Below are 55,167 nucleotides of genomic sequence, written 5' to 3'. Positions count from 1 at the left end.
TACCTTCTTCTCTCAACTGATGTAATGATCTCTATCGGACTCATACGTCACCTTCCTCCTGATTATAGTAATAACTCTATGGCTATTACTACAACTTATTTTGGTTGTATGAGTGTCCGGCTAAAACGGGGGCTACTCCACTTACCATCGGCGACAAAACATCGCTTAATGAAAATACTATAAACCTTTTTCTTAAAACGGGAACTTCCCATATCCTCGCTATATCAGGTTTGCATGTTGGTATAATAACAGGGTTTTTCTATTTCATGCTTCGTTGGTTGCTGGGTAGATTCCGTACACTTAGACTCTCTGGAAGACATATAAAATATGCATCACTTATGACAATCCCCTTTCCATTTATATTTATGGTAATTTCCGGCTCAGGCGTATCAACAATCAGGGCAACCATTATGATAACGGTCTTCATGCTCTCCCTATTCTTTGAGAGACAGAGAGAGATCTTAAACACCATCGCCCTGAGCGCCCTCATCATTCTTCTCATATACCCTCACTCCCTCTTTATGCCGTCTTTCCAATTGTCTTTTATGAGTGTTCTTTTTATCGTGATAATCATGGGAAAAATATATCCTTATGTAAAACTTAAAAATACATACATCAAATGGCTTTTAACATCGGTTTTGACAACAGTGGCTGCAACCATCGGGACGCTGCCCATCGTTATATATCATTTTTACGGTATTAATCCTATTTGCATAATCCATAACCTGATCTCAATTCCTGCCATGTGCATGCTTTCCATACCTATGAGCTTTTCGGGTATGATATTGCCTTATGGCTCGTATTTATTGCGTCTTGCAGGAGAACTTATAAACCTGAACATTGCTGTTTTGAGCTACCTCGATTTTGGGTACATCTTTCCCGTTATAAGACCGAATCTTTTTGAAATGCTGTTATTCTACGCGCTCCTTCTTTGCATAATATTTTTTAAAAAAAAGATCGTCATAAGTCTCCTTGTTTTCATTGTAATTCCCATTACGATAATCCATATCGCTTTAGTCTGTAATGATAGGTACAACAACAAATTTTCTCTGAATTTTATAGATGTCGGGATTGGAGATGCCATTATTGTAGAAGCACCTAAGGGCATCAGGATACTTATTGACAGCGGAGGCGACTTCAGGGGCAATTTCGATACAGGCAGAGCTATCGTAGCACCAATTCTCCTGTCAAAAAAGATTCTCACATTAGATTATGTAATCAACACTCATCCGCATGGTGATCATGCAGGCGGACTTCCGTATATTTTGAACACCTTCAGGGTAAAGACTTTTGTTGCAGGAGGATATTATATAAACGATTCAGTGTTTATGGAAATCATCAAAATCGTAAAAAATAAAAATATCAATTTTCAGATGTGGAAACAGGGCAATAAAATCAGTATTAATAGTGATACACAGGTGCTTGTTATGAACCCTTGGCAGGATATTCCAATCGATAATCTGAACGATGCGTCCCTTGTTCTGAAATTTATATATAAAAATACCTCTTTTCTCCTTACGGGTGATATCGGATATGAGGTTGAGGAAAGGCTGATCTTATCGGGCATGCCCCTTTCGTCAAATATCATGAAAATACCTCACCATGGAAGCAAGCATTCAAGCAGCCTTCCTTTCCTGCATGCAGTGAAACCGGACATTGCAGTATTAAGTGCTGGAAGCGGGATAAAAGGGCTGCCATCAGAAGAAGCGATTGACAGGTATAGAATGCTCTCCATTCCAGTCTTGAGAACTGATAGAAATGGATTTATACAAATATGCTCTGATGGGAATAGAATTATCGATGTTAAACCACACCGGCAATAATCGGTTGTTAGGTGTTCCAATATTGGGTATAATATTAAAAATAGTAAAATAACGAGGAAAATTTATGAATAAAAACCAATATCCTTCAAGTTTTGAGATCTCTTTACCTGAAGAATTGCATACAAAACTGATAAATGCAACAAAACGCACAGGATGTACAGAAACAGATCTTATAGAACGTGCACTTCGCCGATTCCTGAATGATAAACAGACAAACTCCGCCGTTTATCTCTCTGCACCGATCAATGCGCTTGTAGAAGGGCTTTATGTAGAAAACACTACCATATCGGACATAAAAAAACACGGTGATTTTGGCCTTGGAACCTTTAATTATTTAGATGGCGAGATGGTTGTGCTTGACGGAAATTTCTATCAGGTACGGTCTGACGGGAATGTGTACAGCATTGATGATAATGAAAAATCACCTTTTGCTTGCGTGACCTTCTTTAATCCCGATACATTTGACGATATTGGCAATAGTGTTGATGCTTCTGAATTCTATGATTTTCTCAATAAGCTCATTCCATCTGAAAATATGCTCTATGCCATCCGTATTGACGGTATTTTCAATCATGTGAGAACAAGAGCAGTTCCGAAATCAGAAAATTACAGGCCTCTCGTGGAAGCAACAAAAAACCAGCCTGTTTTTGATTTCCACGATGTTGAGGGCTGTTTGGCAGGTTTCTATACACCACGATTTATGGAATCCCTTAATGCCCCGGGTTATCACCTTCATTTTCTCACTAAAGATCGGCAGCATGGCGGTCATTTGATCGAATGCGCCATGCAAAATGCCCGTATCGGCATTCAGCATGTACCGGAACTTGAGGTAGGGCTGCCTGTCACGCTTGACTACCTGACTGCTGATTTTACAAGGGATATCGGAAAGGATTTGGATAAAGCAGAAAAGTAAATACTAAATACATTGTAAAGGAAGAAAATTTATGGGCATAAAAGGGACGGCAAAGGCAAGGAACGGGGCTGAATTATTGGTGCAGTGTCTTGAGGAGCAAGGTGTCAAATATATTTTTGGTATCCCCGGAGCAAAAGTAGATTCAATATTTGATGTACTTGCAGATCATGGCCCAAGACTGATTTTGTGTCGCCATGAGCAGAACGCAGCCTTTATGGCAGGCATGTATGGTCTCCTGACCGGCACACCTGGTGTATGTCTTGTCACTTCCGGACCAGGAGTAACAAATCTTGCTACAGGGCTTTCTACAGCAACAACTGATGGGTATCCCCTTGTTGCTCTGGGAGGAAATGTAAGGCGCGGAATGAGACATATAAAAACACATCAATGTCTTGATAATGTGGCGGTTATGAAACCGGTTACAAAATATGCTGTCGAAATCTATGACGGGAATACTATACCTGAGGTTGTAGCAAATGCATTCCGTCAAAGCATGATGCCGCCATTGGGAGCAGCATTTATAAGTCTGCCCCAGGATGTTCTCACAGGACCTGTTGAAGCCGCTCCAATCAAAACAAATCAACCAGGGAGGGAGGGAACAGCGGGCACCGAACTTATTAAAAAAGCCGCTGAGATCATTAATAAAGCAAAAATGCCTGTTATCTTTGCAGGTGTATTTTCCAGCAGGCATGAAGTAACTGATTCGTTGAGAAGATTTTTAAACGAATATCCTGTGCCACTTGTTAATACATATCAGGCAGCAGGTGTCCTGCCCCGTGAGCTTTTTAACTGTTATGCCGGAAGTCTTGGATTATTCCAGAACCAGCCCGGTGACAGGCTTTTAAAAGAAGCGGATGTTGTTATAACTGTTGGATTCGATCCTGTTGAATATGACCCTGAAGTCTGGAACAAAAAAAGAAAAGGTATAATAATAAGTATTGATGAGCATAGTCCCGTTATTGACAGGTACTATCAACCGGAAATTGAGCTTCTTGGTGATATAGCAGCCAATGTCGATAAGCTTTCAAGGCATCTCATAACACGTTCCGATGACCCCACGGCACACTCTCTCGTGATGCAGGTTCAGGACTCATTGCTTGAAGCAAAACAACATGGTGCACAGGAATTAGGCTTTCCCATCCATCCCTTGCGGCTTATCTATGAACTTCGCAACCTTATAGGTGATGACGCAACTGTAGTTTGCGATATAGGATCTATTTATGTCTGGATGGCACGTTATTTTTCTATCTTCGAGCCGCACCGATTACTCTTCAGTAACGGACAGCAAACATTAGGAGTAGCCCTCCCCTGGGCAATTGCAACTACCTTTGCACGTCCAGGAGAAAAGGTAATCTCCATGTCAGGGGATGGAGGATTCTTGTTTTCAGCAATGGAGCTTGAAACAGCAGTGAGGGAAAAATGCAATTTTATTCACTTAGTCTGGCGGGACGGAAGCTATGATATGGTAAAAATACAGCAAAAACTCAAATATGGACGCTCCTTTGGTGTAGATTTCGGACAAATTGACCTTGTAAAATTTGCAGAAGCCTTCGGCGCGCAAGGACTGCGTATAAATAGTGCCAATGAAATAACTCCGGTGCTCTCAAAAGCTCTCAGTATGAGCGGTCCGGTCATTGTGGATATACCTATTGATTACAGCAATAATCAGTCCCTCTGTGAAGTTGTAAATGAGGATGTAGGGAATTAACAAGGTATGCGAAAAAGGCAATTTGCTACCAGATCAGCTAAAGGCTTGTGTACAAAGGGAAGTGTTTATGTATCTTTTCTTCAATATCGTTTATTATGATTTGCGCCAGGGCTAAGGGTTTTTGAGCCTCCTGCCAGCCCAGTGGTTCATATTCCATTCTTTCGAGATTTATCATGAAAAAGTTAGCTAACCTTGCCGGTCTCCAGGTAAGCATTGCATCTATCGTTTCCAAAACTGAATCTTCTGCTTCTATTCCCCCTTTTTCATATCCCCATTTAGCAAGCTGAATACAGTAAAGGGATGCAGGATCAGGTGTTATATTTTCTTTACCAAGCATTTCCTTTGCTTTTACATTAACGGGGATCCTATTCAATACCTCAATATCTGCCAACAATATTTCATTTTCTTCCATATTCACCTTTACTCGTCATCGTTTGAATCGAGCACTTCTCTTACCTTTTTGGAAAGTTCACCTATGCTGAAAGGTTTTTGTATGAATGTCTTGCAGCCTTGATTCATTATACCGGCTGCCTGACTGTTCAGGCTGTAGCCGCTCGACAAAATAACCTTTATGTCAGGATTGATTATCTTCATTATCTCAAAAGTCTCTCCGCCTCCCATATCCGGCATAATCATATCAAGGATAACAAGATCGATCTCATCTTTTTTTGACCTGTATATTTCGACAGCATCTTTGCCGCTGTACGCTGTGATGACTTTATAGTCAAGAGTTTCAAGAAGTTCCCTGCATACACTGATTACAGTATCTTCATCATCTACAATCAGGATAGTCTCACTTCCTTTGATAGTTTGAGCCGGTGTCTTTCTCCTCCTGGTTTCTTTTACCAGAGCGGGAAGATAGATACTAAACGTTGTCCCATGACCTTTTTCGCTATAAACATTAATAAACCCATTATGATTTTTGATAATGCCGTAGACAGACGCAAGACCGAGGCCCGAGCCCCTGCCCATTTCTTTCGTAGTAAAAAAAGGCTCAAAAATCCTTTCTTTCGTTTTCTCGTCCATTCCCGGTCCGGTATCTGTAACAGATATCTTTACATATTCTCCAGGTTTTACAGTATAAGGTATATAGCTTTCATCGAGACTGATATTTTTTGTTTCAATATAAAGATCGCCTCCGGCAGGCATTGCCTGCCAGGCATTTATAAAAAGATTAAACATTACCTGTTCCATTTGTCCACGGTCTACTTCAACAGTATAAATATCTCTTGCTTGTTTATTGTGTACTGTAATTTCCTTTTTTGTACGACGAAACATCATACAAGTTTTATGAATAATTTCATTTAAGTCAACCGGCTTAACTTCATATTTTCCACTTCTTGCAAATCCAAGCAGCTGTCTCGTCAGGTCGGCACCGCTTCTTACAAGATCCTCTATACTCTTTAATTTGTCATAATGAATATGGTTTTGTTCCATGCTATAAAGCATGAGCGATGTATATCCTTGTATCCCCATAAGAAGGTTGTTAAAATCATGGGCTATACCGCCGGCAAGAGTGCCTACTGCTTCCATTTTTTGTGATTGAATAATCTGGGATTCAAGTCGTTTATGTTCGGTAATATCTTCCTCAATACATTCAAAATAAAGCGTTTTACCGTAATCATCACGAACAGAACGCATATTCATTGAAAGCCATATTTTGCTTCTGTCCTTGCGATACTTCTGGATTTCATATCCTTTTAAAACACCCTGTGTCTCCAGTATTTTTATAAAACTTTTTTGGTCCTCCTGGTTCACATACGTATCTTGTCCAAAAATGTTAAAACTCTTAATCATTTCCTCAGGAGATTCAAAACCGTATATGCCGGCTAATGCTTTGTTTACATTAATGCATTTCCCTTTCGGGTCAATTTGAGCAAAACCTGCTACAGCATTTTCAAAAAAATTTCTATACGATTCTTCTGTTTGCCTTAGTCTTTCATCTGACAGGTCATGTCTGCGCGTCCCTGATTTTTTCATAGATAATCCCGTACCTTACCCCTTTAGTGCTTACAATCAAATTATTAAAGCCAAAATATACCATAATTTCTCTCAAAAAAATAATCCCCTGAAGCAAAATATCTTCTCTTCCTTTTTCCATACCCACTATAGCACTTCTATTGGAAGAATCCATGCTTTTCATCAAATCAATCAATGTATCAATCTTTTCTAAAGTGATTCTAAAGGCATGGATTTTATCTTTATCAAACACTTCAAGACCACGTAGAATTCCTGCCATGGTTGTTATTGTCCCACCTGTACCGATAAGACTGCATCCGCAGCCATCAAAAGGCAATTTGAGCAATAAATCCTTTACATAAGCTGCCAGCAAAGATAATTCATCGTCAGGCGGAGGGTCATGTTTGACGAACATTTCCGTGAGCTTACCAGCGCCTGCGCGCAAGGAGATAAAATTGAAAAACTCCTGACTGTTGCCTTTTATGATTTCCGTACTTCCGCCGCCTATGTCTACAACAATTACGTTTTCATCTTTTATTAATTCATCATTTTTCACAGAAAGATAAGTATAATGGGCTTCGTCATGCTCACTTATAACTCTGATGGTAAATTTAAGCTTTTCCCTGACCATTTTTAAAAAAACTTCTGCATTCTCTGCTTCCCTCAAAGCACTCGTACCTACACATAAAATTTCGCAAACATCGTTTTTGTCAACGATTTTTCTGTACTTTTCAAGGGCATAAAAAGTCCTTGTCATCGCTTCATCGCTGAGACATCCTTTTTCCTTAAGGTTCTCCCCAAGCCTTGTTATTGTGGAAATATCAAGGATATCCGATATGCCGTTACAGGATTGTGCAATAAGCAGCAATACAGCATTTGTTCCCACATCAATGGAAGCATATTTCATTTGACAACCTCATTTAAAAAAAATATCATAGCCTCTATGATTTCAGCCGGTATGATCACTTTTACAGACTTAAGCGGCATTTTTGCCTTCGGCTCAGGCCTTTTGTCATTTTTCAGCCCTTGCGTCTTGCCTCTGATCCCTTCTTACCTGATTTTTATCAGTGGAATAACGTTTGATAATTATACTGGACTTGAAACAAAAAAATACAGAAAAATTGTTCTTATACATTCTGTTGCTTTTACTGTTGGTTTTTCATTTGTTTTTATAGCTCTCGGATTATCCTCTTCCCTTATAGGGGGCATTCTGTCTGGATACCAGTCTTATATCATGAAAATAGGCGGCGTAATACTTGTAATTATGGGTCTTTTTTATCTGAATATTATAAATATACCTATTATGAACCAGGAAAAAATTATTCACCTTAAAGAAAAGCCGCTCGGCATTTTTGGTTCATTCATTGTAGGAATAACATTTTCTTTCGGCTGGACGCCGTGTATTGGTCCCGCACTTTCTTCCATACTGATCATTGCTTCGACTTCACAAAATATTTGGAAAGGCGTCTACCTTCTAAGCCTTTACTCCCTGGGGCTTGCCATTCCTTTTATCATATCGGCGCTCCTTTTTGACAGGCTTTTCATCTTTTTAAAAAGATTCGGATATTTAGTCAGATACTCAATGAAAATATTAGGCATACTTCTGATAATAATCGGCTTGATGCTCTTCACTTCTTATTTCAATACATTAAACCTTTGGGTAGGACAAATTTTTCCTTTTTAGTCACAGGTATTAATGACCTCCTGCAGAGCTTTAAGCTTGCAGTAATACATGGGCAAGATGCCGGGGCTTTTGTTCGAAACACAAAAGGGGCATGAACTTTACGGTGTATATGCCTTTGCAGTTTCAAATCACATATTTTCACAGAAGACAATGCTCAATTACGGTCTCAAAGATCGCGGCATTTAAATGAACCTCCCCGCAGCAGAGCTGCGAGGTATCAGGGGAATGGGGAACATGATTATTCCCCCCTCACCCTGCCATCTCCCTCAAGGGGCGAGGGAATTTGGTATTATATCCATTAATCCCCTGACCTATAAATCTTTCCTGCTATTATAATAATCTATAAGGCAGCGCTCTTTTTACCCACTCGCTCTGCGGATAGTCCTTTGCAAGCAGTTCATAGGCCTTCTTCAACCCTGCAATATCGTGGGCAACTTTCACCCCGCATACTGCACGGTAGTAAATTGCTTCAGGCGCGGCAAAACTTTGTGCATAATCATTCACTATCCTTTCAAGGTTTGGGGCAGCTTTATCATATTGTCTCAGATCAAAATTTGTCTTCACAATACCTAATAAAATTGTAGGGATGAATTCTTCAGGTGCAATAAAACCAATTGTTCTTGAATGCTCCTTGCCGTTGGCATCAAGTATAATCAGTGTCGGAGTCCACCGGAGCGTAAAATCTGTTGCCAGCGGTTCCGAGTCTGCTGGAATCCGTAACGGAATCACTTCTTTCATTATAAATTCTGCAACTGTCTTATCGGGATACGTGACCGCATCCATCTGTTTGCAGCCAATTCAGCCGGCATCAAAAAAATCGAGAAGAATCGGTTTGTTTTCTGACTTTGCACGTGCTGCTGCTTTGTCAATATCGGTTTCCCATAAAATTGAACTTGCCATAGCTTAACCTCCTTTTTGATTTATATTCATGAAACCTGCGGGCATCATGTTCTGGAACAGCCTATTATTCATTTTAATTTTTTCAGCGCCACGTTTGCAGCAATGAGGATGGGGTCCCAGACCGTGGCAAAGGGCGGGGCATAACCAAGATCAAGCCTTGCCACATCTTCTATGGTCATCCTTCCGTATAAACATGCAGCAAGAACATCTATCCTGTGTGCTACACCCTCTTCGCCAACCATCTGCGCTCCCAGCAGTTTTCCTGAGTCCCGGTCAACTACAAAAGATACGGTGATCGGCTTTCCCGAAGGATAAGCACTGCTTCTTGACCTCCCTTTTATTGTGGAGGTAAAAAAATTATAGCCTTCACGCTCTGCTTCCAATGGTGATAATCCTGTACGGGCTACTTCCAGGTCGAATACCCTGGTAACGGCAGTGCCTAATATACCATCAAAAATATTTTTCATACCTGCTGCATTTTCACCGGCAATACGCCCCTGTTTGTTTGCAGTAGTACCAAGGGGAATATAAGTCTTCTTCCCTGTCACCATATGCATAGTTTCTGTACAGTCGCCGGCAGCATATATGTCGGGTATATTCGTTCTCATGTACTCATCCACCCTGATGGCGCCGTTTACACCAAGCTCTATACCGGCATCCTTTGCAAGCTGCGTATTCGGACGGGTGCCTATGACAAGGAGCACTATGTCTGCATCAAATTCACCCTTATCCGTCAATACCTTTGTTATAGTCACGTTTTCGCCTGCAAACCCTTCAACTGAAGTTCCTTTGAAGAGCTTAACGCCTTTTGCAGCTAACTTTTCTTCCACAATACTGGTAATACTCGTATCCATGTTCCCCAAAACCCTGTCCATCTTTTCAATAACAGTCACTTCAAGTCCTCTTTTGTGGAGAGATTCGCACATCTCCATTCCGATATAGCCGCCCCCTACAATAATTGCCTTCATTTGTCTTTTTCCGGCGCCGAATTGATTTATATAGAGGCACTCCGGAGAACCTACGCAAACATGGAAGGAACCCCATTCATCGATGTATTTTTTTATCTCAATACCGTCGAGTAGTGTCCGTATTGTATAAACATGCTGGAGGTCAATACCGGGAAGGGGCGGTTTGATAGGAAGCCCTCCGGTGGCAATCACAAGTCTGTCATAGGCAAACTCTATTTCCTCTTCTTTGTCCAGGTTTTTTACATGTACTTTATGTGTGCCTGTATTAATGCCCAGAACCTCGTGGCGGGTAAGCACCCGGATACCCCGCTCTTCCGTTGCTACATTTGGTGTCAGCGAGATAAGCTGATTAAAATCCTTCACATCATCAGATATATAGTAGGGGAGGCTGCAAGCTCCATAAGAGATGAAATAATCCTTTTCAAGGACCACTGCCTCTGCTTCAGGCTTGATTCTTTTGTAGCTGCTTGCAGCGCTCATACCTGCTGCCACACCACCGATAATGATTAATCTTTCCTGTTCCATGGATTTGACTCCTTTCAAATGTTATTAATAAATCTGTATTCAGCTTCATAACCCATGCAAATCACAACATAAAATAATCCTCATCCCACTTTTAACCATTTCCTAATTTTAATATAAGACCGTTAAGTCATACTGTCACCCATACAGGATTAAAATTAAAAGCTATGCAGTTTATAATGCACATATGAGTCAAAAGAAAATAGCTTTTTTTGATATAGACAAAACCATCTACAACGGATATATGATTTTTCCGTTGGCTGAATACTTTCTTGAAGAAAATATTATTAAAAAGGATATTGTCGACTATCTTTATGAGGACCTGCGCTTGTATCGTTCAGAACAGATCGATTATGAAACCACTGTTGAAAATTTCAATATGCACTTTTCTTACGGATTAAAAAGTTATTCTCCCGGTTCCATTCTAAACGCAACATCTATTTTCCTGAAGACCAGGGAAAGCAACAATTTTTTCGCCTTCGCAGAACCACTCATAGAATTACTAAGGAAAACACATGATATATATTTCGTCACCGGAGAAGTACAATTTGTGGGTAAAGCAGTTTCAGACTTTTTCTCTGTACAGGGATACATTTCGTCGGAAATGGAAGTTGAAAACACCGTGTTCACCGGGAATATGAGCAAGTCTCTGGCAAAGAAAGAGGGAAAGAGGGCTGCGATTGAAGATCTTTTTAATGCATACCCTTACGAAAATTCCATGGCTTTTGGCGATTCAGAGGGGGATATCGACATGCTCAACATGGTTGCCCATGCTTTCTGCATAAACGCAACAGAAGGACTCAAAGAGGCAGCATTCTTAAAAAAATGGAATATAGTAACTCCTCTTTCAATTATAGAAGCAGTTAAAAAGGCATTGAACTAAACCGCTGCGCGGTGGCTCTCTCCAAGATAGTTCTTTTCGGTTCTTTTTCCTATAGCTTGTCTTAATATCACAATTCTTCCCTGTTACAAATAGCCTGCTTCAGGCGTACAATCTCCATATGTGCCGTTTTAACGGCAGTTAACCCATCCAAAGGAGGTTGTACCATACTACGGGCTATTGGGAAACAGAAACAGGAAGGAATATCTTGCTCTATGCCACAAAATCCTGGGGGTTAATGTCGAAGCTGAACATACTGTTCAAACCTGGCAGGAATTGCTCCTTGCTGTTACCGGCATAGACATTATGGAATGTCCTCTCTGTCACGGGAGGATGAGAAGAAAAGAGGTAATTCCGTCACAACAGTATAGAGGACCTCCATGAGGGTAAGTGCATGATGTCTCGGAAAATCATATTTCAAACCCCCTGTGAACCCTTTCATATGGATCACAATAATATTCTGTTGCAAAAATATCCTGTTTTGCTATATAGTTGTAAAAAACTATGGGGGGTTCAATTATTCAATCAGTTCTTCCCGGATTACAAACATCTCTCACTCTGCATAAATACACCGGGTCTATCCCTGATACGACAATATTAATACAAGAATCTGAACCATTGAAAACCCATAGTAAGTATAAGCGGTATAGTTCAACAGCTTTTTTCTGAAACTGGACTACAGCATCAGAAAAAAGCTTATACGTTAAGCACCGAAAAAAAATGAACCAAGAATATAGAAAAAAAGTGGCAGCCGCTCAGAAGATTCACGAGAGAGCAAGATATCTTAGAGGCCGATTTCTAAATTCGGTTGCGGTCATTGAGCGAGACATTGCCGTGATTCTCACGAAATACTTCCGCACGCAGGATGAGAATAAAAGAGCTTTGTTCTTTAACAAAGTTGCCGAAAGATTGTCTCTCAACAATAAGAAGGAAATACTCATCGATATTGTCAAGAATGACTACCCCAGATACTGGGAAGAAAACAAGCAATTCTTGATGGACCTACAGAAAATCCAAGAAGTTAGGAACAAACTAGCGCATTCTACTGTTGATGTCTCCGATGAAGCATTAGGAAGGCCCATTGAAGAAGGAATCGGCTTTGTTCAATGGGGGGAAGGTAGACCCATTACGGACACAGAGTTCGAAGACTGGGAACTCAGAGCAAGCATGGTCAGTTCGGCATTAGCTGACATCAAGACCCTATTACCGTTTAAAGAAAAACCAATTACCCATCAAGAGAACCAGAAAGATGATGGAGAGCAGGATATATAATGTGCCTAACCCGTTGCTGCACCGGACCTGCTCAAGCGCAGGCCGGTGAGCTTTTTGTTGGAACAAGATGATCGAAAATATCGATTTTATATCATTTCGTGCGATTACAGACATTATGTCTGTAGCATTTGCTACAACTGTTGTAGCAAAAAGTAAAATCTCTTTAAAGCCAATACAGGCTTTAGTTTGGAGAATTAAGTAATTTTTTCGTTCACTGTGAACGAAAGTATAGGATCCTTTTAAAAAATGTCTTTTATGGAGTACAGTAAGGCAAAAATGAAAATTCATAGAAATGTTGGGTTTTCATAGTACTGAAAGTTGAGATAAGAATAAAGACAAAAAAACAGAATAGAAGCTACAATAAAACAAAAACATGGAGAAGCAGATAGAGGCAAAAAAGTTTCAACAATGGAATCGTTGGAGCCAATCGGCAATAAAGCAGACTCAGGCTCAGCTTCGTGTTATACCCGGATGGAAACAAGATAATTCAAATACTTGGCTTTTTTTGTTATAATAATCTCTATGTTACATTCGATGAAGGAGGTAAGTTGATATGGCCATGGCTAATCAAAAGATGAAAGAGATAATAGAAGCTCAGCCTGATGATGCATCGTATGAGGAAATCATTCGTGAACTTGCATTTGAGCGAATGATTGAGAAGGGCTTAAATGACGCAAAGAATGAACGTGTCATATCAGACGAAACGATGAGACACCGGATTGCATCATGGCAGAAATAAGGTGGACATCTGAGGCTGAAATCTGGCTCCACGATATTCACGACTATATAGCGGCAGATAGCCCAAGCGCTGCCGCTAAGGTTTTAAAAGACATCTACGACAAAGCACGGGTATAACTTCAAGATCAGCTTCCATACTTTTTTGAACAGCGGGATGATCGAATTTATCGATAATGTTTCCTCTTCTACTGGGAACTGCAATACAGCCGAAGGTCTCATCGAGGCTGTACTGACTGTTGGTATTCTGAATATGAGCTAAAAGTTCAGCTCTTTTTCTCATCAGATGATTCCTTCTCCTCATAAGGTCTCTTGTTGCTCTCATCTTCTCCGGGTAAACATACGACTGAGGGATCATGCCTCCCCTTAAAAGAACAGCTATTTTCTGTGAATCAATCTTGTCGTTCTTTGCCTTGCCTCCATGGATTGCTTTCATATAAAGGGCATGACCTAATACGAAGGATATACCTTCTTTCTGACAGAGATCGGCTATCCAGTACCAGGCAAACATACATTTAACAGCAACAACCACATCTTCTCTGTATGGTTCAATAGCTTTGAGAAAGGCTTCTCTGTCCGTATCCATGTTCCGGTGAAGCTTTACCTCTCCTTTTTCATCAAGAATGCAGAGATACATTTTTCTTGCATGTAAATCGATACCACAGTAAAATTTGTGTTGACCTTTGTAAAAGTTCATAAGGCTTCCTCCTGTGTTGATAAGATTTGGTTCCTCGTAAGACCAATTTTACCATGTCTCGAGGAGGCCTTGAATAGTATCGAATTGATCCAGCCAATCGCCGAAGAATCCGGCTCTGGCTGATCACCATGTTAAGCATGGAAAATATAATAAATATGAGATAAGATAATTCACAATGCAATTTGAATGGGACCCGGAAAAAGCCGGAAGAAACTATAAAAAACATGGGATTGCTTTCGACGAAGCCGTTACAGTGTTTTACGATCCTTTATCTGCAACCTTCAATGATCCTGATCATTCTGTAAATGAACAGCGCTTTATAACCATTGGATTCTCTTCACAAAATAAGCTGCTTGTTGTTGCATACTCGGAGAGGAAAAAAAGTACACGTATTATAAGCTCAAGGCTTGCCACTGCGCAAGAGAGGAAAAAACATGAAAAATAAAAACAAGAAAAAAGACATCGACGAGTTACGTCCAGAATATGATTTCGACTATTCGAAAGCTGTCCGCGGAAAATACTACCATAGATTAATCGAAGAAGGTTCCAACGTGATTATTCTTGATCCTGATATAGCGAAGGCATTCCATGATTCTGCTTCAGTAAATAGTGCCCTGCGGTCTCTTCTGGAACTGACTCGTTCAACAAAACGCTTAACAAGACGTTCCAGCGAATCGGCCATAAAACCGGCCTCCCGGTGATGGCTGTGTTGGAGCCATATTATAGGAAAGAAATTCGTTTTAGGATCATTTTCGGCGATTACAGACACTGTGCTGTAGCATTTGCTCTCACAGTGAGAGCAAAAAGTTAAATCTCCGTAAAGCCAAGACAGGCTTTGGTTTGAACAATTAAGTATTATTGGTATTCACTGTGAATACCATCCTGGAAACCGTTTGATAAATGTCTTTTTTGGAGTACAGGACATCAAAGAAAAGAGGTTCTTGAAAATGGTGTGTTTTCTTCTTAATGAACCTCCCCGCAGCAGAGCTGCGTGGTATCAGAGGAATGGGGAACATGATTATCACCCCCCTCACCCTGCCCTCTCCCTCAAGGGGCGAGGGAATTTGGTCACCCCGAAGCAGAGCTTCGGGGAATCAATTGATTGAAAGTTTAGATAAGAATAAAGACAAAAAACTGAATAGAAGATATAATAAAACAAAAACATAGAGAAGCAGATAGAGGCAAAAAAGTTCCAACGAATCGAATCGTTGGTGCCAATCGGCAATAAAGCCTGCTTCTTGTTCAGCTTTTTATTGGGCGGCATAAAAGGGAAAGGAGCAAAACCGATGATCAGAGGAACGCTTGCAGTAACAATCCTTACAGCAGGTCTCTTGATAGCTGGATTATCGCAGGCATCGAGTATGTTCATAGAAACCCGGCACCTCATCGTAAGCGATGCCACCGGAAAATTGTCGAATGATCAACTGAAAAGCCTGGCCGATCAAGCACAAGCGATGTTGGAGCGCATTCTTGCATTCTGGTCTGCCGATTCCGGAATAGATCGATTTGAAAAAATACAGGTCGTTTTCGATGTTCCGCGCAGGGATGTCTATTCCAGTGTCTTTTACTGGGAAAAAAAGGATGATAGACGGATACGCATCGTTCGGGTCTTCAAATCTGAAGGATCGCCGCAAATGATGGCGCACAAACTTACAAGTGCAGTATTTCCCCAAAAGGATAAATTGATTCGTAATATGATGGGTATTCTTACAGAAGCACAGGTCGGGAATCCGTTAACCTTCCCTATGTGTGGATTCGGCAGCGAAGAATGGGTGTTGGCTCTCCTGGAAACGAAATCATACATTCCCCTTAACGAATTGGGACCTGATCATGAGTCATGGGGTATGAAAGACGCCGGAGAGGGCAAACTTTTGATTCTTGATAAAGCTAAACAACATAAGGCCTATGCTGAAACGGGGTCTTTCGGAAACTATTTGTATAAGACCTATGGAATCGACAAGATAAAGCGGCTGCAACGACTCTCCCATGAGAAGGATAGGCCGTGGCAGGATGTGTTCAGGATCAGTCTGCGGGAACTTGAGGGCAATTGGCTGAAGCATCTGCGGACGAATGGAGAAAGAAGAGAGGAAAATGTGTCGATCGTATTCAAGTTGTTTGAAAAAAACCCCGGCACAGCCTGCTCAGAGGCGCAGAAGCTTGCACCCGGGAAACAGTAGACCACCAGGGCCGTATGATTCAATTACTTACCGTGTTTTCCGCCCAACCGATCACTCCGGCAGACGGCTATGAGCCGCCGCTGAGTTCCGGCGTTATTAACCAAAGCAAGATATTAAAAAACGATTTGGGGTATTGTCAAAAGTTACATGAAAAATTGTTAAGAAGGTTGAGTAAAGATATGCCCTTACAAGTCATAATAAGGGGGAGGTAACAGGAAGTATGGGAAATGAAGAAATCCTTCTTCATTTCTGCCTGATTCACATAAACGTGTATGTGAATCAGGCTTGGGTGGTCAGCGGCATGGCAGGGATGTTTCAGATTCGGATGGGCTGTAATATGTCAGTGATTTTACAAATGCAGATGGGCTGTAAGCTTTGCAGGCCGTAATCGTACTGAACGTACGATGAAGGATCGCAAGGTGAAGCAGAGCGCGGGGCACCCACTTGTGGGTCATGAATATCCCAATCATGCCGCTGACCGACCAGGAGAAAAGAACTAATAAATGCTCCATAAACAAAACAATGTAATGATAACTTTTGACAAAACCAAAGCAATTCCGGGGAGGGAATAATGAATAATGCAGAATTAAAAAACAAGATTACTGAACTTAAGGAGGCATTGAATGATGGTCATTAAAACTTTAGCCAAAAGAACATCTGGAAAAATCATGTGTTTTGCTATGCTCGGCATTGTGTGTTTCATCTTCGCCCTCTCCGCTCCAGCGCTGTCGGCGGATGATTTTTCAGTCACCCTGCTTGGCACCGGGATGCCAGTACCCTCTCCTGACCGCTTCGGAAACAGCACCTTAATTGAAGCAGGGGGACAGCGGCTTGTGTTTGATATGGGGCGAGGCATCACTATCCGTCTGTGGCAGAAGCAGATTCCTCTCGGCAGCATCGATGCACATTTCCTTACACATCTGCACTCAGATCACATTAACGGTCTTTCTGACCTCTGGCTAAGTGGATGGATACAAACCCCCTTCGGTGGCCGGAAAAAACCTTTTTTAATCTATGGTCCTCCAGGAACAGAGAAAATGATGGCTAATCTATGGGAAGCATTCTCTGAAGACCGCCGCATTCGTCTCGAGGATGAAAAGAATCCTTTAGCAGGTATACAAGTGGATGCGCACGATTTTAAGCCGGGTGTCGTCTATGAAAAGAATGGTGTTGTTGTGACCGCCTTTGAGGTAGATCATGGCGATCTCGTTAAACCTTGCTACGGTTTCAAAATCACCTACAAAAACAACTCAGTAGTGATTTCGGGCGATACCCGATATAGTGTAAGCCTTGAGAAAGCGGCTCGCAGCGCTGACCTGCTCATCTGCGAAGTAGCTATGATTCCCGAAAAGCTCTTTGGCAAGTTCCCTGCGTATAAGGCAATATATGAACACCACATTTCGCCGGAATTGGCAGGGAAGTTGTTCACTGCTAGTCGGCCAAAACTGGCTGTTTACACACATCTAGTATTGTCAGGCCTTCCTAAGGAAGGCATTCCATTCCCTACACCGGAAGAACTGCTGGCTGCGACACGTAAGACCTACGATGGGCGCGTGGTGGTCGGTGCGGACCTCATGGGCTTCAAGATAGACGACACCGGCGTCTTGATCGTCGAGCCTCCCCGACGGTAGCGGAAAAAACCGTTCTTTGCCATCGGAATGATTGTCGTCGAAATCACGAGGACCAAACATCGGCAGCAAACCCGCATAACGACCTGGGCCAGCTAACTCGGCCATAGAGCGGCCTCGTGGCTGACCCAAGCATTATTATTAACCAAAGCAAGATATTAAAAAACCATGATTAGATCAAGGAGCAAAGATGAATATATGTTTTTTCGGAGTCGGAGGAGTGGGCGGTTACTATGGAACTCTTCTGACCAGGTATTTTAAAAAAACCGGCAAGGGCAATACATATTTTATAGCAAGAGGGAAACATAAAGATGCCATTTTAAAAAAAGGCTTACTTCTGAAAAAAGACGGCGGCAAAGAAGAGATTCTTGTTCAACCGTATTCTTGTTCAGACACCGTTAATAATTTGCCTGTTTTTGATATAGTTGTTGTAGCGGTTAAGGGTTACGATTTGGAAAGTGTTACAAAAGAAATTAACAAAATTACAGATAAAAACTCTATAGTTTTGCCCCTTTTAAACGGTGCTGATATCTACGAACGAATGCGACAGCATTTAAAGAAAGGTTATATTTTGCCATCCTGTTTATATTTGGGCACTCATATAGAATCCCCTGGTATCATTTTTCAAAAAGGCGGAAGTGGTCAAATATCAATTGGAAAAGATCCATCGCATCCTGATTTTTATCCTGAAAAACTAATTAATCTTTTTAAAAACGCCGGCATTTTGATTGATTTTTTTGAAGACGTGAATATTGAAATATGGAAAAAATATATTTTTATTGCACCTTTTGCTTTAGTAACAGCAACCTATAACAAAACAATCGGCGAGACAGCAAAAGATGAGAACCTCGGCATTCTTGTCAAAAATATTATGCAGGAAATTGCATTAATTGCAAAGGCTATCAAAATAGAACTTCCATCCGATATTATTGAAACATCCTTTTTAAAAGCCAACCAGTTTCCTTTTGAAACAAAAACATCATTTCAAAGAGATGTTGAAATGAAAGGCAGACAAAGCGAATGGGATTTGTTTGGAGGGACAGTCATACGATATGCTGAAAGATTTAATATTTCTGCTCATAACACAAAAACAACCCTTGAAAAATTATTGCGTGATTTGTAATTGTGCAACAGCCAAAATACAGGATAAACCCCGGAAGGATTTGGATATTTATTGAATTATAATTGTTTCCTACAAGGATTGTATAACTTTTCCTACAGAATAAAAAATTGTTTCATAGTAATATATTAAAATAGAAGATTGGTGCTATTTAATGGAAAATAAACTATCTTATTTACGGAACAGTACGCTGCATAAAACAGGAAAGATTCTCTATATGTTATTTAATACGGTATGTATGATCCTTCTTGCATACCAAATTTACCTTTGGCTCAAATCCGGTACCTGGGTAAGAATAGCTACTAATGTCATTGTACCCGGCTATTTAGCAAAATGGCCGGATTTTTCGGAATGGCGGGTCTTAGGCTCGATTTGGAATTGGATTCTTGATGTGGAACTTATATATACATTTTCGGTGTTTGCTATGATATTCTATTTTTTCCGCTTCATACCTGATAAGCAATCTAAACCAACAGACAATCCATCAATCACCGCAATCCAGGAGTAAAAACCTACGCAAAATTGTCAAAACAAAATTGTGGTTCCATTCCAAGAACTGTAGTTTTTGCGTTCTATCTGTTAATTCCTCAATGAAATTCTTTATCAAACCGTAATGGTATGTTACATTCTTGCAATTATATTATATCATTTGATAGGGCAGGATTATGGCAATTAGAAGATTTTTAGTCAAAAAACGTAGGATTCCAGAGTCATTCAATGTAGCGTTGATAGCTTTTATAACGGTTCTAATATCGTTTGCATGGCCCGTAACCGGTATGGCTATTGTTCCTGATCAACTCGTTATCGTGGTAAACAAAAGAGTACCGGAAAGTCTTCGATTAGCCCGGTATTACATGAAAGAACGGAATATACCACATCAAAACATAATTCAAGTAGATACTACACAGAAAGAACAGGTTGAAAGGGAAGAATACGAAAAGCACATAGCCGCACCGGTCCGAAGCTTCCTTACAGAAAATGATCCTGAAGGAAACAAATTCAAGTGTATTATCCTTATGTACGGAATTCCGTTACGCATTGGCCCTCCTAAACTATCATTAACAGAACAGTCTCTGGTTCTGAAACTACGGGTAGAAATCACTGAACTGAAGGAAAAAATCAATATATCAGACGCTAAAGACAAGCAAGGTATAAAAAAACTGAAGGAAAAACTTTCATCAACTGAAAAGGAACTTCGACAAGCGGCAAAAACTTCGTATGTCGCTTCCGTCGACTCAGAGATTGCCCTTGTAATGGAAAAAGAATACCCTCTTGAAGGATGGCTTCCAAACAGATATTTTGTCGGATTTATAGGAAAAGAGATCGCGAACATGCCAAAAAAAGTCATACCGGTGAGTCGCCTTGATGGTCCATCAGAAGATATTGTTTATCGTATTATTAATGACAGCATCGAGACCGAGAAAACCGGATTAACCGGCAAGGCATATTTTGATGCACGCTGGCCTGACAAAGGAGTTAAAAACCTTTCGGCATATCAAATCTATGACAGGTTAATACATAATGCAGCCTATCGCGTTGAATCCAGTAAAAAGATGCCTGTTGTACTGGATGAAAAGGAAAAACTTTTCCAACCCGGTGAGGCCCCTGATGCAGCCTTATACTGCGGCTGGTATAGCCTTGGAAAATATATTGATGCATTTACATGGGTTAAAGGCGCTGTGGGGTTCCATGTTGCCAGTTCTGAGTGCACAACTTTAAAATCAAAAACAAGCGAGGTGTGGTGCAAGGTTATGCTTGAAAAAGGGGTTGCTGCAACACTGGGACCGGTTGCAGAACCATACCTCCAGGCGTTTCCTTATCCTGATGTGTTTTTTGGCTGCTTACTCGACGGTCAATCGCTTATTGAATGCTATACTGCTTCAATACCTTTCTGGTCATGGCAGATGATATTGATCGGCGATCCCCTATATCGTCCCTTCAAACATCGATAAATATTTGAATAGGTCGGATCACCCTCTATGACTCAGGTTTTATCGAAGAAAGTATTGAAATAGTCAGGGACTTTCGCTTCAAAGATGAGTCTTTTACCACTGTGCGGATGGTTAAAAGTTAAATATTGTGAATGGAGGGCTAAAGGTCCATCAATCTTTCTTTTATTGCTATATTTATCATCATTGACTATCGGATAGCCTTTTTCGAAAAGATGGACACGAATCTGGTTCTTCTTACCTGTTAATAACTCTATTTCAAGCAAACTGAATCTATCAGTTTCCTTTATCACCTTATATTTTGTTATTGCCAACTTTCCTTTTTCAGGCTCCTTAACCGAAGAAACTTCGTAGTCATCGTTTTCAGCCAGATATGAGGTAATCGTTCCATTTTTTTCTGTTAAAACCCCATGAACCACTGCCAGATATTTTTTTACAACACTCCCCCATTGCTGCTTAAGATTTTCCATTGCTTCAAAGCTTTTTGCAAATACAAGAACTCCGGAAGTTTCACGATCCAGCCTGTGTACCACAAAAATTTGCCTGGACGATCTGGTACTGCCTCTGCGTATATAGTCAGTCAGAATCTGATGAGCTGTTTTCTGTTTTTCATAATTTGCTTTCACCGTCAGTAAACCTGAACTCTTATCAATGACAATAATATCCTGATCTTCGTAAAGAATGTGCAAACCCTGCGGTTTATGTCTAAAGGGTATTGGCTTAATAGCTTTCATAATTTAGCTAATCTCTCCATAATTTCAAATATATGCAACATGTTACTACATTCTCTTATCATATTCCATAGATAGCTGCAGAATTCATCCTTCCTGTGTATGTATACTAAGGCATGCCAAGGAATACTTAAGGGGATAATAATGAAAAGTTTTTTCTGATGTATAGGATTTTTCTGATAATAATGTTTTATTGCTTTTACAGTCACCATAATGAACCTCCCCGCAGCAGAGCTGCGAGGTATCAGAGGAATGGAGAACATGATTATTCCCCCTCACCCTGCCCTCTCCCACAAGGGGCGAGGGAATGTGGTCACCCTGAAGCAGGGCTTCGAGGAATCAATTGATTGACACAATTTTCGGCTAAATCTCTTAATTACGATGCTGACATCTTTAAGTTCATGTGCTATAAATAAATATGAAATCATATAAAATAATCCAGTTGTGGAGGTAAAATGGAAGAAAAAGAATTAAACGAACGATTCTATAAAACATTTGAAGCAATAATACCTATCCTTCAAGACGTGTACAAAGGGTTTTTTGCAGATAATCGGACCTTGTTAAAAGAATGTTTATCCAAATTCGAGCATATGCATGCCGCAATTTTACCATTTGTAGAAAAAGTATTTGCAGAAAAAGAAAAGGACGAAATCGAGATAAGGTACGTTAATCTGGTTCTCGCTTTTCAGCCGATAGCTTTAGCAATAACCAGTCTGATTAACAAAATGCTTATTAAAGTTGAGACCAACGTCCTTTTTAGCGATAAAGCGGTAAAGGAAATAAGAAGTCTCCTTGAAATTACTTACGTACAGTTCAGGGATGCTAAAGATTATGTTACTACCAATAATTCGCACCTGATGGATAACGTTGTAACAGCAAAAGAAAAACTGATTGAACTTGTTAACAATTATGATACTGTTCATCAAAACAGGCTCATAACAGGCGTTTGCATGCCCAAGGCATCTTATCTGTATATAGATTTCACCCATGCCTTAAAAAGAATTGCAGTGGGTCTTGCCAATTTCGTTGAAAAGATTTGATTCCAGGCACCCTTCATACAATGCCCTCTGAGAAAAAATAAAGAAACAGGGGGCTATAAAAAGTCAAGGACTCCGGCAAAGACGGAGTCCTTCCGATTCCAGTCATGACTATACTTGCCAACAGAGTTTATGGTATATTTACCATATAAATAAAATCTCTATAAAAAGGAATAGGAAATAAGCATGGGCAATGAACCGAACAAGATTATTTACTCCATGATCGGGGTAAGCAAATATTACGACAAAAAACCGGTTTTGAAAGATATCTATCTCTCCTATTTTTATGGAGCAAAGATCGGCGTTCTTGGCCTGAACGGGTCCGGAAAAAGCTCCCTTCTCCATATTCTGGCAGGATTGGACAAAGAATACAATGGTGAGACAGTGCTTGCTCCCGGCCACACCGTAGGACTCCTTGAACAGGAACCGAAACTGGATGACAAAAAAACAGTACGGGAGATTGTAGAAGAGGGTGTACAGGAAATAGTGGATTCTCTTAAAGAATTCGATTTAATTAATGAGAAATTCGCTGAACCAATGTCTGATGATGAAATGAATAAACTTATCGAGCGACAGGGTGGAGTGCAGGAGAAACTGGAAACAATGGATGCGTGGAACCTTGATTCGCGCCTTGAGATGGCCATGGATGCCCTGCGCTGTCCTTCGGGAGATACGCCGGTTAATATCCTCTCTGGAGGGGAAAAACGCCGTGTTGCTTTATGCAGACTGCTCCTAAAAAAACCTGATATCTTGCTTCTAGATGAGCCGACCAACCATCTTGACGCAGAGACAGTGGCATGGCTTGAGCACCATTTGCAAAATTATGCCGGCACTATCATTGCTGTGACTCATGACCGTTATTTCCTCGACAACGTGGCCGGATGGATACTGGAACTTGATAGAGGACAAGGAATCCCCTGGAAAGGAAATTATTCCTCCTGGTTGGAACAGAAGAAAAATCGTCTGCAACAGGAAGAAAAGACCGAGAGCGAGAGACAGAAGACCCTGCAACGCGAACTTGAGTGGATACACATGTCTCCCAAGGGACGCCACGCAAAAGCAAAGGCGCGTATCAATTCTTATGAGGCGCTCCTAAGTCGTGATGTCGAAAAAAGTTCAAAGGAACTGGAAATCTATATCCCACCAGGACCCAGGCTTGGTGATATCGTCATTGAGGCTAATAACGTACGTAAGGGATACGGCGACAACATTCTTACGGAAGATATGACCTTCACACTTCCTCCAGGTGGAATTATAGGGGTTATCGGACCGAATGGAGCAGGAAAGACTACCCTTTTTCGTATGATCACTGGTCAGGAAAAGCCTGATTCCGGCACTTTCAGGATAGGAGAAACCGTAAAGCTGGCATATGTAGATCAAAGCCGCGACGCCCTCGATCCGAATAAAACCATCTGGGAGGTTATTTCCGACGGAGATGATGTTGTTCAACTCGGCAAACGGCAGGTAAATTCTCGCGCCTATGTAGCCCGCTTCAATTTTTCCGGTACAGATCAGCAGAAAAAGGTTTCCATGATCTCAGGAGGTGAAAGAAATCGCGTCCATATGGCCCGCATGTTAAAGGAAGAAGCCAATGTCCTTCTCCTTGACGAACCCACCAATGACCTGGATGTAAATACCATGCGTGCCCTGGAAGAAGCATTGGAAAATTTTGCCGGTTGCGCTGTAGTCATTAGCCACGATAGGTGGTTCCTCGACCGTATTGCTACACACATGCTCGCTTTCGAGGGTGACAGCAAAGTGGTGTGGTTTGATGGAAATTATTCCGAGTACGAAGCTGACAGAAAGACCCGCCTCGGTCCTGCTGCAAATCAGCCCCATCGTATCAAATACAGACACCTGACCAGAGAGTAAATGTTTTGTGAATTTCTTCAGATTTTAGTTTTACTGTAAGGACGTACTCATCGGCTTATATCGGTTTAAACGGACGGCGTGGGCAATTTCGGGAAATGAACCTCCCCGCACCCCCTCACCCTGCCCTCTCCCTCAAGGGGCGAGGGAATGTGGTCACCCCGAAGCAGAACTTCGAGGAATCAATTGATTGATCTTAATCCCTGGCCTCCGGGCCAACGAAACAGACTGAACCTCGAAATCCCATGCCGGCACATCATAATATCTTAAAAGTTACTAAATAAAAATAGGTGGTTCATATGGAAAATATGAAGAAAAAAGCAATCTTTATAATTTCAATAATTTTATTTATTTCAATAATCCAGATTCTAACGTCGGGAACATGCTTTCCGGAAAGCAACATCCCGGCAGGTTTTGTAGACGTTCAAAAAGCAATTCCATCAATTGTCCTCGATATCAGATATTCCGGCCCGCATAATTTTGTCGGGGAAAAAGTTGACGGATATGATGCCTCCAAATGCTTTCTAACCGGAAAAACAGCAGAAGCCCTGTCTAAGATACAGAAAGAATTAATAGGATTTTCCCTCTCCCTGAAAATTTATGATTGTTATCGTCCACAGAGGGCGGTAAACCATTTCGTGAGATGGGCAAAGGAAATTGACAATACAAAAACCAAGGAAGAGTTCTACTCAACAGTAGACAAAGTAAACCTTTTCAAAGACGGATACATTGCGGCAAAATCAGGTCACAGCAGGGGCAGCACAGTTGATCTGACCATTGTCCCTTTACCTGTAACGGAACAGGAGTCTTATGCACCGGGACAGAGCCTCTTTGCATGTTTTCTGCCTGTTGATAAAAGATTCAAAGATAACAGTATCGACATGGGAACCGGTTTTGATTGTTTTCATGAATTGTCCCATCCAGGAAACAAACAAGTCGGATTGCAACAAAGGATTAACAGGATGCTCCTTAAAATACTGATGGAAAAAGAAGGCTTCAAAAATTATGATAAGGAATGGTGGCACTTTACGTTAAAAGACGAGCCCTTCCCTGCTACTTATTTTGATTTCGTAATTGAATAATACAGTTTACAATAATAGCTTCTACAATAAATTAATATATGTTAGCATGATGAGAAGAAAAAGGAGATTCCCATAAACAAACCAGTAAATCCCTTTTTAACGAGCACAAAGAGCAAGAGAGAATAAATCAATGATCCGGATTATTCCTTGCAGGTCATCGGAAGAAAATAATACGATTGTAATGATACAAGAGACCGTCATAGGGGGTATATTATGAAATTTAAAATATTTGTTGCCTTTGCTGTTTTTCTTCTCACTGCAAGCTTTGTACACGCAGCAAAAATTATAGTGGTATCAGGTCATCCTGAATACCCGCCTGTAATGTGGCAGGAAGGTGATAATATCGTTGGAGTGGGACCGGAAATCGTGAAGATGGCATTCGAGGAACTTGGTATTACTGTTGATTCAAAATACAAAGGTTCCTGGACACAGACCCAGGAAGGCGTCCAGAGGGGGGATGTTGATCTGTTGGCAGGTACTTACATAACAAAACAAAATGAATCATTAATGGACTATTCTATCCCGTATATGAAAGACCCTGTTGTTATTTTTGTAGCAAAAGGTAAAGCATTCCCTTATGAAAAGTGGGCTGACTTGATAGGAAAAAACGGAACAACTACGATTGGCGATAGTTTCGGAACGGAGTTTGATAAATTCATCGCCGAAAAACTGACAATTACCAGATATCGTAAAACTCAAGATAATTTTAATAAAATACTATCAGAGGAAGCAGATTATTTCATTTCAGGAATGTATTCTGGATTAATTGAGGCCGAGAAGCTCGGAATATCAGATAAAATTGAATATCTGCCGGTTTATGCATCATCAGAAACATTCTGCATTGCCATATCCAGGGAATCTAAATTTGTCCGATATATGCCGCAGATTAACAAAAAGATTGAGAAACTTGTCAAGGACGGCACAGTGGACAAACTCATTGACGAAAAAATGAAATATTACATAGAGGGGCTTAAGGGGAAAAGATAATTTCCTGCATCCCCTTTTTAAGGTATTTCTTGGCAAGATCTATATATAGTTGTTTTGCCATTCCCCAGTATTCTACATCTTTTGGGGCTATATTACGGATAACTTTTGCAGGGTTGCCTCCTGCCACAATACCGCCCTGTATAATCTGCCTCATTTTTACAACCGACCCCTCTGCAATAATGGTATTTTCACCTATCTCGGAATATATGCTTAAAACAGCCCCCATGCCTATTACGCTCAAACTTCCTATTTGTGCAGCATGAACAATTGCACCGTGGCCTATTGTAACCTTTTCCCCGATTTTGCAAAACTTATCCGGAGGCGCATGGACAATGACCCCTTCTTCTACTGCTGTGCCCGGGCCGATAAGGATAGAGCCATAATCACCGCGTAATATGGCACCATGACCAACATAGCAGTTATCTCCTATTTCTACACTGCCAATAACAAGGGCGTGTTTGCTCACATACGTATCCTTGCCGATATACGGTTCCTTTCCATCAAAACTATACAGCATAATATTTACCCCACCTATATTGAAATCATGTATTAATAGACATCTTCAGTAAAGAACGCTTATCGGCTCATACTTCGTTCCTTGTATTGCCGGGTAAATACCTGCCAGAATACCCACTGCTGTACTGATAATCAAAGAAAGTACGATATTTCCGAGATACAAAGAAAAGGGGAGTTTGCTAAAATAACTGACAATCATGGTAATCATGAACCCCACAGCCACACCTAAAACCCCACCAACCAGTGCCACAATAACCGACTCTGTGAGGAACTGAAATATAATATCTCTTTTCCTGGAACCGACAACCCTCCTAATCCCAATCTCCAGTTTTCGCTCGGATATGGAAAGGAGCATAATAGCAAAAATACCGAGTCCTCCTATTAAGAATGAAACAGTAGAAGCTATGATAGTAAGAATTGATACAAGTCGAATACCTTGCTCCTGGGTTTTTACAATATCATCCATAGTGTAAATAGAAAAATCGTCCTTTTGCTCCGGTTTCATATTGTGCAGATTCCTTACAAACATCTTTAGTTTGTCCTTCATCTCAACGAGGGAAATACCATCCTCCATTTGAAGATAAGCACCCTTAATGTAGTCCACATTGCTGTAACGCCTCATAAGGGTATTGAGCGGTATGTAAACCTGCAGATCCTGATCCTGTCCGGACAAATCAGTCCCTTTTTCATCCATTACGCCTATTATCTCTGTAGGCACCCTGTAGATAAGGATATACTTGCCAATCGGACTCTGTGACTGGAAAAGATTATCCAACACCTTGTATCCGACTATCGCCTTTTTCTCTGTATTAAGATCATCGTTATTCGTGAAATACCTGCCCATTATGAGATCTAAATTTCTTAGTTTAAATATCGCGTCTGTAGCCCCTGTAATACTCACAGTGAGCGTCTTGTCTTCATAGCGTGCAGGATAGGAAATATCAAAAAAAGGCACAGCTTCCACAATGCCCGAAAGGGATTCTTTGATCCTCTTCACATCTTCAAGTTTCAGTGTCTTCGAATCACCAAACTGATGCGCGCCTCCTCCTCCCACGCGCACAATCCCCGACCGGAGAATAATCAGATTTTTTCCAAATTTGCTGATTTCATTATCAATCTGTCTTTTCAGACCATCGCTGATATTGCCGAAGGCAACAAGACTCATAACCGCAAAAAGGATTCCGAGCAGTGCAAGTCCCATCCTTCCTTTGTGTATGACAAGATTTTGAAAGGCTATCTTTAGATAAAATTTGAATGAATAAATCATCCCCTTATTGCCTCTATAGGTTCAATCCTGCTCGCACGTAACGCCGGTTTGAGGCCGGAAAGCAAACCGGTTAGAAAGCTGAAGAAGAGGGCAAAAATAACGACCTTAAAGGAAAATAACATGGGAATATCAAAAAGCTTTTCGAAAGTCCCGCCAAGTATCACGCTGAGCAGGACACCTGCTATTCCACCCATTAAAGTAATTATTATCGATTCAAAGAGAAAGGAAAGCAGGATGCCCCTTCTCGTTGCCCCGTAAGCCCTTCTTATCCCAATATCCTTGCGCCGTTCCTGTATGGTCAAATAGAAAAGGTTAGCAAGGACAAAACCGCTGACAACAAGTGCCACTATTGCTGCTATACCCAGGAAAAGGAAAAGCTGGCCCGAGATGACCGTAACAAACTTCATGATGTCTTTAGAACTCCTTATAGTAAAATCGTCCTCTGCTGTCCCACGAAGACCATGATTGTTTCTGAGTACTGTTCTCACATCCTCAACGGTTTTGTCGATATCCCTGTTGGTCTTGAGCCTCATCATGCCCAGATATCGTTTTTCATTGGCAATCCTGCTCATTACCGTTGTTAATGGCATGATCACTCTGTCGTCAAGATTGGGGCCGCCCATGCCGCCGCCTTTTTCTTCAAGAACACCAATGACCTTTGTGGGAAGTTTACCCACAAGAATCGCCTTTCCAAGGGCATTTTCACCATGAAAGAGTTCATCGTATACCTTTGCTCCAATAACACAGACTGCTTCTGCATTGTCATAGTCTCCAATAGTAAATACAGAACCAAACTGAAAACCCCATGAAAAGGATTCAAAGTAATTCGTGGTAGAACCGACTACCTGGGTTTGCCATTTTTCCCCTTTATACTTCATCATAACATTCCTTACCTGATAAACCTTCATTAAGTCGTAGATTCCTTCTATCCTGTAAAGCGATTCTGCATCACGAAATGTTAAGCTGAGAGTCCTCACTCTTGCTGCCCGCTGCCTTTCCCCACCGCCAAAAACCATGATGGAATCCGGACCGAGCACTTCAAAAATATCATGAGCCTTCTTGTTGGCACCGTCAATTGTAGTAATAATAATGCAAATGGAAAGTATGCCGAGGGCAACACCGGCAAAAGAAAATATTACCCTCCCCCGGTAATAATATAGAATCTTAAATATTTCTTCGAGAAATTCTCTAAGTTGTGATATCTTGAGAGATAGCTCCATCCTCAATCCTTATCAGCCTGTTGCCGAAAGAGGCCAGCTTCGGGTCATGGGTAACAACAATAACAGTCTTTCCTTCTCCGTTGAGCATGCTAAACAGTTCCATAATTTCATTGCCGGTTTTAGAATCCAATGCACCGGTAGGTTCATCGGCAAGGATAAGGTCAGGATCGTTAATAAGCGCCCTCGCTATGGCAACCCGTTGCTGCTCACCGCCTGAAAGCTGGGAAGGCTTGTTGTGTATCCGCTCTTCAAGACCGAATTTTCCCAAAAGTTGCTTGGCCTTTTCACGGGGATGTTTTATCTGTTTTTCTGAATAAACTATGGGGATCAGGACATTCTCAATAGCATTCAAATAGGGAAGTAAAAAGAATTGTTGAAAAACAAAACCTATGTGCATATTTCTGAGTGCAGCAAGCCCCTCATCATTAAGGCCGTCAATGCTTGTGCCCATAAACTCGTACTCACCCTCTGTCTGTTTATCAAGAAGGCCTACTATATTCATCAGAGTAGTCTTGCCTGACCCTGAAACGCCCATGAGAATAATAAACTCACCCCGTCCGATCGCCAGGTCTATGCCTTTGAGGATAGGCAGTTCACGTTCTCCGATAAAATAACTCTTTTTTATATGCTTGAGGCTAATCACTTCTTTACGCCTGGAGTGCTGTTTGATTGAGCCTTTTTTGCAACAGGTATAACAATGCGTTCACCTTCGGCAATACCTGAAACAATCTCTGTAAAGCTATCATCCCTTATGCCGGGGGTCACTGTTCTGCGTTCAGGTTTTTCTTTGCCCTTGTCAACATATACAACGTTTTTCCCTTCCTCGAACCGGACAGCGTTATTCGGCACAACAAGCACATCCGTCTTCTCTTCAACAATAATACGAACATGGGTTGTCATCTCCGGTCTGAGGAGTGTCGTATCTTTCGGGTCTATCTTCACAATAGCAAGATAGTAGACGATGTTATCCTTTATTTCAGGCTGCGGATAAATCATGCTGATCTTTCCTGGAAATCTTTTATCACGATATGTATCTACCCAGTATTCTACTCTCACCCCTGTTTTTGTTCTTCCTATATCCGTCTCATCAACATAAATCCACATCTCAAGTTTGCTGGGATCGATAATCGTGATGAGAATCGCCGCAGAAAGGCCGGATACGACAGTTTCTCCTTCCTGCGTGGAGACCGTTGATACATAGCCTGAGATAGGAGCATATATTTTCGTATAACTCAGAGACACTTCAAGGGCTTTAAGTTTTTCAACAGCTTCATTTACCTTTGCTTTCCCCAGTTCTACCTGTGCTAAAGCTATATCCAGTTCCCTTTTAGCCTTATCCACGCTGTCCTTCGTCGTAAATTCCTTCTCCAAGAGTCTTGCCTCTCTTTCATAATTCAACTTGGCGTAGGCATATTGTGCATTCTTGGAATCCAGGTCTCTCTTCTGCTCTTCGATGAATGCCTGGTTATTCTTTACATTTGCGATGATCTCTCTGTCATCTATCTTCGCTATAAGTTCACCCTTTTTTACATAATCGCCTACCTGGTATCGCAGCTGTGTAAGTGTTCCCGTAGCCCTTGTCCCTACTTTTACAATCGCTCCAACCTGGGCTTTTATGATGCCTGTCTGTTCGGTAAAATATGTCACGTTCCCTTTTTTTGCTATGAATGTCTCACTTCTTGTTTTTTCCGATGTGCCTTTTTTGCCGGCAAAGTAGATTATTAACCCGCCTATGATCACAACCGCTATGATTAGCAGAACTATATTTTTTTTAGTCATTTTCATATCAGTTTTCACTCCAGTAAGATACTTTTTCAAGAAATGCCAGGGCATTATTCGATTTGTACATGGACATCACAAGATTTTCCTTTGCCTTTGCCAAATCTTTTTCAGCCTGAAGCAGCGTCAGTATATCACCTTTCCCGGCCTTATATTCCCCGAGAGCCTGATCAAAATTCGATGCAGCCTGCCGCAGGAGTTCACTGTACATCCTTATGTTCTCAAGGCTCAATTCATAATCCTTGTACGCTTTTATGATATCAAGCTTCACATTCCTCTTAATCTCTTCGAGTCTGTACTTTGCAGCCTGTATATCCTTTGATGCACCCTGCACGTTGTAGTACCGCCCTACCCCGTCAAAGAGGGGGAAAGTGAAATTGAGCATAAAAGTATCCTGTCTTCCTTCAGGAAAGAATGTTTTGTCCTGCCTTTGTTGTTGTATCTGTGCATCAATCTTCGGGAACCATTCGCTCCTTTTTTCGTTATACACCATGCCAAGTCTTTCCACTTCCTTTACCTGAGCAGCGACATCGGGTCTCTTACTGATAGCTCTCTGCACCAGTTCTTCATAATTCCCTTTAAATTTTGGGACTTCAAGCGATCCTTCTGCATCCTCTTTTTCACCAGGATCCATCAACAAAAGTGATTTTAAGTCTTCCAGTGCCTTGGCATAATCCGTCCTGGCATCAACTACATCGATCATGGCAGCAGTTGACTGCACTTCAGCCTGCAGCACATCGCTCTTCCTGTTAATCCCTTCCTCAAACCTTCCTTTTGTTAACTCGTATACTTTCCTTGATGTCTCATAGGCTTCCTGTCGTTTTTCAACAACAGTCTTTTTTCCAAGGGCTGAAAAAAAGGCATTTTTTACATTGTGGAGAACATCAACCTTTATTCCTTCTAATTTTTCCAACTCCCTGCCCATGAGTGAATAAGAACCTTTTCTTTGCGCGTACCGTAAGCCCCCGTCAAACAGTCTGTATGATACGCTTCCTGTTGCACCATAAGCATCCTGACCTGTTATGATTCCTGATCCTGTATTCTCCTTCGACATATTGTTTAAATATCGCGTATAGGAACCCTGGATATCAATCCTCGGCAAATATGGATCAATAGTCGATATATATGAATATTCCGTTCTTTTTACCGTCTCCTTCTGCTCTTTTATCGGAAGTGAAACACCCATTGCCTTTTGGACGGCTTCATCAAGAGTTATTGAAAATGCCTCTATAGGTATGAACAAAAAAACAGCGAAGGTACAAAATATTATTTTCATGAAGTTATAAGAACTTTTGCAATGTATATTAAATAAACAACATATTTTCAAAACCACCTCCGTACCTGTTCTCTCTGAATAGCTGAAAACCCCTTGTTCAGTTTATTTGGCAAATAATTTCGTGTCAATATAATAATAATATATAAATGTTAAAAGCAAATGTTATGCCGGAAAGCAACTTATTCGCAACTTAATGCAATTCCTGAAACCTTTTGTAAAGCTTGAAATGATAACCTGATTCCTGCAGGAAGTAAATGTCGAGAATGATAAAAACACTCCGACAATAATGTCGTTTTATTAATGCTAAACCGCCCTCTTTTGCACATTTTTATATTGCAATTTTTTTTCAAATATTTAATCATAGGAAATATTCCTGATTTAGACGGACAGGCTATGAAAACATTAGAATATCTTAAAATCACAATCCTTTGTGAAAATATCGTCAGTAAGATTTTCGGCATAGGCGAACATGGATTCTCTGCTTTTATAGAGACGGATATAGGCTCATATCTTTTTGATACAGGCTCAGGCCTCAGCATCCTGTACAATGCAGCAGCATTTAAAAAAGACTTGGGCAAGGTGAAAAAGATATTTTTGAGTCATGGACATTACGACCACACAGGAGGACTTATCAGTGTGCTTGATGTTGTCAGCCCCATTGATGTACACTGCCACCCTTCTGTGTTTGATGAAAAATTCAAAATATTAAAAAACAACGGGAAAGAATATAGAGAGTTTATAGGAATTCCGCAGAGACAAATTCTCCTTGAAACAAAAGGGATATCATTTAAATTTAGCAAGGACTTTCAGGAAATCGAAGGAGGTATCTTCCTTACAGGTGAGATTCCAAGATTAACGCATTTTGAAGAGACTGACAAAGCTCTTTTTGTTAAAAACGGTGCAGCTTACACAAATGATGATGTTATTGACGATCAGGCGCTTATCCTTTCCACAAAAAAAGGGGTGGTTGTTTTGCTTGGTTGTGCACACGCAGGAATAATAAACACTTTATGGCACATAGCAAAAAGCTTGAGAGTTGAAACTTTTTATGCTGTCATCGGCGGTACACACTTGGGGTCCCTTACTGAAGAGCAATTAATGTATTCGATAGACATACTAAAACAGATAGATATTAAGATATTGGGCGTTTCACATTGTACCGGTCTCCTTGCAGCACAAAAATTGTTCCATGAACTTGGAAATAAATGCACATACGCATCAGCAGGTAGTGTTTTTGAGTTTTCCTAACAAATTAAAGGCTAAAATAGGAGGTTATGAGTTTCGGGTTTGGAATTTATCTTCCAAATTCATAATTTCTAATTTTTAATTGCAAGGTATTGTCAGAAGTTGAATGAAAAATTAGCAGGAATAATGAACATTAACAAATATTTACAAGATAAAATTAGGTGAGGGAGAGCGAAGTATGGGAAATGAAGAAAGATTTCTTCATTTCCGCCGGATTAGCATCAGCGAGTAAAGACAGGTGCTAATCCGGCTTGAGTGGGCAACGGCATGTAAAAATCTTGCAGATGTGGATGGGCTGTAAGCTTTGCAGACCGCAAGCGTACTGAACGTACGCTGGAGGATCGCAAGGCGAAGCAGACCGCCGCAGATGAAAATTTTCGAACATGCCGTTGATTGACCAAGAGAAAAACCTGAAATAAAATGTGATAAAACAAAACAATGGAGTTGAAACTTTTGACCATACCAACAATTAAAACAGGAGGTTTTTAATGGAAGTAGTTCTGGAATCTTACAATGATGGGATATATACAATCACACTCAACAGACCGGAGAAAAAGAATGCCATGGATTTTGATCTGCTCAAGGGTCTTTACGATGCCATGCAAAGGGCCAATGACAAAGAGCCTCCATTTATCGTCATCAGAGGATCGGGGAAAGCCTTCTGCTCAGGCGGAGACCTTATTGCATTTAAGGAGGCTCAGGACGCAGAGGCTTTAATTGATGCTGAGGCAGCCTTACTTAATGAAAGTATAAAGCTGATACGGAGAACTGCTGCAATCGTTATTGCCGTTGTTGAGGGCGTTGCCGTCGGCGCCGGCTTCGGACTTTCATTGGCATGTGATCTGTCAATAGCCACCAAAAACACGATCATGAATATGGGATACAGAAGAATAGGGCTCACACCCGATGGCGGGGGAAGCATATTCCTGCCGAGGCTTATAGGGGCAAAAAAGTTTAACGAGCTGTATCTCTTCTCCCGTAATGTCAATATGGAACAAGCCCTGGAAATGGGTCTTGTGAATATGGTTTGTGAAGATGAGGAGCTTGAAGCTAAATTGGCCGAAACAATAAAAAATCTTAAGGCTCTTCCGATGGAAACTATTAAAAACTTCAAGGACCTTGTAAACAATGCTCTCTTTTTCGGGCTTTCCAACCACCTGGACAAGGAAAGATTCTATGTAGCTGAATTTGCATCTAAACCACTTTTCAAAGAGCGCATAGAAGGTTTTTTAAAGAAAAAATAAAAACCTGAAATACCCGACACCGTTGAGAATGACATATCCGGGATAAACTGCTATCATCTGAAGCCAGTAGCAGTTTATTTCACAAAAAAGCGTGAGAAGAAGCCTGGTTTTTTATGAACAGGTTCAGGCACAACAATAGTTCTGCCGTTAATAATGTCTGAAGGAAATTCATCAACAAGTTGAAAAGCTATGTCAGCGCCGACCAGATTTGCTGCAATGTCTCTTGCTGCTGACAGCACCGGTGGTCTCCCTGAAGCTGAGTGCGCATCCGAGGCAATAATATGAACCAAATGTGAGGTTAATAGCTCTTCGGAAAACCTCTTAATACTTCTGCCAAAGTCACCTGTCAGACTCATGGCCGTAAGCTGGACCAATCCTCCTTTTCCAATCCAGTCAAAGAGCACGTCCACATCTTCCTGAATAATGATATTTCTTTCAGGATGTGTAAAAACGGGCGTTATCCCCTTTGATTCCAACTTAAGTATCAATTCAAGAAAATTTGAAGCAATAAAACTCCCAGAAAATTCAATCATCAGATAGCGTTTATTATCGTTTACTGTTATTGCCTCGCCCTGCTCCAGCATCTCTTCAACATCAAAATATGTTCCGATATGGACATCTGTCCCGGGAAGTATATTGATAGGAATACTACATTCAATAAGCCTCTGGTTAAGAAGAGCCACTTCTGATAAAACATGTTCACGACTCATAAGGTATAAACCATTACCCGTATGCGGGGTAGCAACAATAGTTTTTATCCCGTCGTTGGCAGCTATTCGGCACATTTCGATGGACTCTTCCAAATCTCGCGCACCATCGTCTATACCGGGAAGAATATGGGTATGAAGGTCAATCACAGGTCATAATCCCTTAATTTATCATTTGGAAAATAAATTATTACATCAAATCCATATGACTGTACATAAAAATTAGTATCACTTAACTATTCATCTTGTATGACACGGTTTTTTTGATAGCTGATCTGATAAGATTTGCAGGTTTTTTTGAAAAAATCTCTTTTCTTTGATAAAGTTGTGTGAATTTTTTGATTCATCCAGTTGATGCGTACTTTCTAATAGTTTTTACACATACAACTCAAGCATAGAGACATTTCAGCGAATTTGATTTTAGTATTTAAAATGTTGTTTTCTGAAACTGACGGCAAATGCCTGATAACAGGAACATTGCAGCAGTATGTAACGCATCCAGCTTATCATAGGAAATCCGGGCAAGTGTCCTTATTGTGGCTCAAGACCTTCAGGCTACGGTGGCTTACAACTCATTCGGTTTCGGGAGGTATGAGAGAAGCATTGTTGAAGCTGAAAGAATAGAGTACTCCAGGAAAAAGTAACAAAACATCTCATGCACAACCCCATCGGCGACATAATGCTTTGCTGCAACCACTTATTTTCATATTTCCCTTGAATTGCAAAGACATAAATAGTAATCAATAAGGAATTGACGAGAGATTGCTGCATAAGCAGGAAAAAAGTTATGCGCAGAAAATAAAGAGGTATAAAAGGAATGGATGCCGGTAAGGAGTTTTTCAACATTTACAACCATGATTTTATACGTCTGGCCGCGGCTGTACCAGAAGTGAAGGTCGCGGACCCGGCTTTTAACGCGGAAAAAACCATAGCGTTGATGCGCAAGGCTGCCGAACAAAAAGCGATACTGGTTGTCTTTCCAGAACTGGGGCTCTCTGCTTACTCCTGTGACGATTTGTTCCACCAGCAGGCCCTTCTCTCCGCCTGTATGCAGGCACTGTCGGAGGTGCTCGTAGCAACACGCGACCTCCCTGTCATTGCCATCGTGGGTCTGCCTCTCAAAATAGACGACATGCTCTTCAACTGTGCGACTGTCATTTACCGGGGGCACATCCACGGGATAGTCCCCAAAACTTACCTGCCCAATTATCGGGAATTTTACGAGCTGCGGCAGTTTACACCCGGCGACCGTGCGCTGCGCGACAGCATTGCATTAATAGACCAGACCGACATTCCCTTCGGTAACAGGCTGCTCTTCAGGATTGATGACCAGCCTCTCTTCACCTTCTATATTGAAATATGCGAGGACCTCTGGGTGCCCATTCCACCGTCTTCTTACGCAGCACTGGCCGGAGCAACGGTTATTCTCAATCCTTCGGCCTCAAACGTGACCGTGACAAAGGATGACTATCGGAGACAACTCGTGGCGAACCAATCGGCGCGCTGCCTCGCTGCCTACATTTACACCGCTGCCGGTTTCGGCGAGTCCACCACAGACCTCGCCTGGGACGGTCAGGCCATTATCTATGAGAATGGCACCCGCATTGCAGAATCAATGCGTTTTTCCTACAGCTCCCAGATAGTGACCGGAGACATCGATCTCAACCGCTTAAGCCAGGAACGCATGAGACAGACCAGTTTCAGTCAGACCGCACAACGCCACCACAATGACCTTGCCCTATTCCGTACGATCCATCTGCAGGCAGACCTTCCCTGTCAGGAAAGACTCCTGATTGAACGCACCTACGAACGGTTTCCCTTTGTCCCAAGCGACAGGGCAGGACAGGATGATCGCTGCAAGGAGGTCTATGAAATCCAGGTGCAGGGGCTGGCAAAGAGACTTAAGTCAACGGACACAAAAAGGGTGGTCATCGGCGTTTCCGGGGGGCTTGATTCGACGCAGGCCCTCATCGTGTGCGCCCATGCAATGGATGTTTTAGAACTTCCGAGAACGAACATAGGTGCCTTAATCATGCCGGGGTTCGCAACAAGCTCCCGCACCCTCGATCAGGCACAACGGCTCACTACAGTGATAGGATGTGCAACCCGCGAGATCGACATCAAGCCGAGTTGTATGCAGATGTTCCGGGACATCGGCCATCCCTTTGCAGAAGGGCAGCCGGTTTACGACATTGCATTCGAGAACGTGCAGGCGGGCGAACGCACGAGCCATCTCTTCCGTTTTGCCAATTTGTATCAGGGACTGGTGGTGGGGACAAGTGATTTGAGCGAGTTGGCCTTGGGGTGGTCCACCTATGGCGTAGGAGACCATATGGCTCACTACCATGTAAACGCAAGTGTACCTAAGACACTCATTCAGTACCTTATCCACTGGGCGGCACAAAAGGGTTTTCTCGGCGACGAGGTAAACCGTGTGCTTTTTGATGTGCTCGGGACAACCATCAGCCCTGAACTCATACCCGGCAATAACGAAGATAAGCCTGAGCAGCACTCAGAACACGTCATAGGCCCTTATGAGCTCCAGGACTTTCATCTCTACTACATACTCCGCTTCGGCTTTCTGCCTGCAAAGGTTGCCTTTCTGGCCTGGTCTGCATGGCACGATAAAAACAGCGGCACATGGCCCAACATCCCGCAGGAAAGACAACACGAATACACCATTGGCGAAATCAAGAAATGGCTTAAGGTCTTCATCGAGCGTTTCTTCAAGTCAAGCCAGTATAAAAGAAGCTGTATAGCCAACTCACCCAAGGTCGGATCAGGCGGGTCTCTATCACCGAGAGGCGATTACCGCGCACCGAGCGACAGCGAGGCGACGCCCTGGCTTGCCGATCTTGACAACATCCCGGAGACTGATCAGGGATAGAACCGAACTACTTTTGTTACTGAATAGATTGTTAGAAGCAAAGAGGAAGGCTGGGGTTCAAGCCTTGCTTTTTTGTACCCATGACGCTGTTTATTAAACCAACATTTCTTTTGATAATTCACGATCAAGGTCAAAATGCCATATACTCGCTTTGAATTTGAAGTCAATATACTGCCTGTTTGACCTAAACAGCTGATAATAGGAATGAAGCAGTAACACAGGCAAAAACCACGCAGTGTGCATTCCAGGAAGAAAGCTGTTTTATATAAGTACACAAAAACCGGATGAACTATTTTTTTGACTTTGATCTGGATATCATAATATTGAAGTACTTTATATCTCATTTATAATTAATTTCTTTGATTTTTTTGTATCCATCGTTTAAAATCTACTAAAAAGATAAGGAGCTACTATGGAGATCAATTCCAGAAAAGAAAAGGATATACCCATTGTTTCAGTTAAGGGCAGAATTGATGCAGTTACTGCACCGGAATTTGAAAAAAATATGTCCGATCTTATCGCAAAAGGAGAGAACAATCTTATTGTTAATTTCGCTGATCTTGAGTACATAAGCAGCGCAGGTCTCCGCAGTATCCTTGCTACCGCAAAAAAATTAAAGGCAGAGGGAGGAAAAATGCTCTTTGCCGGATTACGGGGTCCGGTAGAAGAAGTTTTTAAAATATCCGGCTTTTATTCAATATTCAGTATATTTGACTCAGAAACAACGGCTTTAAATAATATTTGAAATGCGCATTTTTCCGCGTATCAAGCTGCCTGCCAAGCTCGAAAATCTTGAGCGTCTTGTAGAATTCGTTTCTGGTTGTGCCAACGAACATGGAATAGACCGAAAAAGAACCGTAGAAATCGAGATTTCAACTGAGGAAGCTCTCGTCAACATTTTCAATTATGCATATCAAGATACTGATGGAGATGTAAAGGTAGTCTGTAAGTCTGATGACAACGATAAATTCATGATAGAAATTGAAGATTCGGGTATACCTTTTAATGTGCTTTCTCTTAAAGAGCCTGATACAGATCTGGATATATCGGATCGGAAAATCGGAGGGCTTGGCATATTTCTCATGAGAAAACTGATGGACGATGTTCAATACAGGCGCGAAGAAGACAAGAATATATTGACGCTTGTTGTATTCAAATCAAGTGTTAACAAAGACAATCATGAAAATTAATAAACCGTTAATAGTACAGCTCAATTACGGGATTTTATTTCTGTTTATACACCGTTACACTCCACATTGAACTATTTTTCTCTTTGTTGACTCATCTTCCCTATTCTGTTACTCTATGTTACTATGGAAAAACAATCGGGTTGGATAAAAAAAACAAAAGAAGATGTAAAAGAGATATTTTCATTCTGCGAAGGATACAAAAGCTTTCTGGACAGTGCCAAAACAGAAAGGGAAGCAATAAATATTATTGAAAAACGCCTTACAGAAAATTCCTTTACAAACAATCCAGGCGATATAAGAACATTCAGTTTAAACAGAGGAAAGGCAGCAGTGGTATTTATAAGAGGGGAGGCACAGCTTTCTGACGGCCTCAACATTATTGCTGCCCACATAGACGCACCAAGGCTGGACCTCAAACAAAATCCTCTTTACGAGGACGCTGAGCTTGCGCTTTTACGCACCCATTATTATGGCGGCATAAAAAAATACCAGTGGGTAGCAATCCCGCTTTCAATACACGGAATTATCGTAAAGAAGGACGGAAGAAAAATCGAGCTTGCCATTGGTGAAGGCGAAGATGATCCTGTCTTTGTTATAGACGATCTGCTTCCTCATCTGTCAAGGAAGATACATGACGAAAAGAAAATGGCTGATGCAATTGAAGGTGAAAAGCTGACGCTCTTCTTCGGGAGTATGCCTGTCATCGGCATTGAAAAGGAAGGCATTAAAAGAGGCGTTCTTAAGTGTTTGAATGACCGTTACGGCATTATAGAAGAAGATTTTGTAAGCGCAGAGCTGGAGATTGTGCCGGCATTTAAAGCAAAGGATATTGGTATTGACAGAAGTATGATAGGAGCATATGGTCAGGATGACAGAGCCTGTGCTTATACGCTCCTCGAGGCACTGTGCAGTACATATAACCCCCGGCGTCCATGTCTTGCAATTTTTGCAGATAAAGAAGAGATCGGTTCTGAAGGCAACACGGGTATACAGTCTGCTTTTCTCCATATGACTCTCTATGATATCCTTGAAGGTATGGACATGAAGGCTGATGATACATATATTAGAAAAATGCTTTTTAAATCAAAGGCGCTTTCCGCTGATGTAAACGGTGCGCTTAATCCCACATACCAGGATGTCCATGAAAAACAGAATGCCTGCTACCTTGGCCGTGGTATATGCATTTCAAAATTTACCGGTCATGGCGGCAAGTCCGGCGCCAGCGATGCCAACGCAGAATATGTCGGTGAAATACGAAGTCTTTTTGATCGGGAAGACATAGTCTGGCAAACAGGTGAGATGGGGAAAATTGATGCAGGCGGCGGCGGCACAGTTGCAAAACATCTTGCAGTATACGGTATGGACATCATTGACTGCGGTACACCTGTGCTTGCCATGCATTCACCCTTTGAAATTTCAAACAAACTCGATATATACGAAACATTCAGGGCTTTTACAGTCTTTTTTAAATCATAAAATGGAGGCTTCAAAATAATTATGATGGAAACTGAAACATTAAAGATACCCGACACATTGCCCCTCCTCCCCGTAAGAGATATGGTCATGTATCCTTCCGTAATATTGCCACTTTTTGTCGGCAGGGATATGTCAATAAATGCAGTGGAAAAATCCCTATCCAAGGACAGACTTATCATCGTTGTTGCACAGAAGGATTTAACCGATGAAGACCCATTACCAGGAAGAATTTATTCTGTGGGCGTAGTTTCACAGATTATGCGTATGTTGAGGCTGCCTGACGGAAGGGTAAAGGTACTGATTCAGGGACTGAAAAAGGCAATTGTCAAAGAATATGTACAGGAAACCCCTACTTTTATTGTTCGTATCGAGACCATCGAGGAACCGCTTATCACGGAAATTACCCTTGAAATTGAAGCGCTCATGAGATACGTCAAGGAAGAAATGGAAAAGGTTGTCTCCATGGGCAGAATGGTGCCTCCCGATATACTGATGGTCCTCGATACAATAGACGAGCCAGGGAAGCTTTCAGATATTGCTGCTGCAAATCTTGGACTTACGGTGGAAAAGGCACAGGAAATACTTGAGATTATTGATCCAATTGCACGACTTAAAAAACTCTCCGAAATTCTCGGCAAAGAGATAGAACTTCTCAACATGCAGGCAAAGATACTCTCCCAGGCAAAAGATGAGATGACAAAAAGCCAGAGAGATTATTTTCTTCGGGAGCAGATGAAAGCGATAAAGAATGAACTTGGAGAAGCTGATGAAAGAACAGAAGAGATTGAGGACTTACAAAAACGGATAAAAAAAGCAAAGATGCCGAAAGATGTAGAAAAGGAAACAAAGAAGCAGCTTGAACGGCTCGATATGATGCATCCTGATGCCGTAGAATCATCAATGCTGCGGACATATATAGAATGGCTCGTGGAGCTTCCCTGGAGTGTGTCCACCAAGGACAACATCGAGATAAAGACAGCAAAAAAAGTGCTCGATGAGGATCATTACGATCTTGAAAAAGTCAAAGAAAGAATACTTGAATTCCTGAGCGTTATTAAGCTTAAAGGCGAGATAAAAGGCCCGATACTCTGTTTTGTGGGACCTCCGGGAGTTGGCAAAACATCTTTAGGCAAATCAATTGCACGTGCTATGGGCAGAAAATTTGTGAGGATTTCCCTGGGCGGTATGAAAGATGAAGCCGAAATAAGGGGGCACAGAAGAACATACGTTGGTTCCATGCCAGGCAGGATCATCCAGGGCTTGAAGCAGTCAGGAGCAAACAATCCTGTATTCATGATGGATGAGATTGATAAAATAGGTATGGATTTCAGAGGTGATCCGTCCAGTGCACTTCTTGAAGTTCTCGATCCTGAACAAAACAATGCTTTCAGTGACCACTACCTAAACCTGCCCTTCGACCTTTCTAAGGTTATGTTCATCACAACAGCAAACAGGGTTGACACTATTCCCTCCGCATTAAGGGACAGGATGGAGGTTATAGCGCTGTCAGGCTATACCGAGAAGGAGAAGCTGGCTATTGCAAAAAAGTACCTTGTCCCCAAACAGCTTAAAGAGAATGGTTTAAAAGAAAAGTACCTTGTCTTTGCCGATAATGCCATTACAAAAATCATCCTGGATTACACGAGGGAAGCAGGCCTAAGAAACCTTGAGAGGGAAATAGCGTCTATCGGGAGGAAGGCGGCAAAAAAAATTGCCGAAGGAAACAAGGAAAAAACCATAATTACCACAAGAAATCTTCATAAATACTCTGGTCCGATAAAATTTATCCCGGAAAGCGATTATGGACAGGATATTGCAGGTGTTGCAAGTGGCCTTGCCTGGACAGAATTCGGCGGAGATGTGCTATTTATTGAAGCATCCTGCCGGAAAGGTAAAAAAGACCTTCTTATCCTCACCGGTAATATGGGCGATGTAATGAAGGAATCCGCCCAGGCCGCACTGACTTACATAAAATCAAAAACAGAAATCCTTGGAATAAATCCGGAAGTATTTGACACTCTTGAAATGCATATTCATATTCCGCAGGGCGCAATCCCTAAAGACGGGCCTTCGGCAGGCATTACAATGGCAGTGGCAATGATTAGTGCCATTACAAATAAACCTCTTAACAGAAAAACTGCCATGACCGGCGAAATTACCCTCACAGGAAGGGTATTACCTATAGGCGGATTAAAAGAGAAGACCCTTGCTGCCTTGAGGTCAAGGATGGAAACGGTGATTATACCCGAGGAAAATATGAAAGATCTTATTGAAATTCCCGGATACATAAAAAATAAGTTAAAGTTCATACCGGTAAAAAATATGGATGATGTAGCAAAGATATTTTTCGGTGAATAAAAAGGGACGACCGGGTACCCGCTTGCGGGTGTCCCGGTGAACATAAACGTCAGTGTGATAAATAGCCCGCACAGCGGGCGAGAAGGGGAGGCTCCTATTTACCCGAGGGATGAAGGACGTTCAGTCGCTATACTCCTTCGGACGCAGGACGTAAATGCATTTACTTGCGTCCCAGCGTAAGCGGACGTCCAAGCGAACATAAGTGAGCGGACATCCTTCGTGCATACGGAAAGGAGGGGGGCGACCGGGTACCCGCTTGCGGGTGTCCTGGTGAACATAAACGTCAGTGTGATAAATAGCCCGCACAGCGGGCGAGAAGGGGAGGCTCCGACGGCTTAGCCGGTGGAGGGGGCGACGTGAGCCCCGGTAATTGCATGCAAGAAGCTTTATTCTATGATAAATTAGAAGGCAGGAAAGTTCAATGCAGGCTGTGCAGGCACAGATGCATTATTGCCAACGGCAAACGCGGGATATGCGCTGTCAGGGAAAACATACAGGGTATTCTGTATTCCCTCGTATATAATATGCCCTGCTCTTACCATGTTGACCCCATAGAAAAAAAACCCCTTTTTCACTGCTTCCCCGGTTCCAAGGCATTCTCCATTGCTACTGCAGGATGTAATTTTCAATGTCTTCACTGCCAGAACCATGAAATATCCCAGGCACCAAAGGATGGAGAAAACATTTCAGGTCAAATAATGACCCCGGAACAGGTTGTGGAACTTGCATTGCAGACAGGCTGCAGGAATATATCATACACATATACCGAGCCGACAATATTCTACGAATACGCCTTTGATATTGCAAAGCTTGCAAAGGAAAAAGGTATCTGCAACAGCTTCGTAACAAACGGATATATTGAGGAAGAGCCTCTTGTTGCAATCCGCCCGTATCTTGATGCTGCGAATATTGACCTTAAGGGATTCAGTGAAACATTTTACAGGAAAATTTGTGGTGCTAAACTATCCCGTGTCCTCGACTCGATAAAGCTATATAAAAAGCTTGGTATCTGGATAGAAATTACAACGCTCATCATCCCAGGGCACAATGACAGCGAAGCGGAATTAAAGGCTATAGCGCAATTTATTAAAAAGGAGCTTGGCGCTGAAACACCCTGGCATGTGAGCGCCTTTTACCCGACATACAAACTGCTCGATGCGCCGGGAACCCCACCAAAAGCCCTTCACAGGGCTCGTGAGATCGGTCTTGAAGAAGGACTCAGGTATGTCTATGAAGGCAATATCCCCGGATCGGAAGGTGAAAACACATACTGCTACAACTGCAGAAGACCTGTTATACTGCGATACGGCTTCAGCATTTCCGATTACCATATAAAGGACAGCGCCTGCCAGTTTTGCGGCGCTGTTATTGACGGTATAGGTTTATAGCTTATATTCCCAGCAACAATGCTATCCTGTAAGCTGCTATCCCCCCGCAATAAGAGATAAGAAGCATAGATACAAATGAAGTGGCAAACCACTTCCAACTGCCCATTTCCCTTTTCATTACAACAAAAGTAGGAGCACAAGGTATAAACAACATAAGAGTCACAAGAAAAGAAAGGGACGAAGCATGATTTATCACATTCGGCAGAACATCCATAAGACCATGTTCGCCCACACCATACAGGACAGCAAGGGTTGCAATAGCATTTTCTTTTGCAACTATACTTGAAAGAAGCGCAACAATCATCTTCCAATTAAGCCCAAGGGGAATTCCGACAGGTTCAATGAAACGCCCTAACAAGCCAAGTATGCTGTTTTCTATGTTTCTGCCGGGGAAGTTGGATATTATCCATATCAGAACTGAGAAACCAAGTATCACCGTACCTGCCTTTTTTATAAAAGACAGGGTTCTACTCCAAACAGCCATCGCTATTGTTCTGATATCAGGTTTATGGTAAAGGGGAAGCTCCATAATAAAAGGTATGGGAACATCTTTTAAAAAGAACCTGCTCATAATCATCCCGGTAAAACCAAGGGCAAGGAGATTCAGAGCAATGAGCGACCAGGAAACAACAAGGGCCTTTTCACCGAAAACAGCGGCGGCTATGAATGTCATAGTCGCAAGTCTTGCTGTGCACGGCACAAAAGGGGTGAGGAATATGGTAAGCATTCTCGCTCTTTTTGATTCAATAATCCTCGCTCCCATAATAGAGGGAACATTACACCCAAAACCAAGACACATAGGCAAAAAACTTTTCCCATGCAACCCTATGATATGCATAAATCTGTCCATAACAAAGGCTGCGCGTGCCATATAACCGATATCTTCAAGGAAAGCCATGGAAATAAAAAATATAACAAGAAGTGGAATAAAAGTGAGGACAGATCCTGCCCCCCCTATAATACCGTCTATAAGCAAACCCCTGATCCAGAAGGGTGCATTATGCAATGATGAATCAAAAAGCCTGCCGAAAGCACCTATGAATAATTCAAGCCATTTCTGGAGAGGATATCCGACCTTAAAGGTAAGTGTAAAAATTACAGCAAGTATACAAAGCAAAACAGGTATCCCGATAACAGGACGTGTAAGGGCATGGTCTATACGGTCTGTTATCAGCATCTGTCCTATTTTATATCTCGAAACAGCTGCACGTGTTATCTCCTCAATCCAGTCATACCTTCCTCCAACAACAGCACGCAAGGCATCTTCATGCTTAAGGAGGAGAAGCTCTATCTTATTCCATGTATCCGCAGGCAGAAGTTCCTTCATTTCTTCTAATGCTTCAGGGTCGCCTTCCATTAATTTTGTTGCAATCCATACATCAGGATGCGGCGGGGAAGCATGTTCACCTACAAGTTCATTAATTTGATGAAAGATAGTCCGATGGTCTTCAGAAATGTCGGGTATTCTCGGGTTATATGTTAACTCCCCTTTTGTAAGCTTGATTATTGTAGAGACGAGCTCCTTAATACCACGGTTCTTCTTGGCAATCATTTGTATAACGGGTATACGGAGAGACTTCTGCAGTATTTCCGTGTCTATTCGGATACCCTGCTCTTCTGCCACATCAATCATATTCACTGCAACTACAACAGGCGGACCGAGGATAAGAATCTCAGAGAGGAGATAGAGACTCCTGTCTAATGCAGACGCATTTGCAATAAGAACAATGACATCCGGATGTTCATGTATAATAAAATCCCTGGTAACCCTCTCCTCTTCCGATAAAGCACTGAGGCTATAAGTACCGGGAAGATCGACGATTCTTATGTCAAAATCTTCAGTTTCATGGACTCCTTCAAACTTTTCTACCGTTTTACCAGGCCAATTTCCTACATGCTGCGACAAACCGGTGAGAATATTAAAAACAGTAGACTTTCCTACATTAGGCTGGCCGGCAAGCGCCACAAGAAGAGATTTCCTTCCTTTGGCCGGTTCTGCATCAATATCCTGGCCATATAATTTTGCCACCAGTATTTTATCGGCCTGCCCTTTGCCGAGTGCAATCCTTGTATCCGAGGCAAGTACAATAATCAAACTGCCGGTGTTCCTGAGGATTTTGATTCTTGTACCAGGGACAATACCCATTCCGGCAAACCTGCTTACAAGACCCTTGCCACCGGTAAGTGAATAGACTATGCCCTCTTCGCCTTCCTCGAGTGATGTAATGGACAGCAGGTCATCATTCAATATTCATTTACCGGCCTTTCGTTTGCACATACAATCTGTAAATCTGTCTATAAATTTGGAGGGGCAGAGAATGAAAGACACCAGTTAAATTTATCCTCTTTTTCTCCATACTGTATTCCTGTTATCTCATCGTAAAGTTTTTGTGACAGCTCACCTATCTTCCTGTTATTAACAATAATAGTTTCTTCTCCATGTTTAACCTCGCCTACCGGTGAAATTACGGCTGCAGTACCAGTGCCGAACACCTCCTGCAACGAACCGTCTTTTGATGAAGAAATCAATTCATCTATCGATACACGACGTTCTTCAACTGTAATACCCCATTCTTTTGCAAGAGTTATCACCGAGTCTCTTGTAACCCCGGACAGAATTGTTCCTTCAAGAGAAGGTGTTACCAGTTTGTTGTCGATCAGAAAAAAGATATTCATGGTGCCCACTTCTTCAATAAACCTGTTCTCAACACCATCAAGCCATAACACCTGCGTGAACCCTTTATCCTGAGCTATCTGCGCAGGCAGCAAGCTGGCAGCATAATTGGCAGGAGTCTTTGCTTCCCCGAGGCCGCCCTGTGCAGCTCTGGTATATTCACCGGAAGTAATAAGCTTTACCGGATTAATCCCTTCCTTGTAATATGCACCAACCGGCGATGTGATGATTAAAAAGCTGTACGTTTCCGAGACTTTTACTCCAAGAAAATCATCAGTGGCAAAAATGAAGGGTCTGATATACAAAGCAGTCTCCTTGCTTTGAGGAACCCAGTGCCCGTCCAGTATAATAAGTCCTTCTATGGCCCGTATAAACAAATCGTATTCAACGGGTGGTATACAAAGCCTGAGGCAAGATCTGTTGAATCGTTCATGGTATTTTTCAGGACGGAATATATTGATCCTATCACCTGCATAGAATGCCTTTAGACCTTCAAAAACAATCTGTCCGTAATGGAGGGAACATATTGACGGCGAAATGCTGATGCTGCCGTAAGGAACTATTTGCGGAATATCCCATTTGCCGTTTTTGTAATCACAACTGAACATGTGGTCGGAAAAATGTTTGCCGAATCCTAAGTTATCAAAATTGACCTCATGTTTTCTGCTCTTTAAAGTTTTTGTAATTCTCATTTTATCATTACTCCTCTTCCTGTTTTATTAGCCTTTCCCCAGCACGACTGACATCGTTCAATGCTGTGGGGTGATGCAGGATCGCACCCTTATAATCAATGCCCAAATAGCTCAGCGTTTCATGCTTCGGAACGCTGATTGTCCTGAAGAATGCTTTGGCAGCCGCCTCCCCGCATTGAACGCCTATGTCCTTTGTCATCCCTCCGACAAGCAGCAGAAGACCCTTTCTTCCATGCTCGCCTTCCGGAATCGGTTTGCCGAGAAGATATTTTTCGCACCAGAAACACTGAAATCTGTCAATCATTATTTTTGTCTGTGCAGAAAGAGCAAAGAAGAAAATCGGGGATGAAAGTATAACCCTGTCTGCTGCCCTGACTGCATCATAAATTTCACTCATCTCATCATGTATCACACAAAGACCTGTCTCATCACAGCCGCCGCAGTTCTGACAAGGCTTTATATTCATGAGATTGAGTTTGAAAAGCTTCACTTCATGGCCTTCTTTGTATATCGGCTTCAAAGCCTCCTGAAGTAAAATATCGGAGTTGCCGTCAACCCTTGGACTTCCGTGAAAGGCCACTATTCTCAACATTCCTCACTATTTTTCAGCACAATAAATGAAACGTTTTATATATAGCGCTTTATCAATTTTCACGCATACAGGTATTTAAAAATTAATCTACCTTATAAAAAGCTACCTTTTTGGCGCCGCAAACCGGGCATACATCAGGCGCCTCGCCCTCAACCGTACAACCGCACACCTTGCATATGTAATATTCCGTCTCTACATTGCTGCCCAGTGTTTCAAGGGCTTTTTTATATAGTGCAGCATGGATCTTTTCAACCTCGTTGGCGATATGAAAACTTCTCACAGCTCCATTGTTGCCTTCTGATTTGGCTTCTTCAATCATGACCGGGTACATTTCCGTAAACTCATGTGTTTCACCGCTGATGGCCTCTGCAAGATTCTCTTTTGTGCTTTTAATGCCTTTAAGCTCTCTCAAATGATTATGCGCATGTACTGTTTCGGCTTCTGCTGCTGCTCTAAATAATCTCGCAGCCTGTTTATAGCCTTCTTCTTCGGCCTTTTTTGCAAAAGCAAGGTATTTCCTGTTCGCCTGAGATTCTCCTGCAAAAGCATCTTTTAAATTATTTTCTGTCTTAGACATGTTTATACCTCCAATATATTTTATTTGTACACTGCAAGCAGCTTACTGTTATTTCCGTAATACATATAATTATCTTACTCTTCAAACTTCTTGTGGTATTCCTTTACCTTTCCGGCAAATTCCTTTCCAAATTCGTAACACTTCTTTTCATCCTCTGAAGATGGTCTGTATTGTATCTGAATTCCGGGCTCCATCACCTCAACGCCAATCCGCTTGAACATCTCATAGGCTTCTTTTACTGCTCCGCCGCCCCATCCATAACTCCCGAATGCGGCCATAATCCTGTTTCTCGGTTTTAATCCGCCAAGATGATACAAAAGCCCTGCCACTGAAGGAAACATAACATTATTAATCGTGGGAACGCCTATTAAGCATCCTCTGGCTTTCCAGAGTTCTTTTACTGCTACACTCATCGGGGATTCTCTCAGCTTTATTACCTTGCAGTCAACTCCTTCATCTTTAATGCCGTCAACTATCGGGGCCATCATATGCTCTGTGCTGTGCCACATGGTATCATATATAACAGCCACCCTTAAATCTGCTTTACCGTCGGCCATGTCAAGATATTTCTGAATAATCTTTCCAGGGTCTTTCCTCCATATTATGCCATGGTCAGGCGCAATCATATCAATATCAAGATTGAGTTTCAGTATATCGCCTATTTTTGTCTTTATTAACTGCCCGAAGGGCATGAGGATATTGGAATAATAATCGGCTATTGCATCATCAAGTTCAAATTGGGAATTGCACTCAACAAATTCATCATCAAATCTGGACGCAGTTGCTATATGCTGCCCGAAGGCATCCTGCGATATAAGGAGCTTTGCCTCTTTAACATAGGTAACCATGGAATCAGGCCAGTGAAGCATGGGCGTTTCCAGAAATAACAGAGTGTATTTTCCTGTATTAAGAACATCACCGCTTTTTACAATTTTAAATCTCCACTTCGACGTATCAAAATACCTCTCAATACCTTTTTTTCCACGCTCCGTTATGTAAACCGTTGCATCAGGTATAAGCTTCATTATCATATCAAGACTGCTTGCATGATCAGGTTCTATATGGTTTACCACTATATTAACAACCTGGGACAGATCAACTATTTTACTTATATTTTCAATAGTTACGGAACAATAATCATGTTTTACCGTATCAATAAGTGTTGTCTGTTCATCTTTGATAAGGTAATTGTTATACGTTGTGCCGTTTTGCGTTATATATCCATGGAAATCCCTTATACCCCAGTCAATTGCCCCTACCCAATAAATATCTGGCTTAATCTCAACGGTTTTCATAAAACCTCCTTTAACAGACTATAAGTTATCTGTATTAAATTAAAAGAATACGCAAAGAATATCAAGATAAAATAAGCCTTGACATGCCTCATTATATTTTTTAAAACTTCAACGGATAAAGAATTCAATTATACACATGACAAAAGACCAAATAGACTCGAAAGGTTTTGTTGCAATTGTTATCCTCGCCATACTATGGGGGATAAACTATGCGGCAATTAAATTTTCAAATACAGGGCTCTCGCCCATTTTTACAACCTTTCTGCGTTCATTAATTGCGTCATTTTTGGGGATCATCTATTGTATTGTTGTCAGGCAACCGCTTTTTCATAGAGACATACTCCTGTTTCACGGTTTTATTACAGGCCTGCTTTTCGGTTTTGAATTTGTTTGTCTTTATCTCGGGATGCTCTACACCGACGCAGCAAGGGCAGCCGTGTTTGTATACCTTTCTCCATTTATTGTTGCCCTTGGAGCACACTTTTTCTTAAAAGAAAGACTCAATTTATTAAAGATTGTCGGTCTGATTCTTGCCTTTATCGGTGTTTATCTCGTTTTCAAGGATAAACCGCATACTTCAAATAAATTAATGCTGCTGGGCGACACTCTTGAGATTTTAGCAGCCATATTCTGGGGTGCAACAACCCTGTATATAAAGAAATATCTTGCCGGAAAAGTTCATCCTATAAATACGTTTCTCTACCAGTTTATATTTTCAATCCCGATAATGTTTGCATGCGCATACTTTATTGAGGACAAATGGATTTTTAATGTGAATGTTTATGTATTGGCATCCGTTGCATATCAGTCCGTCATAGTCGCCTTCGCATCTTATCTTGTCTGGTTTATGCTGATTCACACATATCCTGTGGCCAAACTTTCCGTTTTTACATTTCTCGCACCTGTTTTCGGCGTTCTTTTCGGTGCGATTATTTTGAAAGAAAAATTAACAACAGGCTTGATCCTGGGGCTTGTATGCGTCAGCATCGGTATTTTCTGCAATAATTACACAAAAAAATGAAAAAAAATAAGATTTTAACCATAGCAGGTTTCATTATAAGCATCCTTTTGCTTTATCTTTCTTTAAAAGATATTCAATTTCATGAAATAATTGAGACTTTAAAAAAGGCTGACCTGAAGTTAATATTTATCCCGACTTTAATTATTTTTTTTTCAGCATCACTCAGCGCATTCAAGTGGTCAAAAATATCCGGCAATAATGTAAGGTTCAGGGATACCTTTGTCGCTCTTATTATCGGACTCTTTGTAAACAATGTCCTGCCGGCAAGAATCGGTGAAATAGTAAGAGGCTACGTTTTATCTAAAAAAACCGGCGTTTCCTTTACTTTTGGCCTGTCTACCGTACTGATAGACAGATTTTTCGATCTTGCAGGCCTTTTGCTGATCGTATTGATATTTTTCCCGAAGCAGAGCCTGCCTCCGAAGGTTTCTCAAAGCCTGTTCATACTCGTTATACTGCTGATAGCATGCACAGTGACATTTATTATAATGAGCAGGGAGAAATTTACCGGCACTGTTATAAAAATGCTCGACAAGATAAAAAAACCCATTCTATTGAAATTTGCCCACAGGCTTATTGAAGTCAGCGAAAACATCAGGCGGATTAATTCACCCCTGAACATGATCTTTTACGTGGCAATATCCTTTTTACAGTGGTTTGGCATGAGCACTGCCTTATACTTTGCCATATTAACGCTCAATGTTTCCGTAAAGTTCATATATGTACCATTTATTTGCGCATTGCTCAACATGGGGCTTACCATACCCTCTTCTCCGGGTTATGTCGGCGTCTACCAGTTTCTGCTCGTATACATCCTCTCCATATTTAATATCCCGAAGCATGAAGGGTTTGCAGTTTCAATCCTCTTCCATGCATCCTGGTATATTCCTTATAATATATTGGGATTTATATTTCTGTTGAAAGAGCACCTGAGAATTAAAGATATGAAGGAATTAGATACAAAGAACATATAATTGAGGCCTTTTTACGAAAGTTCAAACCTAAGCTGTTTATTTTGAAGGGATAATCGTAATTTTTATTGATGCTGCGCCGCCGGCGCCAAAACCAATAAATTCTCCTGCTGAGTTGAAACTTACTGTTAATTCAACCTTACCAATACTATATCGGCTGCTCATAAGAGCAGATATTTCGTCACACATGGATGTTATCTCATCTTTTGCCCTCTGGAACCCTCTTTTCAAGGCAGCTGCTGAGACTGCTTTTTGCTGTTCCGGGGCCGCTGGTCTCTTATCGTCGGGTGCAAATCCCGGCTCCCGTTTTGGCCGATCAAAGGGGCGAAAAGGTTTTTCTTCCCTGCGTCCCTGAAAATCGCCGCTGCTTCGATATGCCTTCTCGGGCAGGTCTCTTGCTGTCCTTCCTGCTGGAATAAAATGCTCGGATGACTTTTCTTTACGACCCCGGAAACCGTCGCTGCTTCGATCTGACTTCTCAGACAGACCTCTTGGCGGTCTTTTCGATGGATTAAATGCTCCGGATTTACCTTCGTATCTATTTTTTGTATATGGTTTCGCCATGTTGATGTAGTATCGCTTATTAATGAACGTTTTGCAAGGCAATAAGTTGGGTTATTCAGGTTCGTGCTTGTTTTTTTGTCAATAGGGCAGCTTTATTTCTTGCGCCTACAGCTGAATGGCCTGTATGAACAAGACAGCCAAGAATTACATTTGAAAGCAAGCATATTCATGAACTTCGAGAATCGTCAGATGTAAAAATCTAAAGAACGTAACGTATCCTTGTTGCTATTATATTACAGTAATTGTAGTAATTAACCTACTTAAATTGTATTACATATCCTACAGACAAATAAATACAGTTGTTATATTTTGTTATATAATTATGATAAAGTAAACTCATCCGCGATGGTGGGGCGGAAAGCCACGGGGCTTGAATCACAAAGACAGCCGAGCCGCCAGGTGATACCAGCGAGAATATTGAAAGAAACTCATTCATAAGGAGATGGTATGAAAAAATTTATTGTTTTGTTGCTTTTAGCGTTGCTGCTCCCCGTGGGTGTAGCAGTGGCTGCCCAAGTGCAATGGTTAGACAATGGACATTATTACGAGAGAGTCGATGGAAGCTTTACGTGGGCTGATGCTAATACTGATGCGAATGGCAAGTCTTACCTTGGATTGCAGGGGCATCTCGTAACCATTACATCAGCTGAAGAAAATCTATTCCTTACCAACGATGCGAATCTCGGCGATGGGAATTCGAATCTGCTTCATTCCCACTGGACCGGCGGGTTTCAACCCCCTGGTTCGACTGAGCCTGACGGAGGATGGTCCTGGGTAACAGGTGAAGCATTCAGCTATAGCAACTGGGAATTAGGAGAACCGAATGATTCGGGGGCGACTGAAGACCGTATCATCTTTGATCATGGAATCCATTCGGATGGGAAAGCGTGGAACGACTTAACCGGCACAGTGGCTACTGCTGGTTATGTGGTGGAATACGAAAGCACTGCCGTTCCCCTTCCTTCTGCATTTCTTCTTTTTGCCCCTGGTCTTGCCGGTCTTGCAGCAATAAGGAGAAGATTCACAAAGTAATCATAAACGATCAGCTATCGAGGCAGGGTCTAAATGGCCCTGCCTTTTTTATTCGTCTGATTTTCTCCCCTTCTACTTTTAGACGAACAGTCTCAACTTTAAATTTGTCGAACTTTCTTTTTCCCTCTGCCATACACACCTCCTGGTTTATTGTAATACCTAGGCCTTTCAGTGTGTCCACTGTCTTGTGGAAGATCACAAACAATCATAAGAAAGTGGGCGAGAGGAAAAACTAAAAAACATTTGTCTCTCACAGAGATCACAGAGTTCACGTAGAAAGGCCGGATAAAAGTTTGTGAATATTTTAAATTTTTTTGTAAAAATATTCTTGAAAATATTATTTGAATTAGTGTATCTATTAGAATACATGTTTATAAATTAAAGCACATCTTTGTAAACACATCTTTGGTCGGGACATCTTAAGTTAAATCATAAAAAGCAGTGAATAGTGAATAGTGAATGGAAAACTGATTCACAGAATGAACATACATATGCCTCTAAAAGACAAAATTAGGGAGAGGTAGAAAATAGAAATAAAAATGAAGAAACTCACCC

The 55,167-nt window shown here is 41.6% G+C and carries 52 protein-coding genes and 1 pseudogene; 31 read left to right on the top strand and 22 right to left on the bottom strand.

Translation table 11 applies throughout. The annotated features are described in order from the left end of the window. The first annotated feature begins 104 nt into the window (after positions 1–104). The 3 genes from NT010_10200 (at position 105) to alsS (ending at position 4,444) form a co-directional block, all read left to right on the top strand. Positions 105–1,823 (top strand): DNA internalization-related competence protein ComEC/Rec2, encoded by a 1,719-nt coding sequence (locus tag NT010_10200; GenBank protein MCX5806420.1) that lies wholly within the window; start codon positions 105–107, stop codon positions 1,821–1,823. A gap of 64 nt (positions 1,824–1,887) precedes the next feature. Next, on the top strand, positions 1,888–2,736 hold the full coding sequence (gene budA / locus NT010_10195) for an acetolactate decarboxylase (protein MCX5806419.1): 849 nt from the start codon (positions 1,888–1,890) through the stop codon (positions 2,734–2,736). Between the two features lie 31 nt (positions 2,737–2,767). After that, on the top strand, positions 2,768–4,444 hold the full coding sequence (gene alsS / locus NT010_10190; protein ID MCX5806418.1) for an acetolactate synthase AlsS: 1,677 nt from the start codon (positions 2,768–2,770) through the stop codon (positions 4,442–4,444). Positions 4,445–4,481: 37 nt separating this feature from the next. On the opposite strand, the gene NT010_10185 is transcribed toward alsS, so the two are convergent. Genes NT010_10185 through NT010_10175 form a run of 3 tightly spaced genes read right to left on the bottom strand, consistent with a single transcriptional unit; the run spans position 4,482 to position 7,310 of the window. Further along, entirely contained in the window at positions 4,482–4,856 is a 375-nt protein-coding gene (locus NT010_10185) for a hypothetical protein (protein ID MCX5806417.1), read from the bottom strand. Between the two features lie 8 nt (positions 4,857–4,864). Continuing rightward, on the bottom strand, positions 4,865–6,424 hold the full coding sequence (locus NT010_10180; protein MCX5806416.1) for a response regulator: 1,560 nt from the start codon (positions 6,422–6,424) through the stop codon (positions 4,865–4,867). Beyond that, the gene (locus NT010_10175; protein MCX5806415.1) at positions 6,396–7,310 is read right to left on the bottom strand and encodes a Ppx/GppA phosphatase family protein; all 915 of its coding nucleotides are present in this window, start codon (positions 7,308–7,310) and stop codon (positions 6,396–6,398) included. Before NT010_10175 ends, NT010_10180 begins: the two co-directional genes overlap by 29 nt. On the opposite strand from NT010_10175, the gene NT010_10170 reads away from it, so the two are divergent. Next, entirely contained in the window at positions 7,311–8,087 is a 777-nt protein-coding gene (locus NT010_10170; protein ID MCX5806414.1) for a cytochrome c biogenesis protein CcdA, read from the top strand. It begins immediately after the preceding gene. Between the two features lie 330 nt (positions 8,088–8,417). On the opposite strand, the gene NT010_10165 is transcribed toward NT010_10170, so the two are convergent. After that, positions 8,418–8,825: a hypothetical protein gene (locus tag NT010_10165; protein ID MCX5806413.1), complete on the bottom strand. Its 408-nt coding sequence runs from the start codon at positions 8,823–8,825 to the stop codon at positions 8,418–8,420. Positions 8,826–9,055: 230 nt separating this feature from the next. Beyond that, positions 9,056–10,480 carry an FAD-dependent oxidoreductase gene (locus NT010_10160; protein MCX5806412.1) on the bottom strand — a complete coding sequence of 475 codons (1,425 nt, stop codon included), beginning with the start codon at positions 10,478–10,480 and terminating at the stop codon, positions 9,056–9,058. A gap of 184 nt (positions 10,481–10,664) precedes the next feature. Between NT010_10160 and NT010_10155 the strand changes: the two genes are divergently transcribed. The 4 genes from NT010_10155 (at position 10,665) to NT010_10140 (ending at position 13,368) form a co-directional block, all read left to right on the top strand. Beyond that, entirely contained in the window at positions 10,665–11,360 is a 696-nt protein-coding gene (locus NT010_10155; GenBank protein MCX5806411.1) for a haloacid dehalogenase-like hydrolase, read from the top strand. 177 nt (positions 11,361–11,537) lie between these two features. Beyond that, positions 11,538–11,741, top strand: a complete 204-nt coding sequence (locus tag NT010_10150) for a hypothetical protein (GenBank protein ID MCX5806410.1) — start codon at positions 11,538–11,540, stop codon at positions 11,739–11,741. A 336-nt stretch (positions 11,742–12,077) separates the two neighbouring features. Beyond that, positions 12,078–12,629 carry a hypothetical protein gene (locus NT010_10145; GenBank protein ID MCX5806409.1) on the top strand — a complete coding sequence of 184 codons (552 nt, stop codon included), beginning with the start codon at positions 12,078–12,080 and terminating at the stop codon, positions 12,627–12,629. A 553-nt stretch (positions 12,630–13,182) separates the two neighbouring features. Continuing rightward, positions 13,183–13,368 (top strand): hypothetical protein, encoded by a 186-nt coding sequence (locus tag NT010_10140; GenBank protein MCX5806408.1) that lies wholly within the window; start codon positions 13,183–13,185, stop codon positions 13,366–13,368. Between the two features lie 120 nt (positions 13,369–13,488). Here the strand turns inward: NT010_10140 and NT010_10135 are convergent. Further along, positions 13,489–14,061: pseudogene (locus NT010_10135) on the bottom strand (transposase). A 175-nt stretch (positions 14,062–14,236) separates the two neighbouring features. On the opposite strand from NT010_10135, the gene NT010_10130 reads away from it, so the two are divergent. From NT010_10130 to NT010_10095, 8 genes are all read left to right on the top strand, one after another. Continuing rightward, a complete protein-coding gene (locus NT010_10130) occupies positions 14,237–14,506 on the top strand; it encodes a BrnT family toxin (GenBank protein ID MCX5806407.1) in 270 nt (89 codons plus the stop codon). After that, positions 14,496–14,762: a hypothetical protein gene (locus NT010_10125; protein ID MCX5806406.1), complete on the top strand. Its 267-nt coding sequence runs from the start codon at positions 14,496–14,498 to the stop codon at positions 14,760–14,762. The genes NT010_10130 and NT010_10125 overlap by 11 nt, the downstream gene beginning before the upstream one ends. Before the next feature lie 585 nt (positions 14,763–15,347). After that, a complete protein-coding gene (locus tag NT010_10120) occupies positions 15,348–16,238 on the top strand; it encodes a hypothetical protein (GenBank protein ID MCX5806405.1) in 891 nt (296 codons plus the stop codon). Positions 16,239–16,458: 220 nt separating this feature from the next. Continuing rightward, positions 16,459–16,626, top strand: a complete 168-nt coding sequence (locus NT010_10115; GenBank protein MCX5806404.1) for a hypothetical protein — start codon at positions 16,459–16,461, stop codon at positions 16,624–16,626. Between the two features lie 235 nt (positions 16,627–16,861). Continuing rightward, the gene (locus NT010_10110) at positions 16,862–17,869 is read left to right on the top strand and encodes an MBL fold metallo-hydrolase (protein MCX5806403.1); all 1,008 of its coding nucleotides are present in this window, start codon (positions 16,862–16,864) and stop codon (positions 17,867–17,869) included. 187 nt (positions 17,870–18,056) lie between these two features. Beyond that, a complete protein-coding gene (locus NT010_10105; GenBank protein ID MCX5806402.1) occupies positions 18,057–18,989 on the top strand; it encodes a 2-dehydropantoate 2-reductase in 933 nt (310 codons plus the stop codon). A gap of 151 nt (positions 18,990–19,140) precedes the next feature. Further along, complete coding sequence (locus tag NT010_10100) at positions 19,141–19,494, top strand: hypothetical protein (GenBank protein ID MCX5806401.1); 354 nt, start codon at positions 19,141–19,143, stop codon at positions 19,492–19,494. Between the two features lie 157 nt (positions 19,495–19,651). Beyond that, positions 19,652–20,938, top strand: a complete 1,287-nt coding sequence (locus NT010_10095) for a TIGR03790 family protein (protein MCX5806400.1) — start codon at positions 19,652–19,654, stop codon at positions 20,936–20,938. Positions 20,939–20,970: 32 nt separating this feature from the next. On the opposite strand, the gene NT010_10090 is transcribed toward NT010_10095, so the two are convergent. Continuing rightward, positions 20,971–21,669: an RluA family pseudouridine synthase gene (locus NT010_10090; protein MCX5806399.1), complete on the bottom strand. Its 699-nt coding sequence runs from the start codon at positions 21,667–21,669 to the stop codon at positions 20,971–20,973. After that, positions 21,666–21,878 carry a hypothetical protein gene (locus NT010_10085; protein ID MCX5806398.1) on the bottom strand — a complete coding sequence of 71 codons (213 nt, stop codon included), beginning with the start codon at positions 21,876–21,878 and terminating at the stop codon, positions 21,666–21,668. Before NT010_10085 ends, NT010_10090 begins: the two co-directional genes overlap by 4 nt. Positions 21,879–22,121: 243 nt before the next feature. Between NT010_10085 and NT010_10080 the strand changes: the two genes are divergently transcribed. From NT010_10080 to NT010_10065, 4 genes are all read left to right on the top strand, one after another. Continuing rightward, entirely contained in the window at positions 22,122–22,706 is a 585-nt protein-coding gene (locus NT010_10080) for a hypothetical protein (GenBank protein MCX5806397.1), read from the top strand. 183 nt (positions 22,707–22,889) lie between these two features. Continuing rightward, positions 22,890–24,575, top strand: coding sequence for an energy-dependent translational throttle protein EttA (gene ettA / locus NT010_10075; protein MCX5806396.1), 1,686 nt, complete (start codon positions 22,890–22,892; stop codon positions 24,573–24,575). A gap of 296 nt (positions 24,576–24,871) precedes the next feature. Beyond that, on the top strand, positions 24,872–25,654 hold the full coding sequence (locus NT010_10070; GenBank protein MCX5806395.1) for a M15 family metallopeptidase: 783 nt from the start codon (positions 24,872–24,874) through the stop codon (positions 25,652–25,654). Between the two features lie 213 nt (positions 25,655–25,867). Further along, positions 25,868–26,641, top strand: coding sequence for a transporter substrate-binding domain-containing protein (locus NT010_10065; GenBank protein MCX5806394.1), 774 nt, complete (start codon positions 25,868–25,870; stop codon positions 26,639–26,641). Here the strand turns inward: NT010_10065 and NT010_10060 are convergent. From NT010_10060 to NT010_10035, 6 genes are read right to left on the bottom strand one after another with little or no spacing between them, the layout of a single operon-like run. Then, positions 26,625–27,158 carry a gamma carbonic anhydrase family protein gene (locus NT010_10060; protein MCX5806393.1) on the bottom strand — a complete coding sequence of 178 codons (534 nt, stop codon included), beginning with the start codon at positions 27,156–27,158 and terminating at the stop codon, positions 26,625–26,627. The genes NT010_10065 and NT010_10060 overlap by 17 nt on opposite strands. 45 nt (positions 27,159–27,203) lie before the next feature. Continuing rightward, the gene (locus NT010_10055) at positions 27,204–28,424 is read right to left on the bottom strand and encodes an ABC transporter permease (protein MCX5806392.1); all 1,221 of its coding nucleotides are present in this window, start codon (positions 28,422–28,424) and stop codon (positions 27,204–27,206) included. Next, positions 28,421–29,644, bottom strand: coding sequence for an ABC transporter permease (locus NT010_10050; protein ID MCX5806391.1), 1,224 nt, complete (start codon positions 29,642–29,644; stop codon positions 28,421–28,423). Before NT010_10050 ends, NT010_10055 begins: the two co-directional genes overlap by 4 nt. Beyond that, positions 29,613–30,287, bottom strand: a complete 675-nt coding sequence (locus tag NT010_10045) for an ABC transporter ATP-binding protein (GenBank protein MCX5806390.1) — start codon at positions 30,285–30,287, stop codon at positions 29,613–29,615. Before NT010_10045 ends, NT010_10050 begins: the two co-directional genes overlap by 32 nt. Beyond that, positions 30,284–31,429, bottom strand: coding sequence for an efflux RND transporter periplasmic adaptor subunit (locus tag NT010_10040; GenBank protein ID MCX5806389.1), 1,146 nt, complete (start codon positions 31,427–31,429; stop codon positions 30,284–30,286). The genes NT010_10045 and NT010_10040 overlap by 4 nt, the downstream gene beginning before the upstream one ends. A 1-nt stretch (position 31,430) precedes the next feature. Continuing rightward, positions 31,431–32,699, bottom strand: a complete 1,269-nt coding sequence (locus tag NT010_10035) for a TolC family protein (GenBank protein MCX5806388.1) — start codon at positions 32,697–32,699, stop codon at positions 31,431–31,433. Positions 32,700–33,092: 393 nt separating this feature from the next. Here NT010_10035 and NT010_10030 point away from each other — a divergent pair, with 393 nt between their 5' ends. Beyond that, positions 33,093–33,947 (top strand): MBL fold metallo-hydrolase, encoded by an 855-nt coding sequence (locus NT010_10030; protein ID MCX5806387.1) that lies wholly within the window; start codon positions 33,093–33,095, stop codon positions 33,945–33,947. A 485-nt stretch (positions 33,948–34,432) separates the two neighbouring features. Continuing rightward, positions 34,433–35,188: an enoyl-CoA hydratase/isomerase family protein gene (locus NT010_10025; protein ID MCX5806386.1), complete on the top strand. Its 756-nt coding sequence runs from the start codon at positions 34,433–34,435 to the stop codon at positions 35,186–35,188. A gap of 74 nt (positions 35,189–35,262) precedes the next feature. Here the strand turns inward: NT010_10025 and NT010_10020 are convergent, their stop codons facing one another. After that, a complete protein-coding gene (locus tag NT010_10020; GenBank protein ID MCX5806385.1) occupies positions 35,263–36,045 on the bottom strand; it encodes a tyrosine protein phosphatase in 783 nt (260 codons plus the stop codon). Between the two features lie 667 nt (positions 36,046–36,712). Here NT010_10020 and NT010_10015 point away from each other — a divergent pair. The 6 genes from NT010_10015 (at position 36,713) to amrS (ending at position 45,194) form a co-directional block, all read left to right on the top strand. After that, the gene (locus NT010_10015) at positions 36,713–38,782 is read left to right on the top strand and encodes an NAD(+) synthase (protein ID MCX5806384.1); all 2,070 of its coding nucleotides are present in this window, start codon (positions 36,713–36,715) and stop codon (positions 38,780–38,782) included. A 412-nt stretch (positions 38,783–39,194) separates the two neighbouring features. Continuing rightward, entirely contained in the window at positions 39,195–39,527 is a 333-nt protein-coding gene (locus NT010_10010) for an STAS domain-containing protein (GenBank protein ID MCX5806383.1), read from the top strand. Position 39,528: 1 nt separating this feature from the next. Beyond that, positions 39,529–39,972, top strand: coding sequence for an ATP-binding protein (locus NT010_10005; protein ID MCX5806382.1), 444 nt, complete (start codon positions 39,529–39,531; stop codon positions 39,970–39,972). Between the two features lie 123 nt (positions 39,973–40,095). Continuing rightward, a complete protein-coding gene (locus tag NT010_10000) occupies positions 40,096–41,448 on the top strand; it encodes an aminopeptidase (GenBank protein ID MCX5806381.1) in 1,353 nt (450 codons plus the stop codon). A gap of 21 nt (positions 41,449–41,469) precedes the next feature. Continuing rightward, positions 41,470–43,806, top strand: coding sequence for an endopeptidase La (gene lon, locus NT010_09995; GenBank protein ID MCX5806380.1), 2,337 nt, complete (start codon positions 41,470–41,472; stop codon positions 43,804–43,806). Between the two features lie 374 nt (positions 43,807–44,180). Then, complete coding sequence (amrS, locus tag NT010_09990) at positions 44,181–45,194, top strand: AmmeMemoRadiSam system radical SAM enzyme (protein ID MCX5806379.1); 1,014 nt, start codon at positions 44,181–44,183, stop codon at positions 45,192–45,194. 1 nt (position 45,195) lies between these two features. On the opposite strand, the gene feoB is transcribed toward amrS, so the two are convergent. From feoB to NT010_09965, 5 genes are all read right to left on the bottom strand, one after another. Beyond that, on the bottom strand, positions 45,196–47,442 hold the full coding sequence (gene feoB, locus NT010_09985; protein MCX5806378.1) for a ferrous iron transport protein B: 2,247 nt from the start codon (positions 47,440–47,442) through the stop codon (positions 45,196–45,198). 47 nt (positions 47,443–47,489) lie between these two features. Continuing rightward, entirely contained in the window at positions 47,490–48,560 is a 1,071-nt protein-coding gene (locus NT010_09980) for a branched-chain amino acid aminotransferase (GenBank protein ID MCX5806377.1), read from the bottom strand. 7 nt (positions 48,561–48,567) lie between these two features. Further along, positions 48,568–49,152, bottom strand: a complete 585-nt coding sequence (locus NT010_09975) for a flavodoxin family protein (GenBank protein ID MCX5806376.1) — start codon at positions 49,150–49,152, stop codon at positions 48,568–48,570. A gap of 82 nt (positions 49,153–49,234) precedes the next feature. Then, positions 49,235–49,729, bottom strand: coding sequence for a rubrerythrin family protein (locus tag NT010_09970; GenBank protein MCX5806375.1), 495 nt, complete (start codon positions 49,727–49,729; stop codon positions 49,235–49,237). 74 nt (positions 49,730–49,803) lie between these two features. Further along, positions 49,804–51,024: an FprA family A-type flavoprotein gene (locus NT010_09965; protein MCX5806374.1), complete on the bottom strand. Its 1,221-nt coding sequence runs from the start codon at positions 51,022–51,024 to the stop codon at positions 49,804–49,806. Positions 51,025–51,160: 136 nt separating this feature from the next. On the opposite strand from NT010_09965, the gene NT010_09960 reads away from it, so the two are divergent. Together NT010_09960 and NT010_09955 are read left to right on the top strand one after the other, a co-directional pair. Then, positions 51,161–52,045: a DMT family transporter gene (locus NT010_09960; GenBank protein MCX5806373.1), complete on the top strand. Its 885-nt coding sequence runs from the start codon at positions 51,161–51,163 to the stop codon at positions 52,043–52,045. Then, positions 52,042–53,019: a lysylphosphatidylglycerol synthase transmembrane domain-containing protein gene (locus tag NT010_09955; GenBank protein MCX5806372.1), complete on the top strand. Its 978-nt coding sequence runs from the start codon at positions 52,042–52,044 to the stop codon at positions 53,017–53,019. The genes NT010_09960 and NT010_09955 overlap by 4 nt, the downstream gene beginning before the upstream one ends. A 36-nt stretch (positions 53,020–53,055) precedes the next feature. Here NT010_09955 and NT010_09950 read toward each other — a convergent pair whose 3' ends face one another. Then, positions 53,056–53,580, bottom strand: coding sequence for a hypothetical protein (locus NT010_09950; GenBank protein ID MCX5806371.1), 525 nt, complete (start codon positions 53,578–53,580; stop codon positions 53,056–53,058). A 447-nt stretch (positions 53,581–54,027) separates the two neighbouring features. Here NT010_09950 and NT010_09945 point away from each other — a divergent pair, with 447 nt between their 5' ends. After that, a complete protein-coding gene (locus NT010_09945; protein MCX5806370.1) occupies positions 54,028–54,612 on the top strand; it encodes a lectin-like protein in 585 nt (194 codons plus the stop codon). Positions 54,613–54,622: 10 nt separating this feature from the next. Here the strand turns inward: NT010_09945 and NT010_09940 are convergent, their stop codons facing one another. Further along, positions 54,623–54,745, bottom strand: a complete 123-nt coding sequence (locus NT010_09940) for a hypothetical protein (protein ID MCX5806369.1) — start codon at positions 54,743–54,745, stop codon at positions 54,623–54,625. Between the last annotated feature and the right edge of the window lie 422 nt (positions 54,746–55,167).

The organism is Pseudomonadota bacterium (assembly GCA_026388275.1).
GTDB lineage: Bacteria > Desulfobacterota > Syntrophorhabdia > Syntrophorhabdales > Syntrophorhabdaceae > JAPLKB01.
This window is presented reverse-complemented; position numbering and strand designations above follow the sequence as displayed.

What these genes read in the sequence shown, in the direction of transcription:
- budA (MCX5806419.1), top strand. Translation starts at nt 1,888, where the DNA reads ATGAATAAAAACCAATATCCTTCAAGTTTTGAGATCTCTTTACCTGAA.
- alsS (MCX5806418.1), top strand. Translation starts at nt 2,768, where the DNA reads ATGGGCATAAAAGGGACGGCAAAGGCAAGGAACGGGGCTGAATTATTG.
- NT010_10185 (MCX5806417.1), bottom strand. Translation starts at nt 4,856, where the DNA reads ATGGAAGAAAATGAAATATTGTTGGCAGATATTGAGGTATTGAATAGG.
- NT010_10180 (MCX5806416.1), bottom strand. Translation starts at nt 6,424, where the DNA reads ATGAAAAAATCAGGGACGCGCAGACATGACCTGTCAGATGAAAGACTA.
- NT010_10175 (MCX5806415.1), bottom strand. Translation starts at nt 7,310, where the DNA reads ATGAAATATGCTTCCATTGATGTGGGAACAAATGCTGTATTGCTGCTT.
- NT010_10165 (MCX5806413.1), bottom strand. Translation starts at nt 8,825, where the DNA reads ATGAAAGAAGTGATTCCGTTACGGATTCCAGCAGACTCGGAACCGCTG.
- NT010_10160 (MCX5806412.1), bottom strand. Translation starts at nt 10,480, where the DNA reads ATGGAACAGGAAAGATTAATCATTATCGGTGGTGTGGCAGCAGGTATG.
- NT010_10155 (MCX5806411.1), top strand. Translation starts at nt 10,665, where the DNA reads ATGAGTCAAAAGAAAATAGCTTTTTTTGATATAGACAAAACCATCTAC.
- NT010_10145 (MCX5806409.1), top strand. Translation starts at nt 12,078, where the DNA reads ATGAACCAAGAATATAGAAAAAAAGTGGCAGCCGCTCAGAAGATTCAC.
- NT010_10140 (MCX5806408.1), top strand. Translation starts at nt 13,183, where the DNA reads ATGGCCATGGCTAATCAAAAGATGAAAGAGATAATAGAAGCTCAGCCT.
- NT010_10130 (MCX5806407.1), top strand. Translation starts at nt 14,237, where the DNA reads ATGCAATTTGAATGGGACCCGGAAAAAGCCGGAAGAAACTATAAAAAA.
- NT010_10125 (MCX5806406.1), top strand. Translation starts at nt 14,496, where the DNA reads ATGAAAAATAAAAACAAGAAAAAAGACATCGACGAGTTACGTCCAGAA.
- NT010_10120 (MCX5806405.1), top strand. Translation starts at nt 15,348, where the DNA reads ATGATCAGAGGAACGCTTGCAGTAACAATCCTTACAGCAGGTCTCTTG.
- NT010_10115 (MCX5806404.1), top strand. Translation starts at nt 16,459, where the DNA reads ATGGGAAATGAAGAAATCCTTCTTCATTTCTGCCTGATTCACATAAAC.
- NT010_10110 (MCX5806403.1), top strand. Translation starts at nt 16,862, where the DNA reads ATGATGGTCATTAAAACTTTAGCCAAAAGAACATCTGGAAAAATCATG.
- NT010_10105 (MCX5806402.1), top strand. Translation starts at nt 18,057, where the DNA reads ATGAATATATGTTTTTTCGGAGTCGGAGGAGTGGGCGGTTACTATGGA.
- NT010_10100 (MCX5806401.1), top strand. Translation starts at nt 19,141, where the DNA reads ATGGAAAATAAACTATCTTATTTACGGAACAGTACGCTGCATAAAACA.
- NT010_10095 (MCX5806400.1), top strand. Translation starts at nt 19,652, where the DNA reads ATGGCAATTAGAAGATTTTTAGTCAAAAAACGTAGGATTCCAGAGTCA.
- NT010_10090 (MCX5806399.1), bottom strand. Translation starts at nt 21,669, where the DNA reads ATGAAAGCTATTAAGCCAATACCCTTTAGACATAAACCGCAGGGTTTG.
- NT010_10085 (MCX5806398.1), bottom strand. Translation starts at nt 21,878, where the DNA reads ATGGTGACTGTAAAAGCAATAAAACATTATTATCAGAAAAATCCTATA.
- NT010_10080 (MCX5806397.1), top strand. Translation starts at nt 22,122, where the DNA reads ATGGAAGAAAAAGAATTAAACGAACGATTCTATAAAACATTTGAAGCA.
- ettA (MCX5806396.1), top strand. Translation starts at nt 22,890, where the DNA reads ATGGGCAATGAACCGAACAAGATTATTTACTCCATGATCGGGGTAAGC.
- NT010_10070 (MCX5806395.1), top strand. Translation starts at nt 24,872, where the DNA reads ATGGAAAATATGAAGAAAAAAGCAATCTTTATAATTTCAATAATTTTA.
- NT010_10065 (MCX5806394.1), top strand. Translation starts at nt 25,868, where the DNA reads ATGAAATTTAAAATATTTGTTGCCTTTGCTGTTTTTCTTCTCACTGCA.
- NT010_10060 (MCX5806393.1), bottom strand. Translation starts at nt 27,158, where the DNA reads ATGCTGTATAGTTTTGATGGAAAGGAACCGTATATCGGCAAGGATACG.
- NT010_10055 (MCX5806392.1), bottom strand. Translation starts at nt 28,424, where the DNA reads ATGATTTATTCATTCAAATTTTATCTAAAGATAGCCTTTCAAAATCTT.
- NT010_10050 (MCX5806391.1), bottom strand. Translation starts at nt 29,644, where the DNA reads ATGGAGCTATCTCTCAAGATATCACAACTTAGAGAATTTCTCGAAGAA.
- NT010_10040 (MCX5806389.1), bottom strand. Translation starts at nt 31,429, where the DNA reads ATGAAAATGACTAAAAAAAATATAGTTCTGCTAATCATAGCGGTTGTG.
- NT010_10035 (MCX5806388.1), bottom strand. Translation starts at nt 32,699, where the DNA reads ATGAAAATAATATTTTGTACCTTCGCTGTTTTTTTGTTCATACCTATA.
- NT010_10030 (MCX5806387.1), top strand. Translation starts at nt 33,093, where the DNA reads ATGAAAACATTAGAATATCTTAAAATCACAATCCTTTGTGAAAATATC.
- NT010_10025 (MCX5806386.1), top strand. Translation starts at nt 34,433, where the DNA reads ATGGAAGTAGTTCTGGAATCTTACAATGATGGGATATATACAATCACA.
- NT010_10015 (MCX5806384.1), top strand. Translation starts at nt 36,713, where the DNA reads ATGGATGCCGGTAAGGAGTTTTTCAACATTTACAACCATGATTTTATA.
- NT010_10010 (MCX5806383.1), top strand. Translation starts at nt 39,195, where the DNA reads ATGGAGATCAATTCCAGAAAAGAAAAGGATATACCCATTGTTTCAGTT.
- NT010_10005 (MCX5806382.1), top strand. Translation starts at nt 39,529, where the DNA reads ATGCGCATTTTTCCGCGTATCAAGCTGCCTGCCAAGCTCGAAAATCTT.
- NT010_10000 (MCX5806381.1), top strand. Translation starts at nt 40,096, where the DNA reads ATGGAAAAACAATCGGGTTGGATAAAAAAAACAAAAGAAGATGTAAAA.
- lon (MCX5806380.1), top strand. Translation starts at nt 41,470, where the DNA reads ATGATGGAAACTGAAACATTAAAGATACCCGACACATTGCCCCTCCTC.
- amrS (MCX5806379.1), top strand. Translation starts at nt 44,181, where the DNA reads ATGCAAGAAGCTTTATTCTATGATAAATTAGAAGGCAGGAAAGTTCAA.
- NT010_09980 (MCX5806377.1), bottom strand. Translation starts at nt 48,560, where the DNA reads ATGAGAATTACAAAAACTTTAAAGAGCAGAAAACATGAGGTCAATTTT.
- NT010_09975 (MCX5806376.1), bottom strand. Translation starts at nt 49,152, where the DNA reads ATGTTGAGAATAGTGGCCTTTCACGGAAGTCCAAGGGTTGACGGCAAC.
- NT010_09970 (MCX5806375.1), bottom strand. Translation starts at nt 49,729, where the DNA reads ATGTCTAAGACAGAAAATAATTTAAAAGATGCTTTTGCAGGAGAATCT.
- NT010_09965 (MCX5806374.1), bottom strand. Translation starts at nt 51,024, where the DNA reads ATGAAAACCGTTGAGATTAAGCCAGATATTTATTGGGTAGGGGCAATT.
- NT010_09960 (MCX5806373.1), top strand. Translation starts at nt 51,161, where the DNA reads ATGACAAAAGACCAAATAGACTCGAAAGGTTTTGTTGCAATTGTTATC.
- NT010_09955 (MCX5806372.1), top strand. Translation starts at nt 52,042, where the DNA reads ATGAAAAAAAATAAGATTTTAACCATAGCAGGTTTCATTATAAGCATC.
- NT010_09950 (MCX5806371.1), bottom strand. Translation starts at nt 53,580, where the DNA reads ATGGCGAAACCATATACAAAAAATAGATACGAAGGTAAATCCGGAGCA.
- NT010_09945 (MCX5806370.1), top strand. Translation starts at nt 54,028, where the DNA reads ATGAAAAAATTTATTGTTTTGTTGCTTTTAGCGTTGCTGCTCCCCGTG.
- NT010_09940 (MCX5806369.1), bottom strand. Translation starts at nt 54,745, where the DNA reads ATGGCAGAGGGAAAAAGAAAGTTCGACAAATTTAAAGTTGAGACTGTT.